This window comes from Streptomyces sp. NPDC029466, assembly GCF_055574515.1.
Genome location: NZ_JBVHZH010000005.1, coordinates 164768 through 215569, shown reverse-complemented (window position 1 = coordinate 215569; position 50802 = coordinate 164768). Strand labels below are relative to the sequence as shown.

Below are 50802 nucleotides of genomic sequence, written 5' to 3'. Positions count from 1 at the left end.
CCCCCCCCCCCCCCCCCCCCCCCCCCCCCCCCCCCCCCCCCCCCCCCCCCCCCCCCCCCCCCCCCCCCCCCCCCCCCCCCCCCCCCCCCCGCTCCCGTGACCCGGCCCCTCCGGGGCACGCCCGAGCCGTCCGGACCCGAGGCGTTCCGGGCGGCTCACTCGTACATCACGTACTCCGGCTGCGGCCGGAGGGCCAGTACCTCCTTCGGCGTCATGAGGCGGCTGCCCTCGGCGTCCTCCTCGTAGAAGAGCTTGAAACCGGTGTGCAGGCCGTCGGGCAGATCGTGGACCAGCTTGCGCCAGGTGCCGCGCTTCAGGCCGGGCGAGCCGATACCGTCGGCGCTCTTGATCAGCGCCACACCGGGCTGGGGGCGCAGCGCCGACTGCTCGCCCACGACGGACGTGGCGACCTGGTGGAACACCAGCGGTTTCTGCGGCAGATCGTGCTCCTCGACCAGGCCGGACAGATAGCGGGCGACCTTCGTCAGCTCATGGCCGTCGGTATGCCCGTAGGTGTCGCCCGGCACCTCGCCGGAGCCCATCTCCCACTCGGGGTCGAGGGCGATCCCCACGTCCGGGTGGACGAGCCAGTCGCGCAGCGCCTTGACCTCGTCGAGCACCGCGGCACGCCCCGGCTGGATGTTCAGCAGCAGCAGCCCGCGCCGCTCGCGCGCCACCCGGTGGAAACGGCGGATGGTGGCGGCAGGCGTGCGTGAGCGGTACTTGCCGTCCGGGCCGGCCGCGGAGTTGGCGACCGTCGCCAGGAGTTCGAGGACCGGCAGCGGTTCGCGCCCCGCGGCGAAGGAGTGCGCCACCTTCTCCGCCTCGGCGGCCCGCCGCGCGGGGTCACCGGTCCCGAGCCGGCCGAGCGCCGCGGCGCCGGGCAGGCCGCAGAACCCGGCCAGCCGGTAGCGCGGGAACAATTCCCGCCCGCCACGCGGGAGTTCCGGGCGGCGTCGCTTCTTCGGGCGGCCCGGGGGCGCGGAGCCTGACGGGCCCGGGGAACCGGTCCCGGCCGACGGGGAGGACCCCGGCTGCCCCGGCGGTGAGGCCCTGGAGGCGGAATCGGCACGTGAGGACGCGCCCGCGCAGGCCGTGAGCAGTCCGAGCCCGGCCGCTGTCGTGACCGCGAGCATCCGGCGCCGGCTCGCGTCCGGCGCGGGTACGGGGTCGCGGCCCGCCGTCCTGCCCCTGGATATCTCTGTGTCGGTGCGCCCTGACACCTTGTCCGCCATAGTCACTCCGTCCCCCGGCATCCGGCCGTTGACCGGCCACCGGTTGCCCTGCGGACCGGTGCGTTCCGGTCCGTGCAGTGCGCATCTCCAGACCCTCCGCGGCAAAACCCGGGGTGGTAACGATCAAGCCAGGTTCACCGCGGCCGCCCGGTTGCAGGTCCGCGCCGCGCCCCCGGGCCGGTCCGCGTAGCGTGAGAGCGTGATCAGGCCCCGACGCCTCGAAGCCCTGGACGACTTCCCCGAAGCCGTCCGGCGCCGCACCCCCGTCCGTCGCCTGTGGTATGCCGCGTACGGCTCCAACATGCATCTCGACCGGCTGACCGCCTACCTGGCGGGCGGCCGGCCGGCCGGTGGGCTGCGCAGTTACCCGGGCTGCCGGGACCCCCGCGGCCCCGCGCGCACGGCACCGGTCATGCTGCCGGGGCTGCTCTACTTCGCCACCACATCGGAGGTGTGGACCGGCGGCAGGGCCTTCTACGACCCCGGGGGCGGGCGGCCGGGAATCGCCGAACTGCCTTGCCGCGCTTACCTACTGACGCTCTCCCAGTTCTCCGACATCGCCGCTCAGGAGATGTACCGGGAGCCCGGCGAGGACCTCGATCTCACGGAGGCCGTGACCCACGGGCGGGCCCGGATCGGCCCCGGACGGTACGAGACGCTGGTGTGCGCCGGACTGCTGGACGGCTACCCGGTGCTGACCTTCACCGCCCCGTGGAGCAGCCAGGACATCGCCATGAACGCCCCGTCGGCCGCCTATCTGCGGCATATCGCGGCCGGCCTCGTCGCCTCCCACGGATGGAGCGCCCGCCGGGCCGCCGCCTATCTGGCCGGCTGCCCGGGGGCCGCCGGCCACTGGACGGCGCCGGAGATCGCGGCGCTGCTCACCGGCCCGCACTGACCGGCGCCCGCGCCCCGGCACGCCGTCCGCACGTGTGCGGCCGCCACCGCGCCCGCGCCGGGCACACTGGAGCCGTCCGGCCGGTGCCGGTCCGGCCCCGACGACCTCTGCGAGGACCGCGATGAGAAAGATCATTGTGTGGCTGTCGGTGTCCCTCGACGGCTTCATCGAGGGCCCGAACCGCGAGATCGACTGGCACCTGGTCGACGACGAGCTGCACCGGTACGTCAACGAGCAGCTGCGGCAGATGGGCGCCTTCCTGTGCGGGCGGGTCACCCATGAGCTGATGGCCGGATTCTGGCCCACGGCCGATGCCGATCCCGCCATCACCGGCCCCATGGCCGAATTCGCCGAGATCTGGCGGGAGATGCCCAAGATCGTGTTCTCCCGGACCCTGGAGCAGGCCGGCGGGTACCACACCACCCTCATGCGGGAGGTCGTCCCCGAGGAGATCATGGCGCTCAAGGCACAGCCGGGCGGCGATATGACGCTCGGTGGCGCCGACCTCGCCGCGTCCTTCCGGGAGCACGATCTGATCGACGAGTACCGCCTCTACGTCCATCCGGTCATCCTCGGGCGGGGCACGCCCCTGTTCCGGGCGTCGGACACCAGGACCGGCCTGGAACTCGCCGGGACCCGGACCTTCGGCAACGGCGTCGTCCTGCTCCACTACCGGCGCGCCGGGGCGGCCGCCGAGGGGTGAGCGCCGGGGAGCGGTACGCACCCCGGCTCACGGGGCAGGCCGCTCCGGCGGGCCGGGCAGACCGAGCAGGGCGGGCAGATCGGCGAAGGAATCGAGCACCCGGTCCGGGGTGCCGGTGGCCGCGCGATGGGCTTCCGGCAGATATTTGCCGGTCTTGACGAGCACCCCGGTGAGCCCGCAGCGCTGGGCCGCCAGCACATCGGACTCGATGTCGTCGCCCACCATCAGCGTTTCCGACGCCGCGGCGCCGAGCTGCGCCAGGGCGGTGGCGAAGAACGCCTCGGCCGGTTTGCCGGTGACCACCGCCTCGACACCGGCGGCCCGTTCCAGGCCCGGCAGAAAGGCCCCGGTGTCCAGGTCGAGCCCGTCCGCCGTACGCCAGTACAGATTGCGGTGCATGGCGACCAGCCGGGCGCCACGCTGGAGGTGGCGAAACGCGGCGTTGAGGGCCGCATAGCCGAATTCCTCGCCCGCACCGCCGAACACCACCACGTCCGGCGCGGCCCGGCCCGCCCCGCCGGCCCCCTCCTCCACGAGCTCCACACCCGCCAGATCGGCCCGGACCTCGCCGCTGTTGATCAGCAGACAGCGCGCGTCGGGATGGTGGGCGCGCAGGTAGGCGGCGGTGGCGGCGGGTGCGGTCAGAATGTCGTCGACGCCCACGGGAAAGCCCTCCCGGGCCAGCCGCCTGGCGACCACGGCGCGGGTCCGTGAGGTGGTGTTGGTGACCAGCAGCAGCGGGAGCCCGGCCGCGCGCAGCCGCTCCATGGCCGCGACGGCGCCGGGCAGCGCCTTCCAGGACACGGTGAGCACACCGTCGATATCGATCAGAACCGCTCTGATTCCTTCCATATGCCGACGGTAACCACGGTCGGCCGGGGCCGGGCGGACGGGGCCCGGCCACCGTCCGACTTGCGAAGGAGCCGTGAATGGGGTTATTTCGAAGTGAGGTGTGAACGCAGCTTCCGTCTCCCCTGGCTAGGGGGTGCACACCGTGCTGTTCACTGACCGCGCGGACGCGGGGCACCGCCTCGCCGAAGCGCTACAGCACCTGGAGGGGGAAGAACCCGTTGTGCTGGGCCTGCCCCGGGGCGGGGTCCCGGTGGCCTTCCAAGTGGCGCGGGCGCTCAAGGCACCGCTCGATGTGATCGTGGTCCGCAAGCTGGGGGTTCCCTACCAGCGCGAGCTGGGATTCGGTGCCATCGGCGAGGGCGGCGTGCGGGTGATCAGCGACGACATCGTCCGCCGGGGCCGGCTCGAACAGGCGGATCTGGCCTCCGTGGAGCATGCCGAGGCGGCGGAACTCGCCCGTCAGGCGGAGCGTTTCCGTGCCGGACGGCCACGGCTCTCCCTCGAAGGCCGGACGGCGATCGTGGTGGACGACGGGATCGCCACCGGCGCCACCGCGGCGGCCGCGTGCCAGGTGGTCCGCGCACAGGGCGCGGCCCGTGTGGTGCTCGCCGTCCCCGTGGCTCCTCCGGACGCGGCCGAGCGGCTGCGCACCGCGGCCGATGAATTCGTCTGCCTCTCCACCCCGTTCGCCTTCTCCGCCGTCGGCGAGTGGTACCGGGACTTCTCCCAGACCCCCGACGACGAGGTCGTGGCGCTGCTGGCGCAGGCCGCGGCCGGCCCCGGGCCCGAGCGCCCCGCGCCGGGCGCGGAGGCCGCGACGGACAAGGACGTCGAGGAGGAGGTGGCGATCGACGCCGCCGGGGTCCGGCTGACCGGGGACCTCCACCTGCCGGCCGGCGCCCGCGCGGTGGTGATGTTCGCGCACGGCTCGGGCAGCAGCCGGCACAGCCCGCGCAACCGGCTGGTCGCCGCGGCCCTGAACGAGGCGGGCCTGGGCACCCTGCTCTTCGACCTGCTCACCCCGGCGGAGGAGGCCCACCGGTCGAACGTCTTCGACATCGGCACCCTCGCCGACCGGCTGACGGCCGCCACCGGCTGGCTGCGCGACCGCACCGCCCTGCCGATCGGCTACTTCGGCGCGAGCACCGGCGCCGCGGCGGCGCTGTGGGCCGCCGCCACGCCCGGTGCGGACGTCGGTGCCGTGGTGTCCCGCGGTGGCCGCCCCGACCTCGCCGAACCGCTGCTCGTCGCGGTACGGGCGCCGACGCTGCTCATTGTGGGCGGCAACGACAATGTGGTCATCGACCTCAACCGGGAGGCCGAGGCGGCGCTGCGCTGCGAGACCCGCGTCGAGATCATTCCCGGTGCCACCCATCTCTTCGAGGAGCACGGCGCCCTCCAACAGGTCGCCGACCTCGCCCGGGACTGGTTCCTCAGCCACTTGGTGAAGTAGCGGGCCTCTCGGTGGATGCGCTCCGGTGCTTCGGCGCTTCGGCCCTCGGCGGTTGAGCCGATTGCCTTCCGGCCGAGGGCCGTTCAGCCGGCCGCCGGGCGCCGGGCGCTGGTTTGTCAGTCGATGGTGATCTCGCCCATGGCGCTCCAGCCGTCCGCACCCTCGATGGTGGTGCTCACGATGTCGGGGGTGCGGCGCAGCAGCGGGCGCATCTGCTCGATCGCGGCGCGGAAGTGGTCGGAATTGACATGCGCTTCGGCGGCATCGTCCTTGAATGCCTCGACCAGGACATAGGTGTTCGGGTCCTCGATGCTGCGGGACCATTCGAACCACAGGTTGCCGGCTTCGGCGCGGGTGGCCTCGGTGAAGGAGGCGACGTGCTGCGGCCACTCCTCGGCGTACTCGGGCTTCACGGGAAACTTGACGACGATAAAGATCATTCAGCGATTCTAGATCACGTGGCACCGGGTGCCGTCAACCCTCACCGTGATACCTCGGGCTCGGCCTCTTTGTCGCCGCTCAGGGATTTGACGAGCACTATGCCCAGCACGATCAGCGCCACGCCCAGCCACACCGGCCCGGCACCGCTGACGAGGACCACGATGCCCACCGGGGTCAGATAGCCCGCCAGCGGGATGAGCAGGCTGCTCAGCGGGGGTTCGGGCGGGCCGGACAGGCCCCGTTCGCGCAGTGCACGCGCCCGTGCGACGTCCGGGTACCACTGGGTGAACTGCAAGGCCGCGATGATGGCCGCGATTTGGATGATCCAGCCGGTCCACAGGTTATTGGAATTGTGCAGCACCAGGTCGCCATAGGCCCCCGCTATCGCGGCCACGGCGAATGCGGCGCCCCATGCACCCGTGATGTAGTAATTGGTCCGCAGAAATCTTGGCTCGCCCCAGAACTCGCGGGGCACCTGTTCCCGGGCGTACTGGAGGGTGAACGGCACCCGGCACGCCATGGACCCGAGGGCGATCGTCATCAGGGCGAGGTTCGCGACCTCGCCCGAATAGTTCTCCAGCCAGCGGTGGGTGCCCGGGGAGGCGAAAATGCCGATGACGGCCATCGCCGCGAAGAACACCACATCGGAAATCTCCAGAATTTTGAAGGAGGACCCGGGACGGCGTATACGGCCGGCGATGACGATCGCCACGGCAAGGGCCAGGGCTATGGAGACGGCCAGCTCGAAGCGGCCCGGCCCGACCAGGACCGACATCGCGATCCATGGCGACATCCCGATGACGGGGCTGTCGAGGAGGTGCGACAGCCGGCCACCTGCGGCGGTGTCCGTCGGGCCGTGAGACATGGCAACAGCCCCTCCCGGGAGGCGAAACTCCCTTCCACGCTAGACCGCCGCCTGGGCTCCCTCTACTCGAGCGGGGCTCGGGGCCCGTCTCCGGGGTGGATCAGGGACGGCTCAGGGAGACCCCTGACGACGGGGCGGCGCGTGGCCGCGAAGCTGTTCGACATGAGCCTTTCTCCCTTGTCCCGCAGGGCAGTTGTGGGGGCCGCACTGTCCGGCGCGGTGGTCGCCGCGACGGCGGGCCCGGCCGGTGCCGCGTCCCGCCCGGGCCCGGCCCCGTCGCCGTCGCCGGGCGGCGGCCCGGCCCGTCGAAGCCCGTCCGCTGCCGCCCCCGTCCCTCCGCTGAACGTGCCCGCGCTGCGGGCCGCCCTCGCCGATCTGGAGCATCCGGAGCTGACCGCGGCCCAGCTGCGGGTGAGTGGTTCAGCCGGGCGGTGGTGCGGCACCGCGGGCGTCGCCGACCGGGCCACCGGCCGCGCGGTTCATGAGCGGGACACCTTCCGGATCGGCAGCATCACCAAGGTGTTCGTGGCGACGGTGGTGCTCCAGCTCGCCGCCGAGCGCCGGCTGTCGCCGGAGCAGCCGGTTCAGCGTCTGCTGCCCGGTCTGCTGCCGTCGCGGTTCCCGCCGATCACGGTGTCACAGCTGCTGAACCACACCAGTGGACTCCCCGACGAGCAGGATCCGCCCTACGACCCGTCCTCCCCGGAGGACATCGCCCGGCACCGCTACGACCGGTGGACGCCCGAGCAGCTCGTGGCGCAGGTGTCGCACGGTCCCATGAAGTTCACCCCCGGCACCAAGCAGGAGTACCGGGGCATCAATTACGTCCTGCTGGCCCTGCTGATCGAGCGGCTCACGGGCTGCCGCTACGGCGAGGCGGTCACGGACCGCATCCTGCGTCCACTGGACCTGCGGCACACCGCCGTGCCCGGCAACGACCCACGGATTCACTGGCCGCATGCGCACGGCTATCTGCGGATGACGGACGGCTCCCTGCTGGACATCACCAAGTTCGACCAGTCGGCCGCCTGGGGAGAGGGCGAGATGATCTCCCGTACCGGCGATCTGGACCGCTTCCTCACCGCCCTGTTCTCGGGCGAACTCCTGCCGCCCCATGAGCTGGAGCGGATGTTCACCCTGCCGCCGGACGAGGTCCGCATGCTGGACGGCACCCCGGCGCGCTACGCCGCGGGCCTGCAGACCGTCACGGTGAACGGCATCACCCTGTGGGGCAAGACCGGCGAACAGTACGGCTATAACTCGGCCATGTTCGCCACCCGGGACCAACAGCGCCGCGCGGTCTTCTCGTTCAACCCGACCCGGCGCGACGCCACCCAGGCACAGGTCTCCCTGCGCATAGCCCAGGCCCTGACGAAGGCATGAGCCCGGGCCTACAGCACTGTGGGCTCCGCGTCCGCTGAAGCGCGGAGACGCGGAGCCCACCAGAAACCCCATCGGCGAGGTCCGGTCACAGCCTTCGTTCAGGACTGGGGCCGCTTGCCGTGGTTGGCACCGTTCTTGCGACGGGCCTTCTTCTTACGACGGCGCTTGGATGACATACGTCTCCCTCCTCAATCACTCAGCGATGCTTTTCGCCGAATTTCTACCACTTCTCAACGGTATCTCGCCCGGCGATCACGAGGCCGCGTACCCAGGTCGGCCGGATCCCACCCCACCCCGGTTTGTGAGTCACCCCACGGAGGCACCGCCCGCCCGGTCCGCCAGGGCGTCACAGATCGGCTTCCTCGCCCATGTACAGCGCGGCGAAGGCTTTCGCCGCGGACTCCGACCCCAGCAGCCGCCGCAGCCGCGCCCGCGCGGCGCCCGCCTGGAAGCGGTCGCCGGACGAGGCCCCGTGCAACACGTCGAACAACCACTGGGAGAACTCCAGGTACTGCCAGACCCGCCGCAGACACGCCTCCGAATATCCGGCAAGCCCGCTGTCGTCGCCCTGGTAGTGCGCGATCAGTGCGTCGCCGAGCAGCAGCGCGTCATTGAGCGCGAGGTTCATGCCCTTCGCGGCGATCGGCGCGACCAGATGCGCCGCGTCACCCGCCAGGTGGAGGCGGCCGAACACCATCGGCTCCACCACATAGTTGTGCATGTCCAGGACCACCTTCTCGATCAGCGGTCCTTCGGCGAGCGGCGGGGAGCCGTCGGCGCCGAGCCGGACGCGCAGCTCGTCCCACACCCGGTCATGCGACCAGTTCCCGGCGTCCTCACCCGGCTCGACTTGCAGGTAATAGCGGGTGACCTCGGCGCTGCGGGCCATATGGGCGCCGAACCCGCGCTCGTGGATGCCGAAGATCACGCCGTCCGCGGACGGCGGTGCCTCGGCGAGCAGGGCGAGCCAGGCGACGCCGTGGTCATTGCGGGTGAGGACCGCCCGGCCGTCGGGGACGGCCGCCCGGGAGACCCCGCGGGCGCCGTCGCAGCCGGCGATGAAGTCACACTCGATCCGGTGCCGGGCACCGGTCACCGGATCGGTGTACGACACCGCCGGCCGCTCGCTGTCGATGTCGTGCAGTGCCACCTCGCGTACCCCGAAACGGACCTCGCCGCCCGCCCGGTCCACGTACGCCGCCACGAGGTCGGTGACCAGGAGCGGCTGCGGATAGACGAAGTGACGGCGGCCCGACAGCTCCCCGGTCCGCATCGTGTGCCGTGCCCCGTCGAACCGGAACTCGAACTCGCCCTGCGTAGCGGCCCGTTCGAGCAGCCGGTCGGCCAGCCCGTGCCGGGCCAGTGCGCGCACCACCCACTCCTCCATGAACCCGGCCCGCGGCCGCTGCTCGATGAACTCCCTGCTCTCCGCTTCCAGCAGCACACAGTCGACTCCGGCGGTGCGCAGCAGATTCGCCACGGTGAGCCCGGCGGGACCGGCGCCGATGATGACGACGCGGGTGCGCGTCATGGGGGGAGGGGCGGTGGAGGACACGTCGCGAGGTTCCCTTCGGGGGCGAGAAAGATCGCTGGCAGTATGGCGGTTGCCCCGAACAGACGGTCCGGCGCCCCGGCCCGGGCACCGGCGAGCGGCCCGGCCGCCCGTGCGGGGGGGCGGGCCGGACCGCCGGCCGGTGCTGCGCGCCTCCGGTCTACGCGCTGCCCGTGAGGCTGGCGAACACCACCACGTTGTCGGGGTAGTAGTGCTGGCCCTGGTCGTATTCCCCACCGCAGGTGATCAGGCGGAGCCCGGCATGATCGAGGTTCTTGTACACCTCAAGCGTGGGGAACTTGTTCTTCGGGTACTGGGCGATGCGGTCGACGGTGAACTTCGCCGTCTTCCCGTCCTGCCGGGACACCTCGATGGTGTCCCCGCGCTTCATCGACGACAGCTTGTGGAACACCGACGGCTTGCCGTTCCAGGAGACATGGCCGGCGATCACCGCGGGCCCCTGGGAGCCGGGCGTGGGCCCCGGCCGGTACCAGCCCGCCTTGTCGGGGTCCCGGGGCGTCTCCATGGCACCGTTCTTCTGCTGTCCCAGTGTCTCCAGCGTGGAGGAGACCTGGAGCGACGGGATGGAGAGCCGTTGCGGAGCCGACTTCGGCATGCTGGCGGCCGCCTTGCTCCCGGAGCCGCCGCCCGCTGCCGTGTCGTCGGACGACTGCCCGCCGCCACCCGGCTGCTGCCCCGCGGGGAGCGACCGGGCCGGCGCCGCGTCCTGTCCTCCGCACCCGGCGAGAAGCACGGCCGACAGGGCCGCGGCGACGGCGTAGCCGGTGGCGCGGTGGCCCCGGCGGCGTACGGTGCTCATGGTGTCCTCGCTCCGGCGGCTCACGCGGCGACCCCGTTGTCCCCGGCCTGCCCGGCGGCGAGGACCGACTTCCGGCGCCGCACGAAGGCCAGCGCACCGGCCGTCGCCACGAGGGCGGCCCCGCCGGCGCCCAGCACCGCGGCCGGAACCCCGTCCTCCGCAACGGGCCCGGTGCCGGTCTCGACCCCGCCGACCGGGATGGAACCCACCGCGGCGCCCAGGACCTCACCGCAGTTGGTCGGTGCGGTGGCCTCCTGGGGGAGCTTCGGGTCGAGTTCGCTCTTGCCCGCCCCCTCGAAGTCGTACTTCTTGTTGTCGTTGCGGTCGATGCCGTGCTGCACGATGTGCAGATCCTTGATGTGATCGACCACGTCCTGGGATACCGGGATGGTCCGCTCGTAGGAGAGCTTGCCCTGCGCGTTCGCCACGGGCATCCGGTCGACGGCGAGACCGCTCTTCATGTCCGTGGGCCCCTTGGTGGTGAGCGAGATGTTGATATCGCCGTAATCGACCGTGGCTTCGGTGTTGTTGAGAACGCCGTCGCCGTTCGTGTCGTCGCTCGCGTCCGGGCAGTGGAAGTCATGGCCGTCGGTGGAGCCGTGGAGGTGCTGGGCGGACGGCTGTCCGGGCACGAGCCCCTCGGACTCGATCTTCACGGTCAGCTGCCTGCCCTGAAGGCTGAGCATCGCCGTGCCCTTGGAACCGGAGTCGTTCAGCTGCGCCAGGTTGATCTGGAACGCTCCGGTGCCCTGGGCGACGGCCTGGGACGAGGCGCCTACGGTGAGGGCCAGGGCGGCGGGCAGAGCGACGACTACGGCGAGGTGGCGGGTGCGCTTGGCTATCACGATCGTTCCTTTTCCGGCGGCCTCCACGAAGGAGGGGGGACCGCACGTCGTCCGGGTTCGACAGCAACACCTCGGCGAGGTGTCACGCGTCATTCGGAGCCACAGCGCCCGCGGATTGGTGGCGGGTCAAAAAAATTTCCGACGGCTTCCCCGGGGCCCGCAACGGCGTCTCCCCCGGCGCCCGCAACAGCCCGGCGAGGACGCCACAACGACGGCCGGAACGCTCCTTCAGCCGGTGCGACTGCCGTGCGAACTCCGCCGTTTCCGTCCCGCCCTGCTCCCCCTCTTCCTTCCGCCGTTCCAGGAAAGCATTCCAGGCAGTGGTCGTTTCCCCAGGTCAGAGCCTGTTCCAGCGTTCCGGCTTCTCTCCTTGTCCCGGATCGGTTGGCACCCGGGCGCCCGCCGCGCAGGCTGTGAGCAGCACCGCCGATACGGGAGATCCCATGCGAACCCGCTGGTATGTCAGCGATGTTGTCGCCGTCGCCGTGCTGATCATCTGTGCCGCGGTAGTGATCTCGCTGATCATTCGCCGTTGAAACCCTTGCTAGGAGAAGTCGAATCATCATGCTCACCATCCGATCCCGTACCGCAGCCGCCGCCACCGCCGTCGTTCTCGCGGGTCTGTCCCTGACCGCCTGCGGGAGCGACAGCGGTGCGGCGTCCGGCGGCCAGTCCACGGCACGCCCGGAATCCGCTGCCCCGAGCCGGTCGGGCGGCGAGGGCGGCGGAACCGGCAAGGCGGACGGCGAAGGCTCCGGTTCCGGGTCCGGCTCCGGTTCCGGGTCCGGCTCCGGCTCCGGGCAGGGCGACTCCCACGGTCAGGGCAAGGGCACCGGGAAGACCGGCGGCGCCGGGGCGAACCAGGGCGCCGGGAGCGGCTCGTCGGGTGCCTGCACGGGGGCGAACGTCAAGGCCGTGGTCAGCGAGGTCAAGCGCCCCATCAATCACTTGCTCCTCACGATCACCAACACGGGATCCCGCGCCTGCGACGCCTACTCCGCGCCCCTCCTGGGCTTCGACGACGACCAGTCCACGACCCGGATCATCGAGGACAGCAAGCCGCAGTCCGTCGTGACCGTCGCCCCGGGCCGGTCCGCCTATGCCGCGATCCAGCTCAGCGGCGAGCCCGGCGGTGACACCCACGGCCGCACCGCCCGGCAGCTCACCGTGCACTTCGCGCCGCGGAACGGCTCCGGTTCGGTGGGCACTCCCGCCAAGCTCGCCCTGCCCGCGGGCACGCACAAGGACGACAACGCCGCCGTCACCTACTGGCAGAGCTCGGCGTCCGACGCACTGACCTACTGATCCCTTGTGCCGCACCGGCTGCTCCACCCCCATGAATCGGTCGAGGTGCAGCCATGGTTCAGCCGTGGTTCAGCCGTGGTTCAGCCGTTGACCCATCACTGATGCGTCGTTGATTCGCCGTTGATGCGTCGTTGGTCAGCTGCTGGCGCCTCCGTCCGCCCGGGACCGCCGACAGCGCCGGGCGGACGGAGGATCGTGCCCGCGGAGCGGCCGGCCACCGCCCCGTTCACCACGCCGCCGTCACCCGAGCTGCTGGGCGATCTCGCGGGAAAAGGCCGCGACCCGGGCGTAGACGCCCGGCGTCGGTGTGGCGGCGTCGCTGTTGGCCAGCCAGCTGACGGTCCCGATCAGCTTGCCGCCGGCGACGAGTGGGCCGCCGCTGTCGCCCTCGGCATGGTGGGCGCCGGTGACCGGATCGTTGGCACAGACGTGCATCGAGGGATCGAAGTCGCCCCCGGGGTTGAGCCGTTGGCACGTCCGGTCGGGGAGCACCCGCAGGTTCGCCGCCCGGAGCACATTCGCCTCGCGGTTCTCGTAATCCAGCAGGCCCCAGCCGTACACCCGTGCGCCGGTACCGGGGCGGTACAGAGCGGTGTCGGCAGCGGTGGCTATCGGCAGTGGGGTGTACCGCGGCGGCATCGGCTTGTCGAGGGTGAGGACGGCGACATCGTTCTCCAGATGGCGGCCGAACCGCGGATGGATCCAGACCTTGGTCACCTTGCGCATCCGGCCCTCGTGACGGCGCAGGTCGGTGCGGCCGGCGACCGCCCCCAAGTCGGTGGGGGCCTCGTCCACCACGCAATGGGCCGCGGTGACGACCTTGGTCGGAGTGACCAGGGTGCCGCCGCAGAACTGCCCCGAGCGCGGGTAGGTGTCGGTCTGCCGCCACAGGTTGATCGCGACGACCCAGGGTGCCGCGGCCGTGCTGGTCTGCTTTCCGCCGACGACGGCCTGGGCGGTGCGGGCCGGCAGCACGGCGAGGCCGGCACCGACGAGCACCATGAGACCTACCAGAACCGGCCACCGCAGGTAGCTGTGTCGTGTCATCCGCATGCTCCCTCCCACCCCGCTATCCGGTGATCCGGCTCTGGAGAAGGGCGTAATAGGCGGCCGACTTCACCGCGACGCCCGGATAGAGACGGCTGGTGCAACTCCCGCCACCACTGATGACGCCGACGAGCCGCCCCCGCGCCACGACCGGCCCCCCACTGTCCCCGGAGCACGCACTGACGCCGCCCGCCGGATAGCCGATGCACATCGTGTACGACGAGCGGTACCTACGGGTGCCATACGCCGTGACGCACTGCGCATCGCCCCGGTTGGGGATCAGCGCGGTCTGCAACGGCGGCACCCGGGTGTCGTCCTCGCGACCCGTAGTGGAACCCCACCCCAGCACCCGGTTGGGCGTGCCTTCCTCGTACAGCTTCTGCTGCGCCGGGGTGGCGAGCGGCAGAGTGCGGTACGGCATAGGGGCGTTGAGGGTGAGGACGGCGAGGTCGTGCGCGTAGGTGGCGCCGTTCCCTTCGGTGTCGGCCTTGGGGTGGATCCACAGCTTCGTCACCTTGCGCACGGTGCCCTTACGGGTGTCCCGTAGGTCCTCCCGTCCGCCCACCACCCGCACACCCTCGACGGTGGCCGGGCTCACGCAGTGGGACGCGGTCAGCACCTTGCGCGGCGCGACGAGCGTGCCCGCACACTCCGGCTCCTTGACGTCCTGCGACGTCAGCGCCACGGTCCAGGGGTACTTCTTGATCTCGGCCCGGTCTCCCCCGACCACCGCAGCGGCGGGCGGGGTGGCCGACACCACCAGCGCCGCCCCCGCCACGACCGCACCCGCCCAGGCCGCACGGTGTGTTCTCGCCTTGCCCATCAGTCCTCCAGTGGCGATAGAACAAAGTCGCCCAGGGAGAGGCCATGAACCGCACCACGGTTGCCTGCCTTGCCCCACCACCCGCAGATGGCCGACCTGAGCCCGGGCCTCTTGACAGCGTTCCGCCCCTGGTCCGCCGGCGAAAAGCCGGGCCCCTCCCACGCCGACCGGTTGTAGCCTCAGCCCCTATGAGCTGGCTGCCTGACGACTTCGTCCACCCCGTGTACGTGCCCGTGCCCCACACCGCGCTTCACCTGCGGCCGATCCGGGAGGCGGACACCCCGGTCGACTACCCCGCCGTGATGGGCTCCCGAGAGCGCCTGTGGGAGATCTTCGGCCCGGCCTGGGGGTGGCCCAAGGAGACGATGACCTATGAAGAGGACCGCATCGACCTGCTGCGGCACGAGAAGGAGATAGCCGCGCACCAGTCGTTCAACTACGCGCTGCTGGACGAGGAGGAGACGGCGCTCCTCGGCTGCGTCTACGTCGATCCGCCCGAGCGCACCGGCTCCGACGCAGAGATCTCCTGGTGGGTGGTGGACGACCTCGTCGGCGGCGAGTCGGAGCGCGCGCTCGACGCGCTGGTGCCGCAGTGGATCGCCGCCGACTGGCCCTTCCAGCAGCCCCGTTACCTGGGCCGCGACATCACCTGGCAGGACTGGCTGGCGCTGCCGCCCACCTCGTGACACGTCCGAGGCGGTGCCTGGAGGCGTCGAAGGGCGGGCCCCGCGTCAGCTGTGCTGGGCCCGGTCGTACACCTTCTTGGCCGTGGCCCCCAGTACCTCGCCCTGCATCTCGGTCGGTGTCAGGGAGTCCAGTGCACTGTTGACCGAGACCAGGGTCCCCGTGCCGGTAGTGGCGTGGAAATCGGCCAGCCACGGTCCGCCGCTGGAGCCGCCCGTCAGGTCGCAGGGGATGGCCTGTACGCCGTCCTTCTTCCTGGCCGTACCGACACAGTGGAGGAGTTCCTCGCCGAGCTGCGGGCGGGTGGCCGAGTAGCCGAAGGCGGAAATGGCGCCGCCCACGGGACGGTTGAAGGCGATGTCCTGGCCGCCCACGACGTCGGTGAGCTTGCGGCCGCTTTTACCGGCGTCGACGACCAGCGTGGACAGGTCGTCGGTGGAGTCGTTCTCCCAGTTGCGCGGGGTGACGGCGGCGCGGACCGCGAACGCGCCGTAGGGCATCTTGCCCTTGCTGTAGGCGGGGACGAACACCATCGCGATATGGGTGTTGCCGGGAGAGGAGCCCCGGCGCACGCAGTGTGCCGCGGTCATCACGGCGGAGCGGTTGGCGCTTTTCACCGCGGTGGCCGTGCACCAGGTATCGGCGCCGCTCGCATTGACGAAGAAGAGCCGCCCCACGGTCTTCAGAGCGGTGCCCCGCCACGGCTTGGCCTTCGGCCCGGTCGGGCCGAGGTCCACGGACTTCCCGACGGCCTTGATGCGGGCGGGCGTCCAGTAGGCGAGGGCTTCCTGGCGCTCCTTGGCGGTGTACGTCAGGACGGAGACCGGGTCGGCCGGGGCGGCAGGGGCCGGGCCGACCACGGCCGTCGCCGGGCCCGGGGCAACGAGGACGAGGGCCGTACCGACCACGGCGAGTCCCATGGCCCGGCCACGAAGGCGGCGGGTCACGGAAGTGGATGTCTCGGACACAGCAGATGTCTCCTCGGCTGGTACAGGCAGCGGACAGGGACTGTCAGTCCGCTCTACAAGAGTGGGCAACCCGCCTGTTCGGTTGCATTGTTGACGATCCGTGCCATAAGTCCGCGATGCCGACGACGCCGGGGTGACAGCCCTTCCCGGACGAGGCGTGGCCCCGGTACGGCGCACCGGGGCCACGCTGGGAAGGTATGGGGCCTCAGAACGTCCAAGTCGTGTACCACGTGGCCTGACTGGAGGGATGTGCCAGGTCGGAGGTGACTCCGCTGAGGCGGCCGTCAGCGCCGCGGGAGCCTATGTAGCGGCCCGTCGAGCCGTCGCTCCAGGCGATGACGAAGGTGAGGTAGGAACCGTCCACGAATCCCTGCTCGATGGTGCCCGTCGTCGCACTTCCCGCCCTGGCCATGCCGGTGAGGTTTCCCTGGGCGTCCTGGGTCACGGAGAGCGTGGCGTTCGCCGAATTGCTCTGGTATAGGGTCCAGATGCCTCCGACGTTGAAGCCGGCCGCGGCCGCCGTGGCAGCCGGTGCTACGGAGGGCCGGTGCGCCGCGGCCTGAGCGGCGGGGGCGGCGAGGACGGTGCCCCCCAGTGCGACGGAGAGAGCCACGGCGGCCGTGACGAGTCTGACGCGCATGCGGATTCCTTTCCCAAAAGGGCAATTTATGCGGCATAGGGCCTTCTGCGGAGCCTGAGCCTGGCAGCAGCGGCCGTTCCCAACCAGGCGAGAACCGGTCATTGGCGGACGGCGCGCCCGCGGCACATGGTGCCCGCCCGCACCGTCCGGGCCCGAAGTGTGGCGCCCCGCCACATGTGCGCCTGGCCTGCGCGTTCCTACGGTGTGGCGACACGAAACGTCTTCGCCCCTCGTCAGGAAGTGGTGCCGATGTCCTCCCCCGCGACCGCTACTCCACCGCCACCCACCCAGCTCAAACGCATCGTCGCCGCGAGTCTCATCGGCACGACCGTCGAGTGGTACGACTTCTTTCTCTATGGGTCCGCTGCCGCGCTGGTGTTCAACAAGCTGTTCTTCCCCGGGTCGGATCCGCTGGTCGGGACGCTGCTGTCGTTTCTGACGTATGCGGTGGGCTTCGCGGCGCGGCCGATAGGCGCGTTGGTCTTCGGGCATTACGGGGACCGGCTGGGGCGCAAGAAGTTGCTGGTGGTGAGTCTGTTGCTGATGGGGGGCGCGACATTCGCGATCGGGTTGCTGCCGACGCATGCGACGGTGGGCACGGCGGCGCCGGTGTTGTTGACCGCGTTGCGGCTGGTGCAGGGGTTCGCGCTGGGCGGGGAGTGGGGCGGCGCGGTGCTGCTGGTGTCGGAGCACGGGGACGCGCGGCGGCGTGGGTTCTGGGCGTCATGGCCGCAAACCGGCGCGCCTGCGGGGCAGTTGCTGGCCACCGGGGTGCTGTCGGTGATGACGGCGGTGTTGTCGGATGCGGCGTTCATGTCCTGGGGGTGGCGGGTGCCGTTCCTGCTCTCGGGTGTGCTGGTGGCCGTGGGGCTGTGGGTGCGGCTCTCGGTGGATGAATCGCCGGTGTTCCAGGCCGCGTTGGCGCGTGCCGAGGCCCGGCGGGCGGAGGGTGCCGCGGTGGAGAAGATGCCGTTGGTCGCGGTCCTCAAGCACCACTGGCGGGATGTGCTGATCGCGATGGGGGCGCGGATGGCCGAGAACATCTCGTACTACGTGATCACGGCCTTTGTGCTCGTGTACGCGACCTCGCACACCGCGCTGTCGCAGCAGACCGCGCTGAACGCCGTACTGATCGCCTCGGCGCTGCACTTCGCGGTGATCCCCGCCTGGGGCGCGCTCTCGGACCGGATCGGGCGCCGGCCGGTCTCTCTGCTGGGCGCGGTCGGCGTCGGCGTCTGGGCTTTCCCGTTCTTCGCACTGGTCGACGGCGGCCGGTTCGGGCCGCTGCTGCTCGCGGTGAGCGTCGGGCTGGTCTTCCACGGTGCGATGTACGCGCCGCAGGCGGCCTTCTTCGCGGAGATGTTCGCGACCCGGATGCGGTACTCGGGCGCCTCGATCGGTGCCCAGTTCTCCTCGGTCGCGGCCGGTGCGCCCGCCCCGCTGATCGCGACCGCGCTGCTCGCCGACTACGACAGCCCGACGCCGATCGCCCTGTACGTCATCGCCGCCGCGCTGCTGACACTGGTCGCGGTGGGTGTGGCGCGGGAGACCCGCAGCCGGGATCTCACCGCGGTGGACGGGGCGGTGCCCGGCGGGGGCCGGACGGCCGGGCCGGGTACGGCCGGGCCGGGTACGACCGGCCCGGGTGCGGCCGGTCCGGAAGGCGGGGCGTCGTCGGCCCTACCGTCCGGAGGGGCCTGAGAAACCTGATGTACGGCGGGGGCGTGGCGGGCCCGGGGACGCTCCGGGAGACGGGGCAGCAGGTCCGCCACGCCCCCGCCGGGCGTCAGGAGCGGCTCTTGCCCTTCATGGAGTCCTTCATCCCGCGGGCGTTCTCCTTGGCGTCGCTCATGGCCTCCTTGGCCCTGCCCTTGGCCTCGTCCGCGCGGCCCTCGCCCTTCAGCCGCTCGTCGCCCATGATCTTGCCGGCCTTCTGCTTGGCCTTGCCCTTCATCTTGTCCATGGCGCCCTTGTCACCCATGTCGTACTCCTCTGTCAGTGGGGGAAAGCTTCGGCACCACGCTGCCGCAGGTCGCGACGGCGCGCACCCGGAGGCGGCCATCCGTACGGACCGACGGTGAGCACGCCGCGGACCCTCGCCCCCGCTACGCGCCGGTATCGCCCACCACGGCGGAGGAGAGCCGGTGCAGCCGCAGCGCCAGCTGGATCTCCAGGGCGCGGGCCGGCGTCTGCCAGTCGGGTCCCAGCAGCCGGCTCACCCGGTCCAGGCGCTGCGCCACGGTGTTGACATGGACGTGCAGCGTCTCCTTGGTGCGGGCCGGGCTCATTCCGCAGGCGAAGTAGGCGCCGAGGGTGCGCAGCAGCTCCGTACCGCGGCGGGCGTCGTACTCGGTGACCGCGCCGAGCGTGCGGTGGACGAAGCCGTGCACATCGCGGGTGTCGGCGAGCAGCAGGCCGAGGAAGCCGAAGTCGGCGGCGGCCGCGCCCTGGCCGGCCCGGCCCAGCACACGCAGCGCCTCCCGGCAGCGGCCGGCCTCCGCGTAGGCGTCCGCGACCGCCGCGGGGCGGGCGGCCGGGGCCGGAGCCGAGGCGCCGACCGCGACGGGCAGACGCAGCGCGGCACCGAGCCGCGCCGCGGCCTCTCGGGCGGCGTGCGCCGGGTCGCCGTCGGGATCGAGCGGCAGCAGCAGGACGGCGCCGCCGTCCCGTAGGGCGGCCAGGCCCCGGCGGGTGGCGGCGAGATGAGAGGCCGCCGACCAGAGCCGGCGACGGCCGGCGCCGTGGGAGTGGGCGTCGTCCTCCCCGCCGTCGGGCCCGTCGGTCCGGGCGGCCAGGACGACATGCGGCACGTCCAGGTCGGCGCCGACGCGGGCCGCGCGTTCACGGAGCAGCCGGGGATCGCGGTCCGCGGCGTTCAGCAGACCGTCCAACAGCTCGCCGCGCACCCGCTGTTCGGCCTCGCCGGCGGTCCGCCGGGCGAGCAGGAGCAGGGAGGTGACCATGGCGGCCCGTTCCAGGGTCCGCTGGTCGACCGGGTCGAGGGCCGGATGGCCGCGCAGCACGAGGGCGCCCAGGACCTCGCCGCCGGCCCCTACCGCCGCGACCCAGTCCGCGCCGTCCCGTACGGCGTGCCCGTCGGCGCGCGAGCGGTCCAGTGCCTCGGCCGGTGCCGCGCCGGGCTCGGCGAACTCGACCTCGCCGTCCAGCACTTCCGCCACCGCCCCGGCGACGTCCTGGACCCCGCCGCCGCGCAGCACCAGTTCGGTCAGCCGGTCATGGACGTCCGAGGCCCGCTCGATGACCGCGCTGCGGTCGCGGATGATCTCGTTCGCGGCCTCCAGTTCGGTGAGCGTCTTACGGGTCCCGGCAAGGAGGTTGGCGGTGTCGATGGCGACGGCGGCATGCGCCGCGTGGGCGGCGAGCAGCGCGATCTGGCCGTGCTCGAAGACCCGCTCGCGCCGGTCCGCGGCGAACAGCACCCCGATCACACCGCTGCCCAGCAGCAACGGCACCCCGAGGATCGCCACCAGCCCCTCGTCCTGGACGCCCGAGTCGATGGTGCGGGTGTGCCGGAACCGCTCGTCGTGGAAGTAGCTGTCGGTGACATACGGGCGGGCGGTCTCCGCGACCAGCCCGCCCAGCCCCTCGCCCATACCGAGCCGCAGCTGCTGGAACCGCGCCGAGACCGAGCCGTCGGTGACCCGCATAAAGGTGTCACCGGCGGCCGGGTCGTGGAGGGTGAGGTAGGCGACCTCGGTGCCCAGGAGGGAGCGGGCCCGGCGGACGATCGCGCGCAGCACCGCGTCGAGGTCCCGCAGCCCGGCCAGGTCGTGCGCGGTGGCGTAGAGCGCGGACAGCTCGGCCTCCCGCCGCCGGCGGTCCTCCAGTTCGGCGCGCACCCGCAGCGCGCGGAGCTTGGCCCGCTCCAGTGCGGCGAGCCGGCCGGCGGACGCGCCCCCGGCGCGGGCGCGCAGCACCGGCCGCTCGTACTCCCCGGCCGCGGCGCCGGCGGCCAGCAGACCGAGGAAGGGCGCCTCGGCCGGGTCGTGGCCGTCTTCGCCGGGCGCCGTGCCGTCCGGTGCGTACGGAACGGGCGCCGTCCGCGGGGTGTGCACGGACTCGGGGCCCGGCTCGGGCGCCGGCTGTTCGGTGGGCATGGTCACCAGGGATACCTCCGGGTCGTCGCGGTGCGCCAGCCTCCGCCGCCCGGATACGGCCCGGGGGCCGCTCAGTGCGCGGTCCAGCCCCCGTCCAGGGCGAGCGAGGTGCCCGTCACGAAGGACGCCTCCGGGGTGCAGAGATAGGCGACGGCCTCGGCGACCTCTGCCGGTTCGACCAGCCGCTTGAGGGCGGAGTCGGCGAGCAGGATGTCGGCCAGTACGCGCTCCCCGGGGATGCCGTGCGCGGCGGCCTGGTCGGCGAGCTGCCGTTCGACCAACGGCGTGCGGACATAGCCGGGATTGACGCAGTTGCTGGTGACGCCGTGCGGGGCGCCCTCCAGCGCCGCGGTCTTGGACAGCCCTTCCAGACCGTGCTTCGCCGCGACATACGCCGACTTGAAGGGGGACGCCCGCAGCCCGTGCACGGACGAGATATTGATGACCCGGCCCCAGCCCCGCGCGTACATATGGGGCAGCGCGCCGCGCAGCAGCCGGAAGGGCGCCTCCAGCATCACGGTCAGGATCTGGTGGAAGACCTCGGGCGGGAACTCCTCGATGGGCCGGACGAGCTGGAGGCCCGCGTTGTTGACCAGCAGATCGGTGCCGGCCGCGATCCGCTCGGCGGCGTCCAGATCGGTGAGATCCAGCGGGCACGGTTCGATCCGGCCGCCGGCGCCGTTCGGGTGGTCGGCCGCGAGGCGGGCCAGGCCGTCGGTGTCCCGGTCGACCGCGCGCACCGTGGCGCCGGCCGCCGCCAGCCGCAGCGCGCAGGCGCGTCCGATGCCCCCGGCCGCACCGGTGACGAGAGCGGTACGGCCGTCGAGATCGAGGGATACCGGGCCTGGGGTGCCGATCGCGGTCATGTCCGCACCCTAGGCAGCGGGCGGTCCGGCACCGATGTGGCCCGGCCCCACACTTGGCGGCCCGGGTGTGGTGGCGGCACCTGCCGGGCACCACCGGCGGACCGCAGCCGCCCGGTTACCGGGCCTCCGGCAACTCCCCGGCGTGGGGCCTGCCACGCCCCGGGCCACGGCCCATGGGCGTCACCCGAACGGCCGCCCCGGATCGCCCGGCGCCCGGCGGGCTCCTAAGGTCTGTGCGGTGGGGCGGCATGCCGGCTGCGCACCGCCGCCACCAGGGAGGCCGACATGCGGAGACTCATCGCCGTACCGACGGTGCTGCTCGCGCTGGCCGCCGCGGGCTGCGGGGACGCGGACGGCGGCCAGGACACGACGGCCGCGGCCTCTCCCACCGGCACCGGGCCGGACCGTACCCCGGGCGGTGGGGCGGGCTCCGCTTCCCCGACCGTCCCCGGCCAGCCGGTGAACTGCGGTGAACTCCCCCACGCGCTGGGCCCGGAAGGAGACGTCACGCTCTTCGCCGACCCCGGGGCCGGGGGCACGGTGGGCTGCGGGGAGGCCCGCACGGTGATGTCCGAGTTCTTTCTGCGGGCGCCGCGGGACGCCCGCGACGACCGGGCCACGCTCTCCGTACGCGGCTGGGTCTGCCAGTACGAGAGCGGCCCCACCGGCACCTGGATCACCACCTGCCGCAAGGCCGAGCGGGAGATGCACACGGAGGAGCCGCCCGGCGCGAACACCGACGAGCCCGGTTCCCCGGACGAGTCGGAGCTGCCGCCGCTTCCCGACGAAACCTCCGACCCGTTGGACGAGCCGTCGACGGAGGAGTTGTAGCCCGCCGCCCGGCACCGACGCCCGTCGCACGACCCCGTGGCCCGTCGCCCGTCGCCCGTCGCCCGTCGCCCCGAAGCCTGAACCCCCGGAGGCGGCCGCCGGGGGTTCAGGCTTCCGGGTACCGGCCCGGCGGCTCCTCGTCCATCCTGTGGAACCACGTCGGCCCGGCCTCCAGCGCCCGCTTGATCCGGGTCAGCGCGTACTCCTCAAGCTCGGGCAGGGCGTCCACGGCGAACCAGCCGACCTCCAGCGACTCGTCGTCATTGACCCGCGCCGCACCGCCGACCGCCCGGCAGCGCAGCGTCACATCCATGAACTGGCAGACATCGCCGTTGGGGTAGCGGGTGGGCGGCATGGTCTCGACGAGGACGATGCCCTCGGGGACGACCCGTACGGCGGTCTCCTCGTAGACCTCCCGCACCGCGGTCTCGGCGGGCTGCTCGCCGGGCTCGGGGATGCCCCCGATCACCGACCAGCCACCGGTGTCGACCCGCCTTCCCAGCAGGACCCGGCCCTGGTCATCGAAGACGACCGCGCTCACCCCGGGCAGCCAGAGGAGCTGCCGGCCGATGGAGTTCCGGAGGTCACGGATGAAGTCGGGGGTTGCCATGGGTCCGACCCTACGGGACGTCTCCGGCCCGCCCCGCCCGCAGTACGCGCACCGGCACACCCTTCCCGCGCGGCGCTCAGGTGCCCGCCGGAGTCCCCTCGCGCGGCCGGAGCCGGCCCCGGATCGCCCGGACGGCGCCCTCGGCGTCATCGACGGTAATGGTGAAGGTCATCCCGTCACCGAGCCGGAGCACCACGCCCTCGCCCCGGCGGACCACCACGGCGGTGCCCTGTTCGGGGCGCCAGCGGTAGCCCCAGCCGCCCCAGTGGCGGGGCGTGACCTGGGGGGTGAAATCGGCGCCGACGACGGTGTCGAGCGGAATCCGGCGGCGTGGCACCCCTATATGGCCGCACCGTACTTCCAGGCATTCCTTGTCGACGCGTACCGCGACATGGACGAAGGCGAGCGTGCCGAAGAGCACCAGCAGACCGGCCGCGACACAGCCCACCACCGACATCACCAGGGGTGCGCGCCCCGACGTCCAGTTGCTCTCGACGGCGAGCAGGATGCCCAGCGCCAGACAGGCCGCGCCGATCGCGGCCAGCAGCCACTGGATGCGGTTGGTGGCGCTGCCGTGCCAGACCTCGGGGATCTCGGCATGGGAGCCGCCGCCGGGGCGCGCTCCACTGTCGTCGCCGTCGGTACTGCCGTGGTTACCGGGGGCTGCTGCCCCCTCGTGGGGGTGGTCCCTCATGAAACGCAGCGTACGCGTCTTTGCACCCCGTGGCAGTGCGTCGGACGGCCCCATTCCGGCCCGGGTTGCGAGGCCGGAGACGTCAGGGGTGACGTCAGCGGCGGGCGGTCGCGGCTGCTCCGTCGGGCGCGGGGGCAGCCGGCAGCGCGTCTTCCGGCGCCAGGTCCGTACGGCTCCGGGCGAGCAGCCGGCCCTCGGCGTAGGCGAGCGCCACGGCCGGCAGTCCGGCGGGGCGGCCGCTGAGGATCACGCTGAGGGCACCGGTCGGCGCGGCCGCCGGAGCCGGTTCGGCACCGATACGGCGCAGCGCCTGGGCAGCGACCGCCTCGGCGGAGCCGTGCAGGACGAGCGCGGGGGCGCCGGGCTGCTGGAGGGCGGCCCGGATCCGTTCGGCGACCAGCTCGTAGTGGGTGCAGCCCAGGACGACGGTCCGCACGTCCCGTGGGGTGAGATGGGCGGCGGCCTCGATGGCGTCGTCGATCGCGGCCTCGTCGGCGACCTGGACCGCGTGGGCGAGCCCCGGGCACGGCACACCCGTGATCTCCAGCCCGCGCCCGAACCGGTCGATCAGATCCCGCTGGTAGGGGCTGCCGGTGGTGGCGGGGGTCGCCCAGATGGCGACCGGGCCGCCGCCGGCCGCGGCGGGCTTGATCGCCGGGACGGTGCCGATGACCGGGATCTGCGGTTCCAGTTCGGCGCGGAGCGCGGGCAGCGCGTGCACGGACGCGGTGTTGCAGGCGACGATCAGGGCGTCGGGGCGGTGCGCGGCCGCCGCGCGGGCCACGGCCAGCGCATGAGCGGTGACATCGTCGGGGGTGCGGGGGCCCCACGGCATCCCGTCGGGGTCGGAGGAGAGGACCAGATCGGCGTCCGGCCGCAGTCGCCGCATGGCGGCGGCCGCCGCGAGCAGCCCGGTCCCGGAGTCCATCAGCGCGATCTTCACCCGGACACTTTACTCAGCCGCCCGTCCGGCTTGTCATACCGGGCGGCGCGGCCAGGCGCCCCCCGGTGACCGCCGGACCGGTCTCCGCCCGGCGCCTCCCCGGCCTCTTCCCTCACCTTCCGGCCCGGCCTCGCCGTCCTCCCGACACCGTGTCGCGCGCCGGTGTGTGCCGGGTGCGGTGCGGCAGACTGCGGCCGTGGGAGCGATGGAGTGGATCGGTGCCGGGTCCCTGCTGGCCTGGGTGTGGCTGCTGCTGGGTCAGGGCTTCTTCTGGCGGACGGACGTACGGCTGCCGGACCGCCGGGATCCGGAGCGCTGGCCGTCGGTCGGTGTGGTGGTCCCCGCGCGGGACGAGGCCGCGGTGCTGCCGGACAGCCTGCCGTCGCTGCTCGGGCAGAAGTACCCGGGCCGGGCTGAGGTGTTCCTGGTGGACGACGGCAGTACGGACGGGACCGGCGCACTGGCCCGGCGCCTGGCGGCCGCGCGGGGCGGGCTGCCGCTGACGGTGTCCGCGCCCGGCGAGCCCGAGCCGGGATGGACGGGGAAGCTGTGGGCCGTACGGCACGGGATGGCGCTGGCGCGGGAGCGTGTCGCGCCGGAGTATCTGCTGCTGACCGACGCGGATATCGCGCACGAGCCGGACAGCCTGCGGGAGTTGGTGGCGGCGGCCCGGTCGGCGGAGCTGGATCTGGTCTCCCAGATGGCGCGGCTGCGGGTGGTGACGTTCTGGGAGCGGCTGATCGTGCCGGCGTTCGTCTACTTCTTCGGGCAGCTCTACCCCTTCCGCTGGGTCAACCGGCCCGGGGCGCGGACCGCGGCCGCGGCCGGGGGCTGTGTGCTGCTGCGGCGGGAGGCCGCGGAGCGGGCGGGCATCCCGGAGGCGATCCGGCATGCGGTGATCGACGATGTGACGCTGGCGCGGTCGGTCAAGCGCGGCGGCGGGCGGATCTGGCTGGGTCTGGCGGACCGGGTGGACAGCGTGCGGCCGTATCCCGGGCCCGGCACGCTGTGGCGGATGGTGTCCCGCAGCGCGTACGCCCAACTGCGGCACCGGCCCCTGCTGCTGCTCGGCACGGTGCTGGGCCTGGCGCTGGTCTATCTGGCGCCGCCCGTCGCGCTGGTGGCCGGACTGGCCGGCGGCGGCCCGGTGCTCGCGGCGCTGGGCGGGGCGGCCTGGGCGGTGATGAGCGGGACCTATCTGCCGATGCTGCGCTACTACGGACAGCCGCTGTGGGCGGCGCCGCTGCTGCCCTTCACCGCACTGCTCTATCTCCTGATGACGGTGGACTCGGCGGTGCAGCACTACCGGGGGCGCGGCGCGGCCTGGAAGGGCCGGACGTATCCGGCGCCCTGAGCGGCGCCCCCGGTGGGGTCACTTGCGGGCCGGTGACCAGTCCAGGCCCCAGCCGTAGGCGTAGTCGACGGTGCGCTGCGGGCTGACTCCGGGTTCGGGGACCAGGTAGCGGGCCTCGCGCTGGACGACGAGTTCACTGCCGGTGTTGGTGATCAGCGCCAGCGCGCAGACGTTGGAGGGCACCGTGCAGGCGTCCAGGGTGAAGTCGACCGGGGCACCGTGCTGGGGCTGGAGGGTGACGGTCGCGTTCAGCCCCTCGAAGCTGCGGGCGCCGGCGTAGACGGTGACGAAGATCAGGATGCGCTTGATGCGGTCCTGGTGGTCGAGGTTGATGGTCATGTTCTCGCCGGCCGCGACGCCGCCGGTGCGGTCGTCGCCGTCGAGCTGGATGTACGGCGGGGCGTGCAGGGCGCCGAAGTTGTTGCCCAGCGGATGGACCACGCCCGCGGCGCCGTCGGTGAGTTGGTAGAGCGCGCACAGGTCGAGATCGAGCTCCCCGGAGGGCAGCAGGGCGCCGCGGGCACCCATGGCCTCCATCGCCTTGCGGCCGAGCTTCTTGCCCAGCCGCTTGCCCGCCGAACCGGCGCTCCAGTTGAGGTTCACCCGCATCGCGCCGGAGGTGCCGCCCTGCTTCGTCAGGGAGACGGCCGGGGCCTCCTTCGTGAGGGTGACCTTGGTCAGACGCACGGGCGCGGGGGCGGGCGCGGGCTGCCCCGGCGGGGGCGGGACAGACGCCGCCGGCTGCCCCGTGGGCGGCGGGGGCGCCGTCGGCGGAGCCATGGGGGGCGCGGGCGGCTGGGGCGGCGGCGCCATCTGCGGCGCGGGCGCTATGGCCGGGGGCGCGGCGGGCGGCGGAGCGGGCGCGGCGGAGGCCGGGGCCGGAGCCGGGGGCGCCGCCGGTTCCTCGACGCTGATGCCGAAGTCGGTGGCCAGACCGGCCAGACCGGTGGCGTACCCCTGCCCCACCGCACGGAACTTCCAGCCGCCCTGGCGCCGGTAGAGCTCACCGAGGACGAAGGCGGTCTCGGTGCCGGCGTCCTGGCTGTCGAAGCGGGCGAGTTCGGCGCCGTCCGCGGCGTCCAGCACCCGGATGTACAGCCCAGGGACGCTGCCGAAGCTGCCGCCGTCGGCGGAGGCGGCGAGCACCACCGTGTCGACGGCGGGTTCGACGGCGGCCAGATCGACCGCGAGGCAGTCGGTCATCGCGCCGCCGGCCGGGCGCTTGCCTTCGTGGCGTACGGCGCCGGAGGCGTGCGCGGCCTGGTTGTAGAAGACGAAGTCGCCGTCGTCGCGGACCTTTCCGGACACCAGCAGCAGGGCGGAGGCGTCCACGTCCGGTGTCCCCGGGGCCGTCTGCCGGCCCAGTTCGACCCGGACCGCCGGAGCCGGGACCGGAACATTGCTGCCCTTGAGCATCGACATCGCCGCGCCTTCCTCTCGTCCGCCGTGCCCCGTCGGTGGTGGCACACCCCAACCTACTTGTCCCCCACCACTCCGAACGCCCCTTGTTCACCAGCGAGAAGCGAGGTCTTTACATGATTCCTACGGGCGATCGCGACCGATTTCCCCAAGTTCGCTCACATTGGTGCTCCATGGCCGCTCCGAACACGTAAAACAACCCTCTTTCCAGACTCCCCAATCGGCACATCGTGGGCTTAACTTATGAGGCATGACCTCCCCCCGCTCTACCTACGGCGGCGGCTACTACGCTTCGCCCTCCTTCCCGGACACCCCGATCTACGACAGCCTCGTCGCAGAGCGCGGTACGCCGCAGATCGCCCCGATCCGGGTGAACCCCTCCCCCTACGAGACGGGTTCGTCCTATTTGCCGGCGCTGCCCTCGGCACTGCCGGCGCTCCCGGCCGCGCCCTCCCACCCCTCGCCCGCGCAGGGTTACCCGGGAGCGGCCGCCCAGCCGGTCGCCCCGCTCCAGCAGGCACCCGCGCCGTACATCCCGCAGCAGGCGGGTTCCCGCGGCTATCAGTCCCCGCCACAGCAGCAGCCCCAGCGCCCGCCCATGGGCACGGGGTACGAGGCGATGCGCCCGGCCGCGCCGGTCGCGCCGCGCCCCGCCTCGCCCTACGACGATCCGTACGGCCGCCAGTACCCGCGCGGGTACTGACCCGGCCCATCGGCCAACTGTCCGAGGCGGCTGGCAGGATGGCAGGCATGCCGAAGCCTGCGCTCCAGTCGATCCATCTCTACCCGGTCAAATCCATTGCGGGGTCCGGTCCCGGCGAGGCGGTCGTGGAGCCGTGGGGGCTCGCCGGGGACCGACGCTGGCTGCTGGTGGATGCCGAGGGCAGGCAGCTCACCCAACGGCAGCAGCCGCTGCTGGCGTTGGCGCGCGCCGAGGGGCTGCCGGGCGGTGCCCTCGGGCTCACCGCGCCCGGGAGGGAGCCGCTGACGGTCGCGGTGCCCGGGTCCGGGGAGACGGTTCCGGTCGAGGTCTGGAAGGACGAGGTCGAGGCGGTGCCCGCGGGCCCGGAGGCGGCCGAGTGGTTCCGCGGGTATCTGGGCGTCGAGTGCCGGCTGGTGTATCTCGACGCCCCGGAGAAGCGCCGGCCCGTCGACCCGGCGTACTCCGCGCCCGGCGACACGGTCAGCTTCGCCGACGGCTTCCCGCTGCTGCTGACCACCACCTCCTCGCTGGACGCCCTCAACTCGCTCATCGCGCAGGGCGACCACGCCGACGAGGGGCCGCTACCCATGAACCGTTTCCGGCCCAATGTGGTCGTGGACGGCACCGCGCCCTGGGCGGAGGACGACTGGCGCCGGATCCGTATCGGCGAGGTGGACTTCGAGGTGGCCAAGCCCTGCTCACGCTGCGTGGTCACGACAACCGACCAGCGCACCGCCGAGCGCGGCAAGGAACCGCTGCGCACCCTCGCCCACCACCGCCGCTTCGGTGACCGGCTGGTCTTCGGCCAGAATCTGATACCCCGTGGGGTCGGCACGATCCGGGTCGGCGACCCGTTCGAGATACTCGGCTGACGGGCCGGCACGCGCCCCGCGCCGTGGGGTCTCCCGACCGCCGGCGGGCCGCCGCGGCCCGGTGACCATCTGTCCGCGGTATGCGCCCGGCGGCTCACCGTCGATCCGAGCCGGCCGCACGTCCTGTCGGCCGGCTGCGCGGTCAGCCTGCTCCCGCCGGCCCGGGACGCCGCGCGGCCGTGAACTGATCGAGGTGCGCTGCGACCGCGGGCGGTGCCGGTTGCCGCGCCGGCTGGGCGCCGGGAGGGGTGCCACGGCTGGTCCTGACGGAGGTGGTGCGCGCGTGGTGAGCTCCGGTCCGGCCGAGGTGCCGGCGGAGGAGGCCGGCCACCGGCTGCTGGAGCGGCGTTTCACCGCCCGGCTGCTGCCGCAACTGCGGCTGCTGGTCGAGGAGTGCGCGGCCCGGGAGGGCCTGGGCGAGCCACGGCGCGGCGAGTTCGTGCTGGCGGTGGACGAGATCGCGGGCAACGCCGTGGAGCATGCGGGCGGCTCCGGGCGGCTGGTGCTGCGTCGGGTGGGCGAGGAACTGGAGTGCCGGATCAGCGATGCCGGGCCCGGGTTCACCGAGGAGGTGATCCCCGAGCTGCTGCCCGGCCTGGACGGCGCGCCGAAGGGGCGCGGGCTGTGGCTGGCGCGCCTGGTGGCGGACCGGTTCGCGGTGACGGGCGGGGCGCCGGACACGGGCCCGCCGGGCGCCGTGGTGACGATAGCCGTACGGCTGCGCTGACCAGGCAGAAGACCGGTTCCGGCGAGCCCGGGGGCCAAGCAGATCCCGGCCCCGTTCCGTACGCCCGGATGTTGCCTTTTGTACGCGGTGATGTTGCTCTCTCTTCGCAGAACTCTCGCATGGATCACCCCTGATGCGGTATTCACGGACACGGAGAGGGGGCAACGATGCGAGCGATGAGAGGCGTATGGCGCTGGCGGGGCAATCCGCTGCGGCGCCGGACCGATCGGATCGAGGCCTGGGTGGCGCTCGTCGCGGCCCTCCTGATCGCCCTCGGGGCGAGCTCCGCGGGCTGGCTCACCGGACGGGCCGCGCAGGGCGCGCTGCTGGAGGCCGCACGGATACAGCACCAGCAGCGGCATCTGGTGTGGGTCACGGTCGACCGGCTGCTCTCCCGGACCCCGCTCGACCCCGATCCGGAGACCTCCTCGCAGCGCGATGCGCACCGCCGGGTCCTCGCCCGCTGGACGGCCCGGGACGGCAGCGCACATATCGGGCAGCTCGCCGCGCCCCGTCCGGTGGAGACCGGTGAGCGGTTCCGGATCTGGACGGACGACCGGGGCCGGGTGGTGCCGCGGCCGATGGACGCGAGTACGGCGGCCACCCATGCGGTGCTGGCCGGGCTGGGCACCACGGCCGGGGTCGGCATGATGATCGAGGGTGCCCGGCGGATGGTCGTCTGGCAGCTGATGGTGCGTCGTTTCCGCCGCTGGGACCAGGAGTGGAAGCGGGCCGGCCAGGACTGGGGCCGGGCCGACGCGGGCAGTTGAGCGGCCGCCTTTCGAGGCGGCTGACCGTGTCAACTGCCGCCCGCCGGGCGCGCTACGGTGGTGGCGCCAGCCTCTCGGCTGGGGCCTCGCAGACCGGAATACGGACATCCGCGGACGGATGGTGCCGGGCCGACAACAGCCGCACGAAGTGGGGGCACGACAGCGCCATGGCACAGGGCTCGGTCCAGGTGACGCACTCCGGAACGTCCCGTTGGCGACGCCGTACAGGGGAGTACAGCTCGCTCGCCGCCGCGCTGGAGGCCGCCGGGGACGGTGATGTGCTGACCGTCCCGGCCGGTACCTACCGCGAGAATCTGGTGCTGGCGCGCGCGGTGACGCTGCGCGGCCCGGACGGCGCGCGCGGTTCGGTGCGGATCGCCCCGTCCGACGGGGTGGCGCTGACGGTACGTGCCTCGGCGACCGTCCACGATCTGCATCTGGAGGCGACGGATTCGGCCGCGCCCGCGCTGCTGGTGGAGGACGGCGCCCCGGAGCTGGCCGGGCTGCGGGTGGTGACCCGGTCCGCGTCCGGCATCGAGGTCCGCGGCGGCGCCCGCCCCACGGTGCGCCGTTGCACGGTCGACAACGCGGGCGGCGTGGGCATCAGCGTCCTGGACGGCGCCGGCGGGGTCTTCGAGGAGTGCGAGGTGATGGCAGCCGGGCAGGCCGGCGTGGCGGTGCGCGGCGGGGCCCACCCCCGGCTGGAGAACTGCCGGATCCACCACGCTTCGGGCGCCGGGCTGTCACTGCACGGCGAGGGCAGCGCGGTCGAGGCGGTGGGCTGCGAGCTGTACGAGATCAAGGGCGCGGGGATCCAGGTCGCGTCGCGGGCCACCGGGCACTTCACCGACTGCACGGTCCACCGCACCTCCGCCGACGGCGTCACCCTGGACACCGACGCGGTGCTCACCCTCGCCGACTGCGACATCCACGACATCCCGGAGAACGCCGTCGATCTGCGGTCCCGTTCGGTGCTGACGCTGACCCGCAGCACGGTGCGGCACTTCGGACGCAACGGGCTGTCCGTCTGGGACCCGGGCACCCGCGTGGACGCCAACCAGTGCGAGATCCACGACAGTACGGGCGACTACCCGGCGGTGTGGGTGAGCGACGGCGCCACCGCCGTACTGGACGCGACCCGGGTGCACGACGTCCCGGACGCGCTGTTCGTCCTGGACCGGGGCTCCCGCGCCGATGTCGTCGACTGCGATATCGCGCAGGTCCGCAACACCGCGGTGTCGGTGAGCGACGGGGCGACCGTGCAGCTGGACGACTGCCGGATCCGGGAGGCCGCGACGGGCGCCTGGTTCCGGGACCACGGCAGCGGCGGCACCCTCGCCAACTGCACCATCGACGGTGCGCAGACCGGCGTGATCGTCACCAAGGGCGCGGACCCCACCATCGAGGGCTGCACGGTCAGTTCCCCGGCCGAGGCCGGCTTCTATGTCTCCGCGGAGGGCCGCGGCACCTTCCAGGGCTGCCGGGTCACCGGGAGTTCGGGCTTCGGCTTCCATGTGATCGACGGCTGCCGTACGACGCTGACGCGGTGCCGTACGGAGCGGTGTGCCCGCGGCGGCTACGAATTCGCCGAGGGCGGGGCCGGGCAGGGCGACGGGCCGACGGTGCAGGACTGCACCAGCGACGAGAGCCGTGCCGTACCGACACCGGCCGCCGGTGCGACGGCACCCGCGGTGCAGCAGATGACGCAGACGGCCGGGCTGCTGGGCAACGTCCCGGCGCAGGGCCCGCCGCCGGCCGTACCGGCGCCGGCGGCCGCGGAGCCGGCCGTCAGCAGCCGGCCCTCCGACGAGGTGCTGGGCGAGCTGGACACCCTCGTGGGGCTGGAGAGCGTCAAGCGTGAGGTGCGCAGCCTGATCAACATGATCGAGGTGGGGCGCCGGCGGCAGGAGGCGGGGCTGAAGGCCGCGTCGGTGCGCCGCCATCTGGTCTTCACCGGCTCCCCCGGCACGGGCAAGACGACCGTGGCCCGGCTGTACGGCGAAATCCTGGCGTCCCTGGCGGTGTTGGAGCGCGGGCATCTGGTCGAGGTGTCCCGGGTGGACCTGGTGGGCGAGCACATCGGCTCCACGGCGATCCGTACCCAGGAGGCGTTCGACCGGGCGCGCGGCGGGGTGCTCTTCATCGACGAGGCGTACGCCCTCTCCCCCGAGGACTCCGGGCGGGACTTCGGGAAGGAGGCCATCGACACCCTCGTGAAGCTGATGGAGGACCACCGGGAGGCGGTGGTGGTGATCGTGGCGGGCTACACCGCCGAGATGGAGCGCTTCCTGGCGGTCAACCCCGGTGTGGCGTCCCGTTTCTCACGGACCATCACCTTTGGTGACTACGCGCCCGAGGAGCTGCTGCGGATCGTCGAGCAGCAGGGCGAGGAGCATGAGTACCGCCTCGCCGAGGGGGCCGGCGAGGCGCTGCTGAAGTACTTCACCGCTCTGCCCAAGGGCCCCTCCTTCGGCAACGGCCGTACCGCACGGCAGACGTTCGAGGCGATGGTCGAGCGGCACGCGGGCCGGGTGGCGCAGCTGACCGACCCGAGCACCGACGACCTGACCCTCCTCTACCCGGAGGACCTGCCCGAACTCCCCTGATCCTGACGGTCGTTGGCCCGCTCGTCAGCGGGCCGCTGGCCCGGCAGGTCCGGGCCGAGCCGGGCGATGAGTTCGGCGCGGACCGTCTCGAAGACCGGGTCGGCCTGGTAGTCGCCATGGCCCAGGATCTGGGCGGGCAGCGGGTTCTGCAGCGTGCGGCCGAAGGAGAGCGGGTCGCGCAGCGGCCCCTGGTCGATCCGCCGGCCGCCCTCGCAGGTGAGCCGGATCGGGCCGCCGATGGGGTCGGTGAAGCGCCACAGATTGCGCCAGTCGTCCATCTCGCGGTGCAGTCCGGTCAGCGCGGGCGGCCCGAAGAAGGCGGGGAACCAGCGCCCGTAGAGACGCTCCAGGGGGCTGCCGTACGTCAGCAGGGCGACACGGCTGCGGGTGACCAGGTCCAGCTGCCAGACCGCGGCGGCCGCCAGCACACTGCCCTGGGAGTGCCCGGAGAGGACCAGCCGGCCGTCGAACCGCTCGGTCCAGGTGGCCATCCGCCAGGTGAGGTCGGGGACGGCGCGCTCGGCGTAGCAGGGCGGTGCGAAGGGGTGGGCGGCGCGGGGCCAGAACGTGCCGACGTCCCAGAGGATGCCGATGGTGCGGCGGGCGGAGTGGTCGCGGTAGGCGCGCCGGCCCATGGTGATCAGCAGTATGACGCCGGCGCCCATCAGCCAGGACCCCAGGGACTCCGCGGTCTCGGCGGCGGCGTGCACGACGGGCGGTGCGCCTTCGGTGGCCCGGCCGGGCGCCCGGCCGGTGAGCCATGCGCCGATCACCGCACCGGCTCCGAGGATGAGGGTGACGGCGGAGGTGGCCGCGATCAGGACGGGCGCGGAGTCGGTGAGTCCGGCGCCGGCGATGGTCGCGGCGATGCGCTTGGTGCGGCCCGCGTCGGGCTGCTCGCGCGGGTCATAGAGCCCGGGGACGTCCTTGGTCACCCGGTTGCGGACGATCACCACGCGGATGGCGGCGAGCACCGCGACCGCGGCGACGACCACCAGCAGCGCGGGGATGACCGAGGCCTGCCAGGACAGCAGGACCGGCGGCCCGGGGATGGGGGCGTGCGCCTGACCGGGGGTCGCGCCGCCGTCCAGCCAGTCAGCGAAGCGCTGGGCGACGCCCCCGGACAGCACCCCGCCGACCGCACACGCCAGCAGTGCGACGGCGGGCCCGCCCATGCCGCGCAGCGCGGTACGGGCGTCGTCGCGGGCGGCACGCTGCAGTACCCCGGCGGTCATCGCCAGCGCCAGGACCAGCACACCCTGGAAGACGGCGATCCCGCCGAAGGCGTCGGCGCCGGGCAGCGGGCCGTGGCTGTGCGCACCGGGGCGGGCCCAGCCGGTGTGCACCATGGTCAGCGCCAGCACCACCAGGGAGGCGAACGGCAGCGCCCGTACGACCAGGTGGTCCGAGGAGACGTCCGGTGCGCCCTCACTGCGGGCGGTGCGCCAGACCACGATCAGGGTGGCGGCGGCGAGCACGATGACCAGGGCGGTCAGCGCCCGGCCGGTGACCGCGAGGACGGGGTGGCCGCCGTCCCCGTCGGCCTTCGCGGCGGCGGCGAGCAGCACCGCGGCCACGGTCAGCACCCCGGCCGTGGCGTGCGCGGCACGCAGCCTGGCGACCAGCCGGCGGCCGTACCAGAAGCCCTCACGGCTGAGCGCGGTGCGTTCGGCGACCGGGGTGTCGCGGGAGGTGCCGGGCAGCCGCGGCGGCGGTGAGGCGGATTCGTAGGCGCTCCAGGTGCGGCGCGAGAGCCCCCACAGGAAGCCGATGACGAGCAGCGGCACCACGGACGCGAGCGCGAGACGGCGGCCCGGGGCGCTCCACCAGCCGGAGTTGTCGGGGCTGAGGAAGCCCATCCAGGATTTGCCGGCGGCGCAGACGGTGGTGCCGGCGCACTGCCAGGCGGTGAGGTCGAGGGCCACCTCACAGGCCGCGGCGGCGAGCAGGACCGTCAGCGTGAGGGCGAGGATGCGGACGAGCAGGTCGTAGATCCGCTGGGCCGGGTGCTCGGACGGGGCGGCCGGGCGCATCCAATGGGCGAGGTTGGCGACCATGAAGGGCACCAGGATCAGCCACAGGGCGCGGGCGCCGTTGCCCGAGGTGAGGTTGGACCAGCAGTACGCCTCGCGGACGGGCTCACCCCGGTAGTCGTCGGGGCGTTGCTCGGCGTCCGCGTCGTCGGTGCGGCGGTAGCAGGCGGCGGTGTCGTCGCCGGTGATCAGCTGGACGCGTGGGTCGCCGAGCATCTCCTGGGCGGTGGTACCGCCGACGCCGTGCACCAGCAGCTCCAGGGAGAGCTGTGGTGCGGTGCGCGGTGGCCCAACTGCTGCGGTGTCACGGTCCGTTGAGCGGGCGTGCGGTGTCGGATCCGCGGTCTCCACTGAATTCCCCCGTAGTCGGTGCGGCGCCGTGCGGTGCGGCGCCCCCAGGATTGTCTCTTCCCCACGCGGGGACATCCAGCACCAAAGGGGGGTGGTGTTCTGGGGGGCACCCATCGCCCTCCCCCAGCCCGCCCTCACACCCCCGCTCCCCCACCTCACCCCACCCGGCACACACCGTCATCCCGCCCCGGGCACCCACCTCACCCCGCCCACCCCACGCCCTCTCACCCGACCACTCCGTCGCTGTCAGCGCCTCGTGCGAGGATGAGGGCATCAGTGATCGCAGGCGGGAGCCAGCGCGTACGACCGGACACAGCGAGCCGGGGCGGAAGGGACGGGCCGGGGTGAGCGACAACCAGAATCTCCTCGCGGAGCAGCGGCGTGCCCTGATTCTCGACGAGGTCAGACGGCGGGGCGGGGTGCGGGTCAATGAGCTGACCCGCAAGCTGAACGTGTCGGACATGACGGTCCGTCGCGATCTGGATGCGCTGGCCCGCCAGGGCTTGGTGGAGAAGGTGCACGGCGGCGCGGTCCCGGTCAGCGAGCCGAGTGCGCACGAGCCCGGTTTCGAGGCGAAGTCGGGGCTGGAGCTGAGCGCCAAGGAAGACATCGCGAAGGCGGCGGCCGAGATGGCGGCACCGGGCAGCGCGATCGCGCTGGCGGGCGGTACGACCGCGTTCGCGCTGGCGCAGCAGCTGCTGGAGGTGCCGGATCTGACGGTGGTGACGAATTCGGTGCGGGTGGCCGATGTGTTCTACACCGCGCAGCGGGCGGCGGCCAGCGGCGGCACGGGACCGCGGGCGGGGGCCGCGACGGTGGTGCTGACGGGCGGGGTGCGTACGCCGTCGGACACCCTGGTGGGCCCGGTGGCGGACGCCGCGATCCGGTCGCTGCATTTCGATGTGCTCTTCCTCGGGGTGCACGGCATATCGGTCGAGGCGGGTCTGTCGACGCCGAATCTGGCCGAGGCGGAGACCAACCGGCATTTCGTGCGGTCCGCGCGGCGGGTGGTGGTGGTCGCCGACCACACCAAGTGGGGCACGGTCGGTCTGAGTTCGTTCGCGACGCTGGACGAGGTGGATGTGCTGGTGACGGATGCCGGGATTCCCGCGCAGACGCGTGCGGAGTTCGCGGAGCTGCCGCCGGAGCTGGTGGTGGCGGGCGAGCAGCCGGATGACGCAGACATCTGACGGTGCGCCAGCTATGGTGAGCCGCGCAGGCCCGCCGACCGTCCCGTAGGGGGTGCTCGTCCCATGGCACGCCGACTCCGCCCCGTAGAGCTCGACTTCGTCGAGTCCGCCCCGTTGCGGCTGGTGTTCGCGGCGGAGGTCAGCGCACCGCCGAAGGCGGTGTATGCGGCACTGGCGGACGATGTGGCCGGCTGGTCGTGCTGGTTCACGGGCGTGGCGCGCTCGGCGGTGACGCGGGGCGGCACGGGCCGGGAAGTGCGGCTGACGGGTGGCACCCGCTTCACCGAGACGGTCCTGGCGGCCGAGCCCGACGCGCACTACGCCTACCGCGTCGACACTACCAACGCCCCTGGTCTGCGGGCCTTGTTGGAGGACTGGCGGCTGACACCGGCGGGCGGCGGTACCCGGCTGCGGTGGACGTTCGCGGCGGACGGCCCGGCGCCGTTCCGCGCTCTGCTGACCATGGCCAGGCCCGGTCTGGGCCACGCCTTCCGGCAGTCGGCGCGGGCCCTGGACCGCAGGCTCACCGCGCCCTGAGCCCGGCGCCGTGTCCCGCCCGGCGGCTCAGACCGGCCAGGAGCCGGTGGCCAGGAATGCGTCGAGGGTGCGTGCGTAGGGCGTGATGTCCAGGCCCTGGGCGGCCAGCCAGGCATCGGAGTAGTACTTGTCGAGGTAGCGGTCGCCAGGGTCGCAGAGCAGGGTGACGACGGATCCCGTACGCCCCTCGGCGACCATCTCGGCGACGATCTTCAGGGCGCTCCACAGCCCGGTGCCGGTCGACCCGCCCGCCTTGCGGCCTATCGCCGTCTCCAGGGCGCGTACGGCCGCGATGCTGGCCGCGTCCGGGACCTTCATCATCCGGTCGATGGCACCGGGCACGAAGCTCGGCTCCATCCGCGGCCGCCCGATGCCCTCGATACGCGAGGCGGTGGCGCAGTCGGTCTTGGCGTCGCCGGTACGCCAGCCGTCGAAGAAACAGGAGTTCTCCGGGTCGGGGACACAGATACGGGTGTCGTACTGCATGTAGTGGACATAGCGGGCGATGGTCGCGGAGGTGCCGCCGGTGCCCGCGGTGGCCACGATCCAGGCGGGCTCGGGATAGCGCTCCAGCCGCAGCTGCTGGTAGATCGACTCGGCGATGTTGTTGTTGCCGCGCCAGTCGGTGGCCCGTTCCGCGTAGGTGAACTGGTCCATGTAGTGGCCGCCGGATTCGGCGGCGAGCCGGGCGGAGACCTCGTAGACGGTCCGCGGGTCCTGCACCAGATGACAGGTGCCGCCATGGAACTCGATCAGCCGGGTCTTCTCACGGCTGGTGGTGGCCGGCATCACCGCGATGAAGGGCACCCCGATGAGGGAGGCGAAGTAGGCCTCGGAGACGGCCGTGGAGCCACTGGACGCCTCGATGACGGGCTTGCCGGGGCGGATCCAGCCGTTGCACAGCCCGTAGAGGAACAGCGAGCGGGCCAGCCGGTGCTTGAGGCTGCCGGTGGGGTGCGTCGACTCGTCCTTGAGGTAGAGGTCGATGCCCCACCGCTCGGGGAGCGGAAAGCGCAGCAGGTGAGTGTCCGCTGTGCGGTTGGCATCCGCCTGGACCTTGCGTACGGCTTCTTTGAGCCAGCTTCGGTAGTCCTGATCCGTGCGGTCGACGTCGATGGTCGGTATCGGGGCTTCGGCCGCGGCCTCGTGGTCAGGCGAGCTCTGCGGCTGCTGTGCGGTGCTCACGGCGGGCTCCTCCGGGGGTGTTGAAGGCCCGTGGAAAACGGCGGGCCGCTTCCGACTATAACCACCCGTCGCACCCTTCTCACCTGCATAAACATCACTTTGAGATACCCCAAGGAGGCCAGGGGGCAGGGCTGTTGTGCGCAGCACGCGACGGTGCCACTGGTGCGCCGGGCGCGGTACCGGCAGACTTCCTCCAAGGGGCGGTGGAGGGCAGCTGCCCGTCTACCGAGGAGGTGCCGGCATGGCGGAGCCTGAGTTCAACGCGACCGGCGTACGGATCGAGCGATGGCTGCGGTCCCTGACCCGCGCCGGTCAGGTCGTCATCAGTGACGGCAGGCTGGTGCTGCTGACCAGCTACGGCACGGAGATCGACAGTGCCCCGCTCCAGGCCGTACAGGCCCATAAACCGCTGTTCGCGGCGCGGGACCGGGCACTTGCCACGCTCAACGGGCACCGCTATTCGCTCACGCTCGGCACCCCGGAACTCTTCTTCAAGGCCCTGGAGGCGGCCCGCCCGCCGCACCCCTGACGGCCCGCTCCGGCCGAGGAGGTGCGGTTGCGGGAGCGCTGCGGCTGCCTGACCCTGGACTCGTATCACTGAGGGTTCACCAGCGGTGACGCTGTGGTGCATTCGGCATCGCTGGATCCGATCTTCGCCCCTGCCCGGTACGAGGGGCGCCCGGCCTCATCAGGGAGTCGCGGTCGTGATCAGGCAGCCCAGCAGGCACTGCACGGTGGAGCTCCAAGCCGTTCCGGCTCGCATCGGTCATGTGCGCAGAATTGTCTCCGCCCAGCTGCGGTACTGGCGTCTCGACGCCCTGATAGACCCCGCGGCGCTCGGCGTGACCGAACTCCTCGCCAACGTGCACCGGCACGCCCGCCCCAGCAAGCAATGCACCGTGGAACTGTGCGTTCTTCTTGATCAGTTGACGGTCTCGGTACACGACGAGGACCCCCGGCTGCCCCGGATCCGGGTCGCCGACAGCTGGGAGACCTGCGGCCGCGGGCTGGCGCTGATCGCGGCGCTCAGCGAGAGCTGGGGGGTGCGCCCGGACGGCAGTGGCAAGGTCGTGTGGTTCACCCTTCCGGCCCTGACCACGCCGCCCGAAGAGGCCCGTACGGTCCGTGGATACGGGGAGTCCGTGCCGCTGGGGGACACCCGTACGGCGGCCGGCTCGCACACCCGCATACGGGGCACCAAGGTCGGCTGACGGGCCGGCCCGGACGGCGCGGCGTGCGCCGCCCGCCCTTTGCCGTTCGCACTCTTCCTTGATCACTGTAAATACTAGTATGTACAGTGCGCTGCATGAGCACTCAGGAACCGCTCGGCACACAGGAACGACTCGTCCGGAGCACGCAGGAGCTGCTGTGGGAGCGGGGCTATGTCGGCACCAGCCCCAAGGCGATCCTGGAGCGCGCGGGCGTCGGCCAGGGCAGCATGTACCACCACTTCACGGGCAAGTCCGAGCTCGCCCTGGCGGCGATCCGGCGCACCGCGGAGGAGCTGAAGCAGGGCGCCGAGTCATGCCTGGGCGGTCCCGGTACGGCGTACGACCGCATCGCGGCCTATCTGCTGCGCGAGCGGCGGGTGCTGCGCGGCTGCCCGATCGGCCGGATGACACAGGACCGTGATGTGGTGCACAGCCCGGAGCTGCGGCAGCCGCTGGACGAGCTGTTCGGTTGGCTTCAGGGCCGGATCACCGAGGTGCTCGCCGAAGGGCAGCGCCGTGGGGAGCTGGCTCCCGAGCTGGACCCGGCGGCCGGGGCCGCGGCCGTCGCGGCCGTCGTCCAGGGCGGCTATGTGCTGGCCCGTGCGGCCGACGATCCCGCCCCCTTCGACGCCGCCGTGCAGGGCGTGCTGACGCTGCTCGCCGCACAGCGCACGCCCGGCACCCGCACCACCGGCTGAGCCCCTCCCCCGCACCCGTACGGAGCCCGTCATGCACGCCATGCAGTACGCGATCACCCTGCCCGCCGACTACGACATGCGGATCATCCGGGACCGCGTCCGGACCAGGGGCCACCTCCTGGACGACTTCCCCGGGCTCGGCCTGAAGGCGTACGGGATCCGGGAGCGCGGGGTCGACGGCGCACCGGTCAACCAGTACGCGCCCTTCTACCTCTGGGCCGACCCGGAGGCCATGAACCGCTTCCTCCTCGGCGACGGATTCCGCGGTGTGGTCCGCGACTTCGGACGGCCGGCCGTCCAGAACTGGCAGGGGCTGTTCCACCGCCCGGGCCCGGCCGCCGGTGCGGTCCCCCACGCCTTCACCCGGCGGACCGTGACGCTCGCCGAGGACGCCGACCCCGCCACCGTCATCGCGCAGGAGGTCGCCGGACACGAGGAGTTGGCCACGACGGAGGGTGTGCACACCACCGCGCTGGCCCTCGACCCGCGGCGCTGGGAACTGGTCCACTTCACCCTCTGGGCGGACGACTCCCCGCGGTCCGCGGGCGACCGCTACCAGGTGCTGCATCTGTCCGCCCCGGGCACCGGCCTGCTGGGCGAGGGGCAGCAGTGGTGAACCGGGCCCCCGCGCAAGCCCCCGTCTCCCCCGCCGTCCGTACGGTCCTCGGCGACATCGCGCCCGCCGGCCTCGGCATCTGCGACGCCCACGACCATCTCTTCCTGCGCAGCCCCCAACTCCCGGGGCAGGAGCTGGACGACGCCGGGGCGGCGGCCGCCGAGCTGAGCGCTTTTCGGGCGGCCGGCGGCGCGGCGGTGATCCAGTGGACGCCGTACGGCATGGGCCGCCGCGCCGCCGAACTGCCGCGGCTGGCACGGGAGTCGGGCGTACGGATCGTCGCCGCCACCGGGCTGCACCAGGCGGCGCACTACTCCCCCGAGCTGCTGGCGCGGGTCGGTGCGGACCTGGCCGGGCTGTTCGTCGGCGAGCTGACCGAAGGGATCGGCGACTCCGGCCCCCGGGCCGGGATGATCAAGGTCGCCGGCGGCTTCCACGGGCTGGACCGGCACGCCCGGCACACCATGGCGGCCGCCGCCGAGGCCCAGCGGGCGACCGGCGCCGCCATCGGCGTCCACCTGGAGCTGGGCACCGGGGCACTGGACGTACTCGACCTGCTCTGCGGCGCGTTGGCGGTCCCGCCGGACCGGGTGATCCTCGGTCATCTCAACCGTTCACCGGATCTCGCCGTGCACCGGGCGGCCGCCGGGGCCGGGGCGTATCTGGCCTTCGACGGCCCCTCGCGGGCCCATCACGCGACCGACTGGCGGCTGCCCGAGGCGCTGGCCGCGCTCGCCGACGCGGGCTTCGCCGACCGGATCCTGCTGGGCGGGGACACCACCACGGCCGGCGCCAGATCGGTCAACGGCGGCCCGGGGATGCCGTATCTGCTGCGCGGTCACCGGGAGCGGCTGGTCCGCACCCTGGGCGCGGACCTGGTGACACGGTTCCTGACGGCCAACCCGGCGCGCGCCTTCGCCGCCGACTGGCCGCGGGCGCTGCACCACAGCCGGTGAACGGGGCCGCTTCCACGCCCGCGCAGGGCGGACCGGCCGCGCGGCGTTCGGGCAGCACGCCCGGCGGCTACAGGGTGACCGAGATCCCCACATGCGGCCGCTTGCCGCCGCGCACCAGCGCGCCGACGACGTCCATCAGCCGGAACCGCAGCCCGTATTTGCGCGCCATCGCCTTGCGCACCCGGCCGAGCCCGTCGGCACCCTCCAGGAGCCGGCCGGTGCCCTCGACGGTCCGGGCGCCCTCGGCGATCCGGCCGCGCACATCGCACGGGGTGACGGTCACCCGCGGGTCCTGCCGCAGCCGCTTCACCTTCCAGCTGTCGTCCCGCGTCCACACCAGGAGTTCCGTCCCTTCGGCCACCGCCCATACGGGGGTGGCCACCGGCGTCCCGTTCCGGCGGAAGGTGACCAGGCTGACGTACGGGCTGCGCGCGACCGCTTCGGGAATCATGACCGCAGCCTAGGGCGTGTCCGCGAAGTCCCGCCTGGCTCCCTGCCGCCGCCGGGCACCGCTACCGGTCGAGAACGACCAGCGGATCGTCCAGCACCGGCTGCCAGGCCAGTTCGGCCGCGCCGACCAGGCTGTTGTGGTCGAGGCCGCACGGCAGGATCGGCACCCCGCCGCTGCGGCCCCACAGGCTGCGGTCGGCGACCACCGCGCGCAGCCGTTCCGGGTCGGCCTCCAGCAGGGCGCGATGCAGACCGCCGAGGACGATGCGGTCGGGGTTGAGGATGTTGACCAGGCCGGCGAGACCCAGCCCGAGGCGGTCGATGAGGAGATCGGCCGCGGCGCGCACGCCCGGATCGGCGTACTCGTCCCGCAGCAGATCCGCGGACTGCTGGAGCAGGGAGCCCTCGGGGCCCGGCTCGCGGCCCGCGGCGCCGAGGAAAGCGAGCGGGTCCGCCTCGACGTCCAGACAGCCGCGGCTGCCGCAGTGGCAGGGCGCCCCCTCGGGGTGGACGGTGAGATGGCCGACCTCCAGCGCCAGGCCCGAACTGCCGCTGTGCAGACGGCCGTCGAGCACCAGCGCCCCGCCGACACCCCGGTGCCCGGAGGCCACACAGAGCAGGTCACGGGCGCCCCGGCCGGCCCCGTGCCGGTGTTCGGCGAGCGCCATGAGGTTGACATCGTTGCCGCTGAAGCCGATCTGCTCGGTGACTCCCGGGATGCCGGCCTCGGCGAGCGAGCGCAGGAAGAGGGCGCGTACGGGGGCGCCCCGCGGCCAGGCGAGGTGCAGCGGGTTGAGGGCCTCGCCGTCCGGTTCGGCGACCGCGGAGGGCACCGCGAGACCGGCGCCGAGACAGCGCCGTCCGGTCTCGCGCAGCAGCTCCGCGCCGGCCGCGACGACCTCGGCGAGCACATGCGCCGGGTCAGCGGGGATGGCGCCGCAGCCGGTCGAGGTCGCCACGATGCGGCCGCCGAGGCCGACCAGTGCGACCCGGAACCCGTCCGCGTGGATCTGCGCGGCGAGCACCACCGGTCCTCGCTCGGCGACGAACAGCCGGTGGGAGGGCCGCCCTTGGGAGCCGGCCGAGGCGGTCGGCCGGGAGTCGACGGTGATCAGTCCGAGCGCTTCGAGCTCGGCGGCCACCGCTCCCGCGGTCGCGCGGGTCACGCCGAGTTCGGAGGTCAGGACGGCGCGGGTGGGCGCGCGGCCGGTGTGTACGAGCTCCAGTGCGGGTCCGAGGGCGCCGCGGCCCCGCTCCAGCCTGGTTGTCCGAGTCTGGGTCACACCCCTATTCTGACTTTGTGCCGACGCTAAACAAAATGCGGAGGGTCCTCACGCGGGACCGGGACTCCGTCCGCACGGAGCCGTACCTGACCCGCCCCCGTATCGCGCTCACCGCATTCTTCGCCATGGACGGCTTCCTCTTCGCCGGATGGGTCGTCCGGATCCCCGCGATCAAGGCGCAGACCGGCGCCGGAGCGGGCGCCCTCGGGCTCGCCCTGCTCGGCGTGTCGGCCGGCGCGGTCGCCTTCATGATGATCGCCGGACGACTGTGCCGGCGCTTCGGCAGCCCCCTCGTGACGATTGCGGCCGCGGCCGCCCTCTCACTGAGCATCGTGCTGCCGCCGCTCACCCGCTCCGCGACCGCGCTGGGACTCGTCCTGCTGGTCTTCGGCGCCGCGTACGGCGCGCTCAACGTCGCGATGAACAGCGCCGCGGTCGCGCTCATCGGCGCCCTGCGGCGCCCCGTGATGCCGGGCTTCCACGCCGCCTTCAGCCTGGGCGGCATGCTCGGCGCGGGCCTCGGCGGACTGCTCGCGGGCGGGCTGTCCGCCACCGCCCATCTGCTGGTGCTCGCCGTGATCGGGCTGCTGGTGACGGTCGTCGCGGGGCGCGCGCTGTGCCGGTACCCGGTGCCGGAGGTTCCCGAGCAACTGCCCGCGCCGGAGGACCACCGTCCGGGGAACGGCCGGGCAGGCCGGGCGCGCCGTCTGGTGCTCGTGTTCGGGCTGATCGCCCTGTGCACCGCGTACGGCGAGGGGGCGATGGCCGACTGGGGCGCGCTGCACCTCTCCCAGGACCTGGGCGCCGGGCCCGGTACGGCCGCCGCCGGATACGCGGTGTTCGCGCTGGCGATGACCGTGGGGCGGCTGTCCGGAACGGCGGTCGTACAGCGCTTCGGGGCGGCCCGGGCACTGATCGCGGGTGGCACGACGGCGACCGCGGGGATGCTGCTCGGCGCGCTCGCGCCGACGGCCTGGTGGGCCTGTGCGGGCTTCGCCGTCGCGGGCCTGGGTCTCGCCAATATCTTCCCCATCGCCCTGGCACGGGCCGGCGAGACCGGCGGCCCGGACGGCGTCGCGGTGGCCTCCACGGTCGGCTACGGCGGCATGCTGCTCGGCCCGCCCGCCATCGGTTTCCTCGCCGAGGCGCTCGGTCTGCCGGCCGCACTGACCACGGTCGCCCTGCTCGCCGCGCTCGCGGCGGGCATCGCCTACGCCACCCGCGGGGCACACACCGGGCGAACGTGACGCACCGGGGCGACCCCGGGCGCCGTCGCCGGTCCAGGCGCCCGATGCGCGGTCGGCGGCCGGACCCGCGAGGGGCCGCTGTCAGTGCCTGCTGGCAAACTCGTGGGTATGGAGATCACTGAGTTCGTCGAAACGCTGCGACTGGACGGCGGCCTGCTCGCCGATGCCGCGCAGGAGGCGGGGCCGGATGCCCGGATTCCGGCCTGTCCCGACTGGCAGATGCGGGATCTGGTCACCCATGTCGGACAGGTGCACCGCTGGGCGACGGAGTTCGTGACGCAGGGCGTGCAGCAGCCCAGCCGTCCCCCCGAGGCCCCGGATCTGGCCGACGACGAACTCGTGCCCTGGCTGCGCGAGGGCCACCACCACCTCGTCCTGGCGCTGCACTCCGCGCCGCAGGACCTGTCCGCCTGGACGTTCCTGCCCGCCCCGTCCCCCCTGGCGTTCTGGGCCCGCCGGCAGGCCCACGAGACCTCGGTGCACCGCGCGGACGCCCAGCAGGCGCTCGGTGCCTCCCTCACCCCCCTCCCGTCGGCCTTCGCCGCCGACGGCATCGATGAACTCCTGACGGGCTTTCACTCCCGCGACCGCAGCCGGGTCCGTACGGACGTCCCCCGCACGCTGCGGCTGCGGGCCGTGAACGCCCCCGGCGCCGACTGGACCGTCCACCTCTCCGACGCCCCGCCGCGGACGGTGCGCACCGCCCCGGGCGCCGACGGTCCGGACGCCGAAAAGGCGGCCGACTGCACGATCGAGGGCCCGGCCGAGGAGCTGTATCTCGCGCTGTGGAACCGTCTGCCGTGGGACGCGTTGACCCTCACCGGCGATGAGACGCTGCCCCGGCTGTGGCAGGAGCGGGGCGGCGTCTGAGCTTCGGGGCGGCGGGCGGGCCCGGCCGTGCGTCCGGCCCGCGCCCGTCCCCCGGTCGACCGTCTCCCCGGCCTGCGCTCGTCGCCCACCGCAGGGCGGCACCGCCCGCACCCCCGCCCTGCCTCACCCCAGCCAACCGGGCCGCACCAACCCCGACTCATAGGCCAGCACGACCAGTTGGGCACGGTCGCGGGCGCCCAGTTTGACCATCGTGCGGCTGACATGCGTCTTGGCGGTGAGCGGGCTGACGACCAGCCGGCGGGCGATCTCCTCGTTGGAGAGGCCGATGCCGACCAGCGCCATCACCTCGCGCTCCCGCTCGGTCAGCGCGGACAGCGCATCGGCCGCAGCCGGTTCCTTGGAGCGGGCCGCGAACTCGGCGATCAGACGGCGGGTGACGCCGGGCGAGAGCAGGGCGTCACCCGCGACGACCGCACGCACGGCCCGTAGCAGCTCCTCCGGTTCGGTGTCCTTGACCAGAAAGCCGGAGGCTCCGGAGCGGATCGCCTCGAAGACGTACTCGTCCAGCTCGAAGGTGGTCAGCATGACGACCTTCACCTCCCGCAGCCGCGGGTCCTCGGTGATCCGGCGGGTGGCGATCAGGCCGTCCACCACCGGCATCCGGATGTCCATCAGGACGATGTCCGGGCGGTGTTCGCGGACCGCGGCCAGCGCCTGCTGCCCGTCCGCGGCCTCGGCGACCACCTCGATATCGGGCTGGGCGTCCAGCAGCACCTTGAAACCGGCCCGCACCAGCAGCTGATCGTCGGCGAGCAGTACCCGGATCACGACTCCTCCTCGGGTGCGGTGGGGGCCACCGTATCCGCCCCCTGGCCCGGGTCCGGGCCCGTACCGGACAGCGGGATACGGGCCAGGACCCGGAAGCCGCCGTCCGGGCGCGGCCCCGCCTCGATGGTGCCGCCCAGCGCGGCGGCCCGCTCCCGCATGCCGATCAGGCCGTTGCCACCGCCCGCCTCGCCCCCGCCGGCGGTCGCCGGGCCGTCGTCGTCGACCCGGATCTCCAGCGCCCCGGGGGTGTGGCGGAGCAGCACCCGGGCGGTACGGGAGCCGGAGTGGCGGACGGTGTTGGTGAGCGCCTCCTGCACGATGCGGAACGCGGCGAGGTCGGTGCCGGGCGGCAGCGTGACCGGGGTGCCCTCGGTGGTGAGGTCCACGGTGAGCCCGGCGCTCCCGGCCTGCTCGGCGAGTTCGGGCAGCCGGTCCAGCCCGGGGGCCGGGGAGCGCGGCGCGTCGCCCGGCGTACGCAGGGTGTCGAGCACCTGACGGACCTCGCCGAGCGCTTCCTTGCTCGCGTCCTTGATCGTGGTCAGCGCCCTCCGCGCCTGCTCCGGGTCGCTGTCGAGCAGCGCCAGGCCCACCCCCGCCTGGACGTTGATGACGGAGATGCTGTGGGCCAGGACGTCATGCAGCTCGCGGGCGATCCGCAGCCGCTCCTCGTCCGCCCTGCGGCGTTCCGCGGCGGCCCGCTCGGCCTGCGCCTTCGCCAGCTGCTCCCGGCGCACCCGCACCAGCTCGGAGAGCGCCACCACGGCCACCACCCAGGCCGTGACCAGCAGTTCCTCACCCCAGGGCGCGGGCCCGTCGTGCGGGGGCGGCAGCCACCGGTAGAGCCAGTGGGCGACCAGCACATGGCAGGCCCACACCCCGCCCAGCGCCCACCAGGCGACCTTGCGGTGTCCCGCGACGACCGCCGCGAAGGCGCCGAGGGCGAGAAGGAGGAAGACCGGTCCGTACGGATAGCCGGCCGCGAGATAGCCGGCGACGGCGACGGCGGTGCCGAGGGCGACGGTGCGCGGGAAGCGCTGCCGGAACAGCAGCAGGGCCCCACCGAGGACCAGCAGCGCGCGCCCGAGGGAGTCCAGCGGGACGCGGTCCGGCTGACCGTGGCCGGCGAAACCGGAGCCGACCGTCACCACGAGCGTCACGACGAGGGTCGACAGCCAGGGCAGCCGGGTGCCGGAGCGCCCGCGAGGTTCCCCGGGCGGGGTCGCCAGCCACCGCTCCCACGCCGGGCCGAGGGAGCGCCGCGCCCACGGCGGCCGTGCGTTCTCCATGCCGTCACGCTAGTCCGCGACGGGGCCCGGCGGCGTCAGCCCGGCGCGGTGGCCTGACGTACTCCTCCGGGAGTACGGCACATCCTCCGGAGGGACCCTGGCGGCCGGGCGCCCCGCGACCCCACGTGCCACGGACCAACAGCCGGGCCCTCCCGCCGGCCGCCCGGCGGGCTCTCTCACCAGGCACCCGGCCCGCCCCGCCTCAGCCGCGGTCCATCGCCTCCAGCGCCCGCCGCGCCACCGCATGCGTGCGCACGATCTCGGCCAGCGTCGTCGTCCCACGGGTGATCTTCGCAAAGGCATGCCAGGCGGGCCGGAAGCCGGTGACCGCGGCGTGCATCAGACCGGGGCGGCGTGAGAAGACCTTGAGCATCTGGCGGCCCACGCCCATCTCCACCCCGAGGCCCGCCTTGATGGCGAAGGCGTAATTGAGGGCCTGGCGACGGGCGTCCACCGCGTCATGCGCCTCGGAGACGCGCACCGCCCACTCCCCCGCGAGCCGCCCGGACCGCAGCGCGAACGAGATGCCCTCCCGCGTCCACGGCTCCAGCAGCCCGGCCGCGTCGCCGCACACCAGCACCCGGCCGCGGGACAGCGGGGAGTCATCGGCACGGCAGCGCGTCAGATGCCCGGACGAGATGCTCGGCTCGAAGCCGGCCAGGCCCAGCCGCCCGATGAAGTCCTCCAGATAGCGCTTGGTCGCCGCGCCCTCGCCGCGCGCGGAGATGACGCCGACGGTGAGGGTGTCGCCCTTGGGGAACACCCAGCCGTAGCTGCCGGGAATCGGACCCCAGTCGATGAGCACCCGCCCCGCCCAGTCCTCGGCGACCGGCGGCGGAACCGGGATCTCCGCCTCCAGACCCAGATCGACCTGGTCGAGCTTGACCCCGACATGCGCTCCTATACGGCCCGCGCTGCCGTCCGCGCCGATCACCGAACGGGCCAGCACCACCTCACCGTCGCCGAGCACCACCGCCACCGTCCGCCGGTCGGGCACCTCGACGCCGTGCTGCTCCACCCGGGAGACCGTGACGCCCGTACGGACCGTCGCGCCCGCGTCCTTGGCCGACTCGACCAGCCGGGCGTCGAACTCGGGGCGGTTGATCAGCCCGAACAGCATGTTCTTGGAGCGGCGGGTGCGGGCCAGCCGGCCGTTCAGCGAGAACGTCACCGCATGCACCCGGTCGCGCAGCGGCAGGTCGAAGCCCGGCGGGAGGGAGTCCCGGGAGGGTCCGATGATGCCGCCGCCACAGGTCTTGTAGCGCGGGAGTTCCGCTTTCTCCAGGAGCAGGACGCGGCGTCCCGTACAGGCCGCGGCATGCGCGGCCGAGGCGCCCGCAGGCCCCGCGCCCACCACCACGACGTCCCACACCTGCTGGTTGTCCTCCGCTGCCCGCTCGCTGCTCACCTGTGCTTCTGCTCCCGTTCGATGCCTGGCTGCGTGTACCCGCATCCTACGGGCCGCTGTTGCGCGAGGGGCCTGTGGGAAGATCGGGTGACTGATGCCCGTACGTCCGGCCCGTCCGGCTCACGAGGCCGGACGGCCCGTACGCACAACGTCGCGCCCACAAGGAGCGTTCCATGCCTGACAGCCCGCTCGCACGTACCGTCGCCGCACTCCAGCCCCGCGCCAGGACCGAGCTGGCCGAGCTGGTGGCCTTCAAGTCGGTCGCGGATCCTGCCCAGTTCCCCAAGAGCGAGTGCGAGGCGGCCGCCCACTGGATCGTCGACACGCTGCGGGCGGACGGCTTCCAGGACGTGGCACTGCTGGACACCCCGGACGGCACCCAGTCCGTCTACGGCTTCCTCCCCGGCCCGGCCGGCGCTCCCACGGTCCTGCTGTACGCCCACTACGACGTGCAGCCGCCGCTGGACGAGACCGCCTGGGTCTCCCCTCCCTTCGAGCTGACCGAGCGCGACGGCCGCTGGTACGGCCGCGGTGCCGCGGACTGCAAGGGCGGCCTGATCATGCATCTGACGGCGCTGCGCGCGCTCAAGGAGCACGGCGGCGTCCCGGTCAACGTCAAGGTGATCGTGGAGGGTTCGGAGGAACAGGGCACCGGCGGCCTGGAACGCTACGCCGAGGCACACCCGGAACTGCTCGCCGCCGACGCCATCGTCATCGGCGACACCGGCAACTTCCGGGTCGGGCTGCCGACGGTGACCGCGACACTGCGCGGCATGACCCTGGTCCGCGTCCAGGTCGACACCCTGGAGGGCAATCTGCACTCCGGCCAGTTCGGCGGCGCGGCCCCCGACGCGCTGGCGGCACTCATCCGCATCCTGGACTCGCTGCGCGCCGAGGACGGTTCGACGACGGTGACCGGCCTGACCGCCGACGCCACCTGGGACGGCCTCCAGTACCCGGAGGAGGACTTCCGCAAGGACGCCAAGATCCTGGACGGTGTCGGACTGCTCGGCAACGGCACGATCGCGGACCGGATCTGGGCCCGCCCCGCCGTCACCGTCCTCGGCATCGACTGCCCCCCGGTGGTCGGCGCCACCCCGTCCGTACAGGCAGGCGCACGGGCACTGGTCAGCCTGCGGGTACCGCCGGGCACGGACGCGGCCGAGGCGACCAAGCTGCTGGCCGCCCATCTGGAGACCGCCGCGCCCTGGGGAGCCCGGGTCGCGGTCGAACAGGTCGGCCAGGGCCAGGCGTTCCGCGCGGACACCACCAGCCCCGCGTACACCTCGATGGCCGAGGCCCTCCGCGAGGCCTACGACGGCGCGGAGATGCAGACCTCCGGCATGGGCGGCTCCATCCCCCTGTGCAACACGTTGGCTGCGCTCTACCCCGACGCGGAAATCCTCCTCATCGGCCTCAGCGAGCCGGAGGCCCAGATCCACGCGGTCAACGAGAGCGTGTCCCCGCAGGAACTGGAACGACTGTCGCTGGCGGAAGCGCTCTTCCTTCAGCGGTTCGCTTAGGCTTCCCACGTTTTCGGCCGTCCCGCCGTTTTGGTTGCTCGCCGTTGCGCCTGCGGCGGGCGGGTCCGCTGCGCGGGGCTGTGGGTGCGGTGACGGACCTCCGGGGCCGGTGTGTGGGACTGCTTCGCTTTACGTCCCACAC

The 50802-nt window shown here is 73.0% G+C and carries 51 protein-coding genes; 24 read left to right on the top strand and 27 right to left on the bottom strand.

Annotated features, from left to right (window positions below; genetic code table 11):
• Positions 1 to 155 precede the first annotated feature (155 nt).
• Positions 156 to 923 carry a hypothetical protein gene (locus ACZ4XD_RS07550; protein ID WP_468039137.1) on the bottom strand — a complete coding sequence of 256 codons (768 nt, stop codon included), beginning with the start codon at positions 921 to 923 and terminating at the stop codon, positions 156 to 158.
• A gap of 511 nt (positions 924 to 1434) precedes the next feature.
• On the opposite strand from ACZ4XD_RS07550, the gene ACZ4XD_RS07545 reads away from it, so the two are divergent.
• Positions 1435 to 2133, top strand: a complete 699-nt coding sequence (locus ACZ4XD_RS07545) for a histone deacetylase (RefSeq protein ID WP_468039136.1) — start codon at positions 1435 to 1437, stop codon at positions 2131 to 2133.
• A gap of 121 nt (positions 2134 to 2254) precedes the next feature.
• On the top strand, positions 2255 to 2836 hold the full coding sequence (locus tag ACZ4XD_RS07540) for a dihydrofolate reductase family protein (RefSeq protein WP_468039134.1): 582 nt from the start codon (positions 2255 to 2257) through the stop codon (positions 2834 to 2836).
• A gap of 27 nt (positions 2837 to 2863) precedes the next feature.
• Here ACZ4XD_RS07540 and ACZ4XD_RS07535 read toward each other — a convergent pair whose 3' ends face one another.
• Positions 2864 to 3688 (bottom strand): TIGR01458 family HAD-type hydrolase, encoded by an 825-nt coding sequence (locus tag ACZ4XD_RS07535; protein WP_468039132.1) that lies wholly within the window; start codon positions 3686 to 3688, stop codon positions 2864 to 2866.
• Between the two features lie 142 nt (positions 3689 to 3830).
• Between ACZ4XD_RS07535 and ACZ4XD_RS07530 the strand changes: the two genes are divergently transcribed.
• Positions 3831 to 5141: a phosphoribosyltransferase family protein gene (locus ACZ4XD_RS07530; RefSeq protein ID WP_468039130.1), complete on the top strand. Its 1311-nt coding sequence runs from the start codon at positions 3831 to 3833 to the stop codon at positions 5139 to 5141.
• A 116-nt stretch (positions 5142 to 5257) separates the two neighbouring features.
• Here ACZ4XD_RS07530 and ACZ4XD_RS07525 read toward each other — a convergent pair whose 3' ends face one another.
• A complete protein-coding gene (locus tag ACZ4XD_RS07525; protein ID WP_235466636.1) occupies positions 5258 to 5581 on the bottom strand; it encodes a putative quinol monooxygenase in 324 nt (107 codons plus the stop codon).
• A 41-nt stretch (positions 5582 to 5622) separates the two neighbouring features.
• Positions 5623 to 6447, bottom strand: coding sequence for a hypothetical protein (locus ACZ4XD_RS07520; protein ID WP_468039127.1), 825 nt, complete (start codon positions 6445 to 6447; stop codon positions 5623 to 5625).
• A 162-nt stretch (positions 6448 to 6609) separates the two neighbouring features.
• Between ACZ4XD_RS07520 and ACZ4XD_RS07515 the strand changes: the two genes are divergently transcribed.
• Positions 6610 to 7830 (top strand): serine hydrolase domain-containing protein, encoded by a 1221-nt coding sequence (locus ACZ4XD_RS07515; RefSeq protein ID WP_468039125.1) that lies wholly within the window; start codon positions 6610 to 6612, stop codon positions 7828 to 7830.
• 98 nt (positions 7831 to 7928) lie between these two features.
• Here the strand turns inward: ACZ4XD_RS07515 and ACZ4XD_RS07510 are convergent, their stop codons facing one another.
• The 5 genes from ACZ4XD_RS07510 to ACZ4XD_RS07490 all read right to left on the bottom strand — a co-directional run bounded on the left by ACZ4XD_RS07510 (position 7929) and on the right by ACZ4XD_RS07490 (position 11573).
• A complete protein-coding gene (locus tag ACZ4XD_RS07510; protein WP_370454205.1) occupies positions 7929 to 8006 on the bottom strand; it encodes a 50S ribosomal protein bL37 in 78 nt (25 codons plus the stop codon).
• A 170-nt stretch (positions 8007 to 8176) separates the two neighbouring features.
• Entirely contained in the window at positions 8177 to 9361 is a 1185-nt protein-coding gene (locus ACZ4XD_RS07505) for a 4-hydroxybenzoate 3-monooxygenase (RefSeq protein ID WP_468039123.1), read from the bottom strand.
• A 181-nt stretch (positions 9362 to 9542) separates the two neighbouring features.
• The gene (locus ACZ4XD_RS07500) at positions 9543 to 10202 is read right to left on the bottom strand and encodes a class F sortase (RefSeq protein ID WP_468039121.1); all 660 of its coding nucleotides are present in this window, start codon (positions 10200 to 10202) and stop codon (positions 9543 to 9545) included.
• 20 nt (positions 10203 to 10222) lie between these two features.
• Complete coding sequence (locus ACZ4XD_RS07495) at positions 10223 to 11047, bottom strand: hypothetical protein (protein WP_468039119.1); 825 nt, start codon at positions 11045 to 11047, stop codon at positions 10223 to 10225.
• A gap of 337 nt (positions 11048 to 11384) precedes the next feature.
• A complete protein-coding gene (locus ACZ4XD_RS07490) occupies positions 11385 to 11573 on the bottom strand; it encodes a hypothetical protein (protein WP_468039117.1) in 189 nt (62 codons plus the stop codon).
• Positions 11574 to 11611: 38 nt separating this feature from the next.
• On the opposite strand from ACZ4XD_RS07490, the gene ACZ4XD_RS07485 reads away from it, so the two are divergent.
• On the top strand, positions 11612 to 12352 hold the full coding sequence (locus tag ACZ4XD_RS07485; RefSeq protein WP_468039115.1) for a DUF4232 domain-containing protein: 741 nt from the start codon (positions 11612 to 11614) through the stop codon (positions 12350 to 12352).
• Between the two features lie 240 nt (positions 12353 to 12592).
• On the opposite strand, the gene ACZ4XD_RS07480 is transcribed toward ACZ4XD_RS07485, so the two are convergent.
• Positions 12593 to 13399: a S1 family peptidase gene (locus tag ACZ4XD_RS07480; protein ID WP_468039113.1), complete on the bottom strand. Its 807-nt coding sequence runs from the start codon at positions 13397 to 13399 to the stop codon at positions 12593 to 12595.
• A 22-nt stretch (positions 13400 to 13421) separates the two neighbouring features.
• Positions 13422 to 14222 (bottom strand): S1 family peptidase, encoded by an 801-nt coding sequence (locus tag ACZ4XD_RS07475; RefSeq protein ID WP_468039111.1) that lies wholly within the window; start codon positions 14220 to 14222, stop codon positions 13422 to 13424.
• A 188-nt stretch (positions 14223 to 14410) separates the two neighbouring features.
• Between ACZ4XD_RS07475 and ACZ4XD_RS07470 the strand changes: the two genes are divergently transcribed.
• Positions 14411 to 14908 (top strand): GNAT family N-acetyltransferase, encoded by a 498-nt coding sequence (locus ACZ4XD_RS07470; protein ID WP_468039109.1) that lies wholly within the window; start codon positions 14411 to 14413, stop codon positions 14906 to 14908.
• A gap of 45 nt (positions 14909 to 14953) precedes the next feature.
• On the opposite strand, the gene ACZ4XD_RS07465 is transcribed toward ACZ4XD_RS07470, so the two are convergent.
• Together ACZ4XD_RS07465 and ACZ4XD_RS07460 are read right to left on the bottom strand one after the other, a co-directional pair.
• On the bottom strand, positions 14954 to 15874 hold the full coding sequence (locus ACZ4XD_RS07465) for a trypsin-like serine peptidase (RefSeq protein ID WP_468039107.1): 921 nt from the start codon (positions 15872 to 15874) through the stop codon (positions 14954 to 14956).
• A gap of 205 nt (positions 15875 to 16079) precedes the next feature.
• Positions 16080 to 16514: a hypothetical protein gene (locus ACZ4XD_RS07460; RefSeq protein ID WP_468039105.1), complete on the bottom strand. Its 435-nt coding sequence runs from the start codon at positions 16512 to 16514 to the stop codon at positions 16080 to 16082.
• 126 nt (positions 16515 to 16640) lie between these two features.
• Between ACZ4XD_RS07460 and ACZ4XD_RS07455 the strand changes: the two genes are divergently transcribed.
• Complete coding sequence (locus ACZ4XD_RS07455) at positions 16641 to 18215, top strand: MFS transporter (RefSeq protein ID WP_468039103.1); 1575 nt, start codon at positions 16641 to 16643, stop codon at positions 18213 to 18215.
• 85 nt (positions 18216 to 18300) lie between these two features.
• Here the strand turns inward: ACZ4XD_RS07455 and ACZ4XD_RS07450 are convergent, their stop codons facing one another.
• From ACZ4XD_RS07450 to ACZ4XD_RS07440, 3 genes are all read right to left on the bottom strand, one after another.
• Positions 18301 to 18495 carry a CsbD family protein gene (locus ACZ4XD_RS07450; protein WP_042160405.1) on the bottom strand — a complete coding sequence of 65 codons (195 nt, stop codon included), beginning with the start codon at positions 18493 to 18495 and terminating at the stop codon, positions 18301 to 18303.
• 124 nt (positions 18496 to 18619) lie between these two features.
• Complete coding sequence (locus ACZ4XD_RS07445; RefSeq protein ID WP_468039153.1) at positions 18620 to 20632, bottom strand: helix-turn-helix domain-containing protein; 2013 nt, start codon at positions 20630 to 20632, stop codon at positions 18620 to 18622.
• Between the two features lie 71 nt (positions 20633 to 20703).
• A complete protein-coding gene (locus tag ACZ4XD_RS07440; protein ID WP_468039100.1) occupies positions 20704 to 21498 on the bottom strand; it encodes a 3-hydroxybutyrate dehydrogenase in 795 nt (264 codons plus the stop codon).
• Positions 21499 to 21783: 285 nt separating this feature from the next.
• On the opposite strand from ACZ4XD_RS07440, the gene ACZ4XD_RS07435 reads away from it, so the two are divergent.
• Entirely contained in the window at positions 21784 to 22329 is a 546-nt protein-coding gene (locus ACZ4XD_RS07435) for a hypothetical protein (RefSeq protein WP_468039098.1), read from the top strand.
• A gap of 106 nt (positions 22330 to 22435) precedes the next feature.
• Here ACZ4XD_RS07435 and ACZ4XD_RS07430 read toward each other — a convergent pair whose 3' ends face one another.
• From ACZ4XD_RS07430 to ACZ4XD_RS07420, 3 genes are all read right to left on the bottom strand, one after another.
• Complete coding sequence (locus tag ACZ4XD_RS07430) at positions 22436 to 22939, bottom strand: NUDIX hydrolase (protein ID WP_468039096.1); 504 nt, start codon at positions 22937 to 22939, stop codon at positions 22436 to 22438.
• 76 nt (positions 22940 to 23015) lie between these two features.
• A complete protein-coding gene (locus ACZ4XD_RS07425; protein ID WP_468039094.1) occupies positions 23016 to 23633 on the bottom strand; it encodes a hypothetical protein in 618 nt (205 codons plus the stop codon).
• A gap of 94 nt (positions 23634 to 23727) precedes the next feature.
• The gene (locus ACZ4XD_RS07420) at positions 23728 to 24576 is read right to left on the bottom strand and encodes a glutamate racemase (RefSeq protein WP_468039092.1); all 849 of its coding nucleotides are present in this window, start codon (positions 24574 to 24576) and stop codon (positions 23728 to 23730) included.
• A gap of 205 nt (positions 24577 to 24781) precedes the next feature.
• On the opposite strand from ACZ4XD_RS07420, the gene ACZ4XD_RS07415 reads away from it, so the two are divergent.
• Positions 24782 to 25930: a glycosyltransferase gene (locus ACZ4XD_RS07415; protein WP_468039151.1), complete on the top strand. Its 1149-nt coding sequence runs from the start codon at positions 24782 to 24784 to the stop codon at positions 25928 to 25930.
• 18 nt (positions 25931 to 25948) lie between these two features.
• Here ACZ4XD_RS07415 and ACZ4XD_RS07410 read toward each other — a convergent pair whose 3' ends face one another.
• Positions 25949 to 27352, bottom strand: coding sequence for a TerD family protein (locus ACZ4XD_RS07410; protein WP_468039090.1), 1404 nt, complete (start codon positions 27350 to 27352; stop codon positions 25949 to 25951).
• Positions 27353 to 27599: 247 nt separating this feature from the next.
• Between ACZ4XD_RS07410 and ACZ4XD_RS07405 the strand changes: the two genes are divergently transcribed.
• The 5 genes from ACZ4XD_RS07405 to ACZ4XD_RS07385 all read left to right on the top strand — a co-directional run bounded on the left by ACZ4XD_RS07405 (position 27600) and on the right by ACZ4XD_RS07385 (position 33027).
• Entirely contained in the window at positions 27600 to 28052 is a 453-nt protein-coding gene (locus ACZ4XD_RS07405; RefSeq protein WP_468039088.1) for a DUF6643 family protein, read from the top strand.
• Positions 28053 to 28099: 47 nt separating this feature from the next.
• Positions 28100 to 28924 (top strand): MOSC domain-containing protein, encoded by an 825-nt coding sequence (locus ACZ4XD_RS07400; RefSeq protein WP_468039086.1) that lies wholly within the window; start codon positions 28100 to 28102, stop codon positions 28922 to 28924.
• A gap of 283 nt (positions 28925 to 29207) precedes the next feature.
• Complete coding sequence (locus ACZ4XD_RS07395) at positions 29208 to 29651, top strand: ATP-binding protein (protein ID WP_468039084.1); 444 nt, start codon at positions 29208 to 29210, stop codon at positions 29649 to 29651.
• Between the two features lie 167 nt (positions 29652 to 29818).
• On the top strand, positions 29819 to 30421 hold the full coding sequence (locus ACZ4XD_RS07390; protein ID WP_468039082.1) for an Rv1733c family protein: 603 nt from the start codon (positions 29819 to 29821) through the stop codon (positions 30419 to 30421).
• A 167-nt stretch (positions 30422 to 30588) separates the two neighbouring features.
• Entirely contained in the window at positions 30589 to 33027 is a 2439-nt protein-coding gene (locus ACZ4XD_RS07385; protein ID WP_468039080.1) for a right-handed parallel beta-helix repeat-containing protein, read from the top strand.
• On the opposite strand, the gene ACZ4XD_RS07380 is transcribed toward ACZ4XD_RS07385, so the two are convergent.
• Positions 32997 to 35411, bottom strand: coding sequence for a hypothetical protein (locus ACZ4XD_RS07380; RefSeq protein ID WP_468039078.1), 2415 nt, complete (start codon positions 35409 to 35411; stop codon positions 32997 to 32999). The two genes, ACZ4XD_RS07385 and ACZ4XD_RS07380, sit on opposite strands and share 31 nt — an antisense overlap.
• A gap of 344 nt (positions 35412 to 35755) precedes the next feature.
• Between ACZ4XD_RS07380 and ACZ4XD_RS07375 the strand changes: the two genes are divergently transcribed.
• Positions 35756 to 36601, top strand: coding sequence for a DeoR/GlpR family DNA-binding transcription regulator (locus ACZ4XD_RS07375; RefSeq protein WP_190142630.1), 846 nt, complete (start codon positions 35756 to 35758; stop codon positions 36599 to 36601).
• Positions 36602 to 36664: 63 nt separating this feature from the next.
• Positions 36665 to 37138, top strand: coding sequence for an SRPBCC family protein (locus ACZ4XD_RS07370; RefSeq protein WP_468039076.1), 474 nt, complete (start codon positions 36665 to 36667; stop codon positions 37136 to 37138).
• Positions 37139 to 37165: 27 nt separating this feature from the next.
• On the opposite strand, the gene ACZ4XD_RS07365 is transcribed toward ACZ4XD_RS07370, so the two are convergent.
• Positions 37166 to 38323, bottom strand: a complete 1158-nt coding sequence (locus ACZ4XD_RS07365; protein ID WP_468039074.1) for a PLP-dependent cysteine synthase family protein — start codon at positions 38321 to 38323, stop codon at positions 37166 to 37168.
• Positions 38324 to 38564: 241 nt separating this feature from the next.
• On the opposite strand from ACZ4XD_RS07365, the gene ACZ4XD_RS07360 reads away from it, so the two are divergent.
• The 5 genes from ACZ4XD_RS07360 (at position 38565) to ACZ4XD_RS07340 (ending at position 41804) form a co-directional block, all read left to right on the top strand.
• Entirely contained in the window at positions 38565 to 38852 is a 288-nt protein-coding gene (locus ACZ4XD_RS07360) for a hypothetical protein (RefSeq protein WP_468039072.1), read from the top strand.
• A gap of 175 nt (positions 38853 to 39027) precedes the next feature.
• Complete coding sequence (locus ACZ4XD_RS07355; protein WP_468039070.1) at positions 39028 to 39534, top strand: ATP-binding protein; 507 nt, start codon at positions 39028 to 39030, stop codon at positions 39532 to 39534.
• Between the two features lie 95 nt (positions 39535 to 39629).
• Positions 39630 to 40232 (top strand): TetR/AcrR family transcriptional regulator, encoded by a 603-nt coding sequence (locus ACZ4XD_RS07350; protein ID WP_042160444.1) that lies wholly within the window; start codon positions 39630 to 39632, stop codon positions 40230 to 40232.
• A 31-nt stretch (positions 40233 to 40263) separates the two neighbouring features.
• Positions 40264 to 40848 (top strand): DUF4865 family protein, encoded by a 585-nt coding sequence (locus ACZ4XD_RS07345; protein WP_468039067.1) that lies wholly within the window; start codon positions 40264 to 40266, stop codon positions 40846 to 40848.
• A complete protein-coding gene (locus ACZ4XD_RS07340) occupies positions 40845 to 41804 on the top strand; it encodes a phosphotriesterase family protein (protein WP_468039149.1) in 960 nt (319 codons plus the stop codon). The genes ACZ4XD_RS07345 and ACZ4XD_RS07340 overlap by 4 nt, the downstream gene beginning before the upstream one ends.
• Before the next feature lie 67 nt (positions 41805 to 41871).
• Here the strand turns inward: ACZ4XD_RS07340 and ACZ4XD_RS07335 are convergent, their stop codons facing one another.
• Both ACZ4XD_RS07335 and ACZ4XD_RS07330 read right to left on the bottom strand, forming a co-directional pair.
• Positions 41872 to 42255 (bottom strand): PPOX class F420-dependent oxidoreductase, encoded by a 384-nt coding sequence (locus ACZ4XD_RS07335; protein WP_468039065.1) that lies wholly within the window; start codon positions 42253 to 42255, stop codon positions 41872 to 41874.
• Positions 42256 to 42316: 61 nt separating this feature from the next.
• Entirely contained in the window at positions 42317 to 43537 is a 1221-nt protein-coding gene (locus ACZ4XD_RS07330) for an ROK family protein (protein ID WP_468039063.1), read from the bottom strand.
• Positions 43538 to 43554: 17 nt separating this feature from the next.
• Between ACZ4XD_RS07330 and ACZ4XD_RS07325 the strand changes: the two genes are divergently transcribed.
• Entirely contained in the window at positions 43555 to 44784 is a 1230-nt protein-coding gene (locus ACZ4XD_RS07325; protein ID WP_468039061.1) for an MFS transporter, read from the top strand.
• Between the two features lie 108 nt (positions 44785 to 44892).
• Positions 44893 to 45654 (top strand): maleylpyruvate isomerase family mycothiol-dependent enzyme, encoded by a 762-nt coding sequence (locus ACZ4XD_RS07320; RefSeq protein ID WP_468039059.1) that lies wholly within the window; start codon positions 44893 to 44895, stop codon positions 45652 to 45654.
• A 123-nt stretch (positions 45655 to 45777) separates the two neighbouring features.
• Here ACZ4XD_RS07320 and ACZ4XD_RS07315 read toward each other — a convergent pair whose 3' ends face one another.
• From ACZ4XD_RS07315 to ACZ4XD_RS07305, 3 genes are all read right to left on the bottom strand, one after another.
• Complete coding sequence (locus tag ACZ4XD_RS07315) at positions 45778 to 46443, bottom strand: response regulator (protein WP_468039057.1); 666 nt, start codon at positions 46441 to 46443, stop codon at positions 45778 to 45780.
• Positions 46440 to 47729 (bottom strand): sensor histidine kinase, encoded by a 1290-nt coding sequence (locus tag ACZ4XD_RS07310; protein ID WP_468039055.1) that lies wholly within the window; start codon positions 47727 to 47729, stop codon positions 46440 to 46442. Before ACZ4XD_RS07310 ends, ACZ4XD_RS07315 begins: the two co-directional genes overlap by 4 nt.
• 202 nt (positions 47730 to 47931) lie before the next feature.
• Positions 47932 to 49137 carry a geranylgeranyl reductase family protein gene (locus ACZ4XD_RS07305; protein ID WP_468039053.1) on the bottom strand — a complete coding sequence of 402 codons (1206 nt, stop codon included), beginning with the start codon at positions 49135 to 49137 and terminating at the stop codon, positions 47932 to 47934.
• Positions 49138 to 49310: 173 nt separating this feature from the next.
• On the opposite strand from ACZ4XD_RS07305, the gene ACZ4XD_RS07300 reads away from it, so the two are divergent.
• Positions 49311 to 50660, top strand: coding sequence for a M20/M25/M40 family metallo-hydrolase (locus ACZ4XD_RS07300; RefSeq protein ID WP_468039051.1), 1350 nt, complete (start codon positions 49311 to 49313; stop codon positions 50658 to 50660).
• The last annotated feature ends 142 nt before the right edge of the window (positions 50661 to 50802 follow it).

Coding starts and splice junctions, on each gene's coding strand:
- ACZ4XD_RS07410 (WP_468039090.1), bottom strand. CDS start 27,352: ATGTCGATGCTCAAGGGCAGCAATGTTCCGGTCCCGGCTCCGGCGGTC.
- ACZ4XD_RS07500 (WP_468039121.1), bottom strand. CDS start 10,202: ATGAGCACCGTACGCCGCCGGGGCCACCGCGCCACCGGCTACGCCGTC.
- ACZ4XD_RS07490 (WP_468039117.1), bottom strand. CDS start 11,573: ATGATCAGCGAGATCACTACCGCGGCACAGATGATCAGCACGGCGACG.
- ACZ4XD_RS07460 (WP_468039105.1), bottom strand. CDS start 16,514: ATGCGCGTCAGACTCGTCACGGCCGCCGTGGCTCTCTCCGTCGCACTG.
- ACZ4XD_RS07475 (WP_468039111.1), bottom strand. CDS start 14,222: ATGGGCAAGGCGAGAACACACCGTGCGGCCTGGGCGGGTGCGGTCGTG.
- ACZ4XD_RS07535 (WP_468039132.1), bottom strand. CDS start 3,688: ATGGAAGGAATCAGAGCGGTTCTGATCGATATCGACGGTGTGCTCACC.
- ACZ4XD_RS07515 (WP_468039125.1), top strand. CDS start 6,610: ATGAGCCTTTCTCCCTTGTCCCGCAGGGCAGTTGTGGGGGCCGCACTG.
- ACZ4XD_RS07445 (WP_468039153.1), bottom strand. CDS start 20,632: ATGCCCACCGAACAGCCGGCGCCCGAGCCGGGCCCCGAGTCCGTGCAC.
- ACZ4XD_RS07310 (WP_468039055.1), bottom strand. CDS start 47,729: ATGGAGAACGCACGGCCGCCGTGGGCGCGGCGCTCCCTCGGCCCGGCG.
- ACZ4XD_RS07300 (WP_468039051.1), top strand. CDS start 49,311: ATGCCTGACAGCCCGCTCGCACGTACCGTCGCCGCACTCCAGCCCCGC.
- ACZ4XD_RS07345 (WP_468039067.1), top strand. CDS start 40,264: ATGCACGCCATGCAGTACGCGATCACCCTGCCCGCCGACTACGACATG.
- ACZ4XD_RS07350 (WP_042160444.1), top strand. CDS start 39,630: ATGAGCACTCAGGAACCGCTCGGCACACAGGAACGACTCGTCCGGAGC.
- ACZ4XD_RS07510 (WP_370454205.1), bottom strand. CDS start 8,006: ATGTCATCCAAGCGCCGTCGTAAGAAGAAGGCCCGTCGCAAGAACGGT.
- ACZ4XD_RS07470 (WP_468039109.1), top strand. CDS start 14,411: ATGAGCTGGCTGCCTGACGACTTCGTCCACCCCGTGTACGTGCCCGTG.
- ACZ4XD_RS07450 (WP_042160405.1), bottom strand. CDS start 18,495: ATGGGTGACAAGGGCGCCATGGACAAGATGAAGGGCAAGGCCAAGCAG.
- ACZ4XD_RS07540 (WP_468039134.1), top strand. CDS start 2,255: ATGAGAAAGATCATTGTGTGGCTGTCGGTGTCCCTCGACGGCTTCATC.
- ACZ4XD_RS07390 (WP_468039082.1), top strand. CDS start 29,819: ATGCGAGCGATGAGAGGCGTATGGCGCTGGCGGGGCAATCCGCTGCGG.
- ACZ4XD_RS07430 (WP_468039096.1), bottom strand. CDS start 22,939: ATGGCAACCCCCGACTTCATCCGTGACCTCCGGAACTCCATCGGCCGG.
- ACZ4XD_RS07525 (WP_235466636.1), bottom strand. CDS start 5,581: ATGATCTTTATCGTCGTCAAGTTTCCCGTGAAGCCCGAGTACGCCGAG.
- ACZ4XD_RS07400 (WP_468039086.1), top strand. CDS start 28,100: ATGCCGAAGCCTGCGCTCCAGTCGATCCATCTCTACCCGGTCAAATCC.
- ACZ4XD_RS07335 (WP_468039065.1), bottom strand. CDS start 42,255: ATGATTCCCGAAGCGGTCGCGCGCAGCCCGTACGTCAGCCTGGTCACC.
- ACZ4XD_RS07440 (WP_468039100.1), bottom strand. CDS start 21,498: ATGACCGCGATCGGCACCCCAGGCCCGGTATCCCTCGATCTCGACGGC.
- ACZ4XD_RS07480 (WP_468039113.1), bottom strand. CDS start 13,399: ATGACACGACACAGCTACCTGCGGTGGCCGGTTCTGGTAGGTCTCATG.
- ACZ4XD_RS07520 (WP_468039127.1), bottom strand. CDS start 6,447: ATGTCTCACGGCCCGACGGACACCGCCGCAGGTGGCCGGCTGTCGCAC.
- ACZ4XD_RS07360 (WP_468039072.1), top strand. CDS start 38,565: ATGGCGGAGCCTGAGTTCAACGCGACCGGCGTACGGATCGAGCGATGG.
- ACZ4XD_RS07370 (WP_468039076.1), top strand. CDS start 36,665: ATGGCACGCCGACTCCGCCCCGTAGAGCTCGACTTCGTCGAGTCCGCC.
- ACZ4XD_RS07385 (WP_468039080.1), top strand. CDS start 30,589: ATGGCACAGGGCTCGGTCCAGGTGACGCACTCCGGAACGTCCCGTTGG.
- ACZ4XD_RS07485 (WP_468039115.1), top strand. CDS start 11,612: ATGCTCACCATCCGATCCCGTACCGCAGCCGCCGCCACCGCCGTCGTT.
- ACZ4XD_RS07405 (WP_468039088.1), top strand. CDS start 27,600: ATGACCTCCCCCCGCTCTACCTACGGCGGCGGCTACTACGCTTCGCCC.
- ACZ4XD_RS07435 (WP_468039098.1), top strand. CDS start 21,784: ATGCGGAGACTCATCGCCGTACCGACGGTGCTGCTCGCGCTGGCCGCC.
- ACZ4XD_RS07320 (WP_468039059.1), top strand. CDS start 44,893: ATGGAGATCACTGAGTTCGTCGAAACGCTGCGACTGGACGGCGGCCTG.
- ACZ4XD_RS07455 (WP_468039103.1), top strand. CDS start 16,641: ATGGTGCCCGCCCGCACCGTCCGGGCCCGAAGTGTGGCGCCCCGCCAC.
- ACZ4XD_RS07425 (WP_468039094.1), bottom strand. CDS start 23,633: ATGAGGGACCACCCCCACGAGGGGGCAGCAGCCCCCGGTAACCACGGC.
- ACZ4XD_RS07505 (WP_468039123.1), bottom strand. CDS start 9,361: ATGACGCGCACCCGCGTCGTCATCATCGGCGCCGGTCCCGCCGGGCTC.
- ACZ4XD_RS07415 (WP_468039151.1), top strand. CDS start 24,782: ATGGAGTGGATCGGTGCCGGGTCCCTGCTGGCCTGGGTGTGGCTGCTG.